This window comes from Duganella sp. GW821-FHT07G03 (assembly GCF_059418605.1).
Genome location: NZ_JBWKQE010000012.1, coordinates 114,585 through 170,522, shown reverse-complemented (window position 1 = coordinate 170,522; position 55,938 = coordinate 114,585). Strand labels below are relative to the sequence as shown.

55 protein-coding genes and 1 tRNA gene (2 of these 56 running past the window's edge) are annotated in these 55,938 nt (G+C 63.0%); 38 read left to right on the top strand and 18 right to left on the bottom strand.

Features of this window, described 5'->3' with window-relative positions; genetic code table 11:
- From AC07OK_RS17245 to AC07OK_RS17230, 4 genes are all read left to right on the top strand, one after another.
- Positions 1-365, top strand: partial view of a GspE/PulE family protein gene (locus AC07OK_RS17245; protein WP_494691455.1) — the 3' end only. Its footprint begins 1,282 nt before the window's first position; only the last 365 of its 1,647 coding nucleotides appear in the window; its start codon lies off the left edge, out of view; the stop codon is at positions 363-365.
- The gene (locus AC07OK_RS17240) at positions 346-1,110 is read left to right on the top strand and encodes a hypothetical protein (RefSeq protein ID WP_494691454.1); all 765 of its coding nucleotides are present in this window, start codon (positions 346-348) and stop codon (positions 1,108-1,110) included. The genes AC07OK_RS17245 and AC07OK_RS17240 overlap by 20 nt, the downstream gene beginning before the upstream one ends.
- Before the next feature lie 3 nt (positions 1,111-1,113).
- The gene (locus AC07OK_RS17235; RefSeq protein WP_494691453.1) at positions 1,114-1,623 is read left to right on the top strand and encodes a PilN domain-containing protein; all 510 of its coding nucleotides are present in this window, start codon (positions 1,114-1,116) and stop codon (positions 1,621-1,623) included.
- 505 nt (positions 1,624-2,128) lie between these two features.
- A complete protein-coding gene (locus AC07OK_RS17230; protein WP_494691452.1) occupies positions 2,129-3,259 on the top strand; it encodes a trypsin-like serine protease in 1,131 nt (376 codons plus the stop codon).
- A gap of 87 nt (positions 3,260-3,346) precedes the next feature.
- Here the strand turns inward: AC07OK_RS17230 and AC07OK_RS17225 are convergent, their stop codons facing one another.
- Positions 3,347-5,425: a prolyl oligopeptidase family serine peptidase gene (locus AC07OK_RS17225; protein ID WP_494691451.1), complete on the bottom strand. Its 2,079-nt coding sequence runs from the start codon at positions 5,423-5,425 to the stop codon at positions 3,347-3,349.
- 124 nt (positions 5,426-5,549) lie between these two features.
- Here AC07OK_RS17225 and AC07OK_RS17220 point away from each other — a divergent pair, with 124 nt between their 5' ends.
- The 4 genes from AC07OK_RS17220 (at position 5,550) to AC07OK_RS17205 (ending at position 11,490) form a co-directional block, all read left to right on the top strand.
- Positions 5,550-6,395 carry a PhzF family phenazine biosynthesis protein gene (locus AC07OK_RS17220; protein ID WP_494691450.1) on the top strand — a complete coding sequence of 282 codons (846 nt, stop codon included), beginning with the start codon at positions 5,550-5,552 and terminating at the stop codon, positions 6,393-6,395.
- Positions 6,396-6,487: 92 nt separating this feature from the next.
- A complete protein-coding gene (locus AC07OK_RS17215) occupies positions 6,488-8,014 on the top strand; it encodes a dienelactone hydrolase family protein (RefSeq protein WP_494691449.1) in 1,527 nt (508 codons plus the stop codon).
- A gap of 161 nt (positions 8,015-8,175) precedes the next feature.
- Positions 8,176-10,869 (top strand): hypothetical protein, encoded by a 2,694-nt coding sequence (locus AC07OK_RS17210; protein ID WP_494691448.1) that lies wholly within the window; start codon positions 8,176-8,178, stop codon positions 10,867-10,869.
- 15 nt (positions 10,870-10,884) lie between these two features.
- The gene (locus tag AC07OK_RS17205; protein WP_494691447.1) at positions 10,885-11,490 is read left to right on the top strand and encodes a hypothetical protein; all 606 of its coding nucleotides are present in this window, start codon (positions 10,885-10,887) and stop codon (positions 11,488-11,490) included.
- Here the strand turns inward: AC07OK_RS17205 and AC07OK_RS17200 are convergent.
- The 4 genes from AC07OK_RS17200 to AC07OK_RS17185 form a co-directional block, all read right to left on the bottom strand.
- Entirely contained in the window at positions 11,428-11,982 is a 555-nt protein-coding gene (locus AC07OK_RS17200; RefSeq protein ID WP_494691446.1) for a hypothetical protein, read from the bottom strand. The two genes, AC07OK_RS17205 and AC07OK_RS17200, sit on opposite strands and share 63 nt — an antisense overlap.
- A 1-nt stretch (position 11,983) precedes the next feature.
- Complete coding sequence (locus tag AC07OK_RS17195) at positions 11,984-12,763, bottom strand: substrate-binding periplasmic protein (protein WP_494691445.1); 780 nt, start codon at positions 12,761-12,763, stop codon at positions 11,984-11,986.
- A gap of 67 nt (positions 12,764-12,830) precedes the next feature.
- Positions 12,831-13,349, bottom strand: a complete 519-nt coding sequence (locus AC07OK_RS17190) for a GNAT family N-acetyltransferase (RefSeq protein ID WP_494691444.1) — start codon at positions 13,347-13,349, stop codon at positions 12,831-12,833.
- On the bottom strand, positions 13,346-14,554 hold the full coding sequence (locus tag AC07OK_RS17185; RefSeq protein ID WP_494691443.1) for an MFS transporter: 1,209 nt from the start codon (positions 14,552-14,554) through the stop codon (positions 13,346-13,348). Before AC07OK_RS17185 ends, AC07OK_RS17190 begins: the two co-directional genes overlap by 4 nt.
- Positions 14,555-14,624: 70 nt before the next feature.
- Between AC07OK_RS17185 and AC07OK_RS17180 the strand changes: the two genes are divergently transcribed.
- The 3 genes from AC07OK_RS17180 (at position 14,625) to AC07OK_RS17170 (ending at position 19,817) form a co-directional block, all read left to right on the top strand.
- Positions 14,625-15,803 carry a citrate synthase family protein gene (locus AC07OK_RS17180; protein ID WP_494691442.1) on the top strand — a complete coding sequence of 393 codons (1,179 nt, stop codon included), beginning with the start codon at positions 14,625-14,627 and terminating at the stop codon, positions 15,801-15,803.
- Positions 15,804-15,947: 144 nt separating this feature from the next.
- Positions 15,948-17,654, top strand: coding sequence for a CocE/NonD family hydrolase (locus AC07OK_RS17175; RefSeq protein ID WP_494691471.1), 1,707 nt, complete (start codon positions 15,948-15,950; stop codon positions 17,652-17,654).
- 180 nt (positions 17,655-17,834) lie between these two features.
- Positions 17,835-19,817, top strand: coding sequence for a YncE family protein (locus tag AC07OK_RS17170; RefSeq protein ID WP_494691441.1), 1,983 nt, complete (start codon positions 17,835-17,837; stop codon positions 19,815-19,817).
- Between the two features lie 184 nt (positions 19,818-20,001).
- On the opposite strand, the gene AC07OK_RS17165 is transcribed toward AC07OK_RS17170, so the two are convergent.
- The 4 genes from AC07OK_RS17165 to AC07OK_RS17150 form a co-directional block, all read right to left on the bottom strand.
- A tRNA-Lys gene (locus AC07OK_RS17165) sits at positions 20,002-20,077 on the bottom strand.
- Between the two features lie 72 nt (positions 20,078-20,149).
- Entirely contained in the window at positions 20,150-21,964 is a 1,815-nt protein-coding gene (gene tfpB / locus AC07OK_RS17160) for a type IV pilus assembly ATPase TfpB (protein ID WP_494691440.1), read from the bottom strand.
- 67 nt (positions 21,965-22,031) lie between these two features.
- Entirely contained in the window at positions 22,032-22,808 is a 777-nt protein-coding gene (locus AC07OK_RS17155; protein WP_494691439.1) for a spermine/spermidine synthase domain-containing protein, read from the bottom strand.
- Positions 22,809-22,923: 115 nt separating this feature from the next.
- Positions 22,924-23,448 carry a glycine zipper 2TM domain-containing protein gene (locus tag AC07OK_RS17150; RefSeq protein ID WP_217942110.1) on the bottom strand — a complete coding sequence of 175 codons (525 nt, stop codon included), beginning with the start codon at positions 23,446-23,448 and terminating at the stop codon, positions 22,924-22,926.
- A 437-nt stretch (positions 23,449-23,885) separates the two neighbouring features.
- On the opposite strand from AC07OK_RS17150, the gene AC07OK_RS17145 reads away from it, so the two are divergent.
- The 8 genes from AC07OK_RS17145 (at position 23,886) to AC07OK_RS17110 (ending at position 30,415) form a co-directional block, all read left to right on the top strand.
- Positions 23,886-24,284: a barstar family protein gene (locus AC07OK_RS17145; RefSeq protein WP_008451499.1), complete on the top strand. Its 399-nt coding sequence runs from the start codon at positions 23,886-23,888 to the stop codon at positions 24,282-24,284.
- Between the two features lie 124 nt (positions 24,285-24,408).
- Positions 24,409-25,020 (top strand): phosphoribosylglycinamide formyltransferase, encoded by a 612-nt coding sequence (gene purN / locus AC07OK_RS17140; protein ID WP_116990491.1) that lies wholly within the window; start codon positions 24,409-24,411, stop codon positions 25,018-25,020.
- Positions 25,021-25,038: 18 nt separating this feature from the next.
- Complete coding sequence (locus AC07OK_RS17135; RefSeq protein ID WP_494691438.1) at positions 25,039-26,343, top strand: RsmB/NOP family class I SAM-dependent RNA methyltransferase; 1,305 nt, start codon at positions 25,039-25,041, stop codon at positions 26,341-26,343.
- Between the two features lie 84 nt (positions 26,344-26,427).
- Positions 26,428-27,807 carry a mechanosensitive ion channel family protein gene (locus AC07OK_RS17130; protein WP_494691437.1) on the top strand — a complete coding sequence of 460 codons (1,380 nt, stop codon included), beginning with the start codon at positions 26,428-26,430 and terminating at the stop codon, positions 27,805-27,807.
- 111 nt (positions 27,808-27,918) lie between these two features.
- A complete protein-coding gene (locus tag AC07OK_RS17125; protein WP_494691436.1) occupies positions 27,919-29,121 on the top strand; it encodes a DesA family fatty acid desaturase in 1,203 nt (400 codons plus the stop codon).
- A gap of 63 nt (positions 29,122-29,184) precedes the next feature.
- Positions 29,185-29,694 (top strand): hypothetical protein, encoded by a 510-nt coding sequence (locus tag AC07OK_RS17120; protein ID WP_494691435.1) that lies wholly within the window; start codon positions 29,185-29,187, stop codon positions 29,692-29,694.
- 95 nt (positions 29,695-29,789) lie between these two features.
- Positions 29,790-30,032, top strand: a complete 243-nt coding sequence (locus AC07OK_RS17115; protein WP_494691434.1) for a type II toxin-antitoxin system Phd/YefM family antitoxin — start codon at positions 29,790-29,792, stop codon at positions 30,030-30,032.
- Positions 30,029-30,415, top strand: coding sequence for a type II toxin-antitoxin system VapC family toxin (locus tag AC07OK_RS17110; RefSeq protein ID WP_494691433.1), 387 nt, complete (start codon positions 30,029-30,031; stop codon positions 30,413-30,415). The genes AC07OK_RS17115 and AC07OK_RS17110 overlap by 4 nt, the downstream gene beginning before the upstream one ends.
- A gap of 57 nt (positions 30,416-30,472) precedes the next feature.
- Here the strand turns inward: AC07OK_RS17110 and rpmG are convergent, their stop codons facing one another.
- From rpmG to radC, 3 genes are all read right to left on the bottom strand, one after another.
- Complete coding sequence (rpmG, locus tag AC07OK_RS17105) at positions 30,473-30,640, bottom strand: 50S ribosomal protein L33 (RefSeq protein ID WP_008451489.1); 168 nt, start codon at positions 30,638-30,640, stop codon at positions 30,473-30,475.
- 12 nt (positions 30,641-30,652) lie between these two features.
- Positions 30,653-30,889: a 50S ribosomal protein L28 gene (gene rpmB, locus AC07OK_RS17100; RefSeq protein ID WP_008451488.1), complete on the bottom strand. Its 237-nt coding sequence runs from the start codon at positions 30,887-30,889 to the stop codon at positions 30,653-30,655.
- A 161-nt stretch (positions 30,890-31,050) separates the two neighbouring features.
- Positions 31,051-31,725, bottom strand: a complete 675-nt coding sequence (gene radC, locus AC07OK_RS17095; RefSeq protein ID WP_494691432.1) for a RadC family protein — start codon at positions 31,723-31,725, stop codon at positions 31,051-31,053.
- A gap of 90 nt (positions 31,726-31,815) precedes the next feature.
- Here radC and AC07OK_RS17090 point away from each other — a divergent pair, with 90 nt between their 5' ends.
- The 7 genes from AC07OK_RS17090 to AC07OK_RS17060 all read left to right on the top strand — a co-directional run bounded on the left by AC07OK_RS17090 (position 31,816) and on the right by AC07OK_RS17060 (position 37,593).
- Complete coding sequence (locus tag AC07OK_RS17090) at positions 31,816-32,271, top strand: FKBP-type peptidyl-prolyl cis-trans isomerase (protein WP_026334141.1); 456 nt, start codon at positions 31,816-31,818, stop codon at positions 32,269-32,271.
- A gap of 7 nt (positions 32,272-32,278) precedes the next feature.
- Complete coding sequence (gene ispH / locus AC07OK_RS17085) at positions 32,279-33,241, top strand: 4-hydroxy-3-methylbut-2-enyl diphosphate reductase (RefSeq protein WP_494691431.1); 963 nt, start codon at positions 32,279-32,281, stop codon at positions 33,239-33,241.
- Between the two features lie 287 nt (positions 33,242-33,528).
- The gene (locus tag AC07OK_RS17080) at positions 33,529-34,458 is read left to right on the top strand and encodes a branched-chain amino acid ABC transporter permease (RefSeq protein ID WP_116990484.1); all 930 of its coding nucleotides are present in this window, start codon (positions 33,529-33,531) and stop codon (positions 34,456-34,458) included.
- 15 nt (positions 34,459-34,473) lie between these two features.
- Positions 34,474-35,691 (top strand): ABC transporter permease subunit, encoded by a 1,218-nt coding sequence (locus AC07OK_RS17075; protein ID WP_494691430.1) that lies wholly within the window; start codon positions 34,474-34,476, stop codon positions 35,689-35,691.
- 11 nt (positions 35,692-35,702) lie between these two features.
- Positions 35,703-36,473 carry an ABC transporter ATP-binding protein gene (locus AC07OK_RS17070; RefSeq protein WP_008451482.1) on the top strand — a complete coding sequence of 257 codons (771 nt, stop codon included), beginning with the start codon at positions 35,703-35,705 and terminating at the stop codon, positions 36,471-36,473.
- Complete coding sequence (locus AC07OK_RS17065) at positions 36,473-37,195, top strand: ABC transporter ATP-binding protein (RefSeq protein ID WP_494691429.1); 723 nt, start codon at positions 36,473-36,475, stop codon at positions 37,193-37,195. Before AC07OK_RS17070 ends, AC07OK_RS17065 begins: the two co-directional genes overlap by 1 nt.
- A 170-nt stretch (positions 37,196-37,365) precedes the next feature.
- Positions 37,366-37,593, top strand: a complete 228-nt coding sequence (locus tag AC07OK_RS17060) for a type II toxin-antitoxin system MqsA family antitoxin (RefSeq protein ID WP_494691428.1) — start codon at positions 37,366-37,368, stop codon at positions 37,591-37,593.
- A gap of 65 nt (positions 37,594-37,658) precedes the next feature.
- Here the strand turns inward: AC07OK_RS17060 and AC07OK_RS17055 are convergent, their stop codons facing one another.
- The gene (locus tag AC07OK_RS17055; RefSeq protein ID WP_020701528.1) at positions 37,659-38,219 is read right to left on the bottom strand and encodes a phasin family protein; all 561 of its coding nucleotides are present in this window, start codon (positions 38,217-38,219) and stop codon (positions 37,659-37,661) included.
- 344 nt (positions 38,220-38,563) lie between these two features.
- On the opposite strand from AC07OK_RS17055, the gene AC07OK_RS17050 reads away from it, so the two are divergent.
- From AC07OK_RS17050 to pbpG, 3 genes are all read left to right on the top strand, one after another.
- A complete protein-coding gene (locus AC07OK_RS17050) occupies positions 38,564-39,472 on the top strand; it encodes a DMT family transporter (RefSeq protein ID WP_494691427.1) in 909 nt (302 codons plus the stop codon).
- Between the two features lie 10 nt (positions 39,473-39,482).
- Positions 39,483-40,178: a nitroreductase gene (locus AC07OK_RS17045; RefSeq protein WP_494691426.1), complete on the top strand. Its 696-nt coding sequence runs from the start codon at positions 39,483-39,485 to the stop codon at positions 40,176-40,178.
- Between the two features lie 148 nt (positions 40,179-40,326).
- A complete protein-coding gene (gene pbpG, locus AC07OK_RS17040) occupies positions 40,327-41,406 on the top strand; it encodes a D-alanyl-D-alanine endopeptidase (protein WP_494691425.1) in 1,080 nt (359 codons plus the stop codon).
- Here the strand turns inward: pbpG and AC07OK_RS17035 are convergent.
- Positions 41,388-42,167, bottom strand: coding sequence for an IclR family transcriptional regulator (locus AC07OK_RS17035; protein WP_494691424.1), 780 nt, complete (start codon positions 42,165-42,167; stop codon positions 41,388-41,390). The genes pbpG and AC07OK_RS17035 overlap by 19 nt on opposite strands.
- 103 nt (positions 42,168-42,270) lie before the next feature.
- Between AC07OK_RS17035 and AC07OK_RS17030 the strand changes: the two genes are divergently transcribed.
- From AC07OK_RS17030 to AC07OK_RS16990, 9 genes are all read left to right on the top strand, one after another.
- Positions 42,271-42,654, top strand: coding sequence for a diacylglycerol kinase (locus AC07OK_RS17030; protein ID WP_494691423.1), 384 nt, complete (start codon positions 42,271-42,273; stop codon positions 42,652-42,654).
- A 98-nt stretch (positions 42,655-42,752) separates the two neighbouring features.
- A complete protein-coding gene (locus AC07OK_RS17025) occupies positions 42,753-43,754 on the top strand; it encodes a sulfate ABC transporter substrate-binding protein (RefSeq protein ID WP_494691422.1) in 1,002 nt (333 codons plus the stop codon).
- A gap of 109 nt (positions 43,755-43,863) precedes the next feature.
- On the top strand, positions 43,864-44,502 hold the full coding sequence (locus tag AC07OK_RS17020; protein WP_445232737.1) for a peroxiredoxin: 639 nt from the start codon (positions 43,864-43,866) through the stop codon (positions 44,500-44,502).
- Positions 44,503-44,581: 79 nt separating this feature from the next.
- Positions 44,582-45,355, top strand: a complete 774-nt coding sequence (locus AC07OK_RS17015) for a sulfite exporter TauE/SafE family protein (RefSeq protein WP_494691421.1) — start codon at positions 44,582-44,584, stop codon at positions 45,353-45,355.
- A 110-nt stretch (positions 45,356-45,465) separates the two neighbouring features.
- Positions 45,466-46,338 (top strand): sulfate ABC transporter permease subunit CysT, encoded by an 873-nt coding sequence (cysT, locus tag AC07OK_RS17010; RefSeq protein ID WP_494691420.1) that lies wholly within the window; start codon positions 45,466-45,468, stop codon positions 46,336-46,338.
- Positions 46,338-47,240, top strand: a complete 903-nt coding sequence (cysW, locus tag AC07OK_RS17005; protein ID WP_494691419.1) for a sulfate ABC transporter permease subunit CysW — start codon at positions 46,338-46,340, stop codon at positions 47,238-47,240. Before cysT ends, cysW begins: the two co-directional genes overlap by 1 nt.
- A 4-nt stretch (positions 47,241-47,244) precedes the next feature.
- Positions 47,245-48,315 carry a sulfate/molybdate ABC transporter ATP-binding protein gene (locus AC07OK_RS17000; protein WP_494691418.1) on the top strand — a complete coding sequence of 357 codons (1,071 nt, stop codon included), beginning with the start codon at positions 47,245-47,247 and terminating at the stop codon, positions 48,313-48,315.
- Positions 48,312-49,244, top strand: a complete 933-nt coding sequence (locus AC07OK_RS16995; RefSeq protein ID WP_494691417.1) for a CysB family HTH-type transcriptional regulator — start codon at positions 48,312-48,314, stop codon at positions 49,242-49,244. Before AC07OK_RS17000 ends, AC07OK_RS16995 begins: the two co-directional genes overlap by 4 nt.
- A gap of 150 nt (positions 49,245-49,394) precedes the next feature.
- Positions 49,395-51,008 (top strand): methyl-accepting chemotaxis protein, encoded by a 1,614-nt coding sequence (locus AC07OK_RS16990; RefSeq protein WP_494691416.1) that lies wholly within the window; start codon positions 49,395-49,397, stop codon positions 51,006-51,008.
- Position 51,009: 1 nt separating this feature from the next.
- On the opposite strand, the gene AC07OK_RS16985 is transcribed toward AC07OK_RS16990, so the two are convergent.
- The 4 genes from AC07OK_RS16985 to AC07OK_RS16970 form a co-directional block, all read right to left on the bottom strand.
- The gene (locus AC07OK_RS16985; RefSeq protein ID WP_494691415.1) at positions 51,010-53,391 is read right to left on the bottom strand and encodes a TonB-dependent receptor plug domain-containing protein; all 2,382 of its coding nucleotides are present in this window, start codon (positions 53,389-53,391) and stop codon (positions 51,010-51,012) included.
- A 218-nt stretch (positions 53,392-53,609) separates the two neighbouring features.
- On the bottom strand, positions 53,610-54,656 hold the full coding sequence (locus AC07OK_RS16980) for an aldo/keto reductase (RefSeq protein WP_494691414.1): 1,047 nt from the start codon (positions 54,654-54,656) through the stop codon (positions 53,610-53,612).
- Positions 54,657-54,665: 9 nt separating this feature from the next.
- Positions 54,666-55,706: a quinone-dependent dihydroorotate dehydrogenase gene (locus tag AC07OK_RS16975; RefSeq protein WP_494691413.1), complete on the bottom strand. Its 1,041-nt coding sequence runs from the start codon at positions 55,704-55,706 to the stop codon at positions 54,666-54,668.
- A 33-nt stretch (positions 55,707-55,739) separates the two neighbouring features.
- Positions 55,740-55,938, bottom strand: partial view of an arginyltransferase gene (locus tag AC07OK_RS16970; RefSeq protein ID WP_494691412.1) — the final stretch only. It continues 530 nt past the right edge of the window; the window shows 199 of its 729 coding nt (coding positions 531-729); its start codon lies off the right edge, out of view — the gene reads right to left on this strand; its stop codon occupies positions 55,740-55,742.

The window sequence follows — 55,938 nt, the reverse complement described above, 5'->3', positions numbered from 1 at the left end:
TGACCGGAGTGGTGGCGCAGCGGCTGCTGCGGCAAAACTGCCCGCATTGCAACGCGCCGACCGAGGTCAGCCCCGAATTGCTGAGCGAGTCCGGCATCAACGACCCGGAAACCTATCGCTTCCATGCTGGCAAGGGCTGCGCGCAGTGCCGCAATACCGGTTACAAGGGACGGCGGGCGGTGGCCGAGGTGTTGCGCCTGACGGACGAAATACGAGAAATGATTATCGCGCGCGCCTCTATCCGCGCCTTGAAGGAACAGGCCCGGAAGGAGGGCACGCGCTTTCTGCGCGATGTGGCGCTGGACCTGGTGCGTGCCGGCCATACGACTTTGCAGGAGGTGAATCGTGTCACGTTTGTTGCCTGAAACGATAAAAGTGGGATTATTTCCCGGTGGCTGCTGGATGAAGCGTGGGCGTGGAGCTCCCATCGTCGCGCCGGGGTCGGACGGCGTGTCCGACCCCGGCGCGTTGCTGGCGGCACTTGCCACCTTGTTGGCGCAGCTGCCCAAGCCGCGCGTCGGCAAGACTCGGCTGCATGTGCTGGTGTCGGATAGCCTGGCGGCCATCGCCGTGTTGCCATGGCAGGAGACGCTGGCCGGCGAGGCGGAACTGCTCGCGTATGGTCAAGCTTGTTTCGAGCGCGCCGGCTGCCAGATGGACGACAGTTGGGTGATGCAGGTCAGTTTCCGCCGTTTTCGCGCGGCGGGGATAGCGTATGCCTTGCCCCGTCCCTTGATGGGGAAATTGCAGGCCGTGTGCGAAGACGCTGGCCTGCGTCTGGCGACGGTACTGCCGGTGTCGGCCGCTGCCTACTGGCGGCAGCCGGCAACCCGGACTACCGGATGCAGCGTGGTCTTGCTGGAGGAGGCATCCCGCTTGACGGCCTTGATCCACGATGGCGGTCGTTTGATAGCGCGCGACGTGCAGCCGTTGATGGACGACGTCCATGCCGCCGGGCTGCGCTTGCTGAAGCGGGTGAGCGCGGGCCACGGTGCTGTGGATGCCGTTCAATACTGGCCCGCCGTTGCTCCGGAGCCGCCGGCCGACTGGGTGCGTGCCTGTTTGCCTGATGCCCGGCTGACGCCGCTGCTTGCCGATGTGTGGAGTTAAACGATGGAATTGATGTCCCGATATTTGAAGCCGCGCCCGCGCATGGTGGCCCCAGTGCTGGTCGCGGCGGCGCTAACGGCGTGCGCAGGCGTTTGGCTGATGCTGGCTGCGCTGCATGAACATGAGGCGAGGGCAGTGATTTTGTCCCGTACCGCCGTGCTGCGAACGGCTCAAGTCCGTCCGCCGGTGGTGGTGCCGACCAAGGCGGAAAACGAAGCACAGAAACAGTGGGCGACGCTGAAATCCGAGCGCGATTTTGCGTGGGCGCCATTGTTCGGCGCCCTGGAGAAGGCCAGTAGCGCGGATATCGAACTGCTCGAATTCCAACCCGACAAGGGCAACCGCCGGGTGATGCTGCGCGGAGAAGCCAAACACCAGGCCGCGTTGGTGGCGTTCATCGATGCGCTGGCGGAACAGCCGGTGCTCAGGCATGTGCATCTGACCCACCAAAAGGTCCGCCGGCGCGACCGCTTGCAGACCATCGTATTCGAGATCAAGGCCGGCGTGAAATAGGCCGGGTAGGCGCGAATTCGCGCGGCCCTTTCTGTCGTTGGCGAAAAGACAGCGGTAGCGTCTGCCGCCGGACGATTGCTTGGCCGAAGCAATCTTCGCCAGCCCGACCGTCGCGGTCGGCATGCAGGCAGGCCGCCAATACACACCAGTTTGCAATTGTCATCCCTCACTCCTTTTAATTGGTGAAAAGACATGCCACACGGCTTGGACACCACATCGCTATCTATCTGCAAGGAAAAACGTTGAGCAACGCCAACAACAGTGGCTTAAGTTTTAACTAAATTCAGACAAGCTCTGCAATATCTGTCACAAATCGTAACAAATATCAATAAAGTGGTGTAAAAATAAATATTCATACAACAATATTGCTTCATAAAAGAACAATGTTATATTGCTTTTCAGACCATAGTCGTCTGGGATGCACTTCGGTGATGACGACTGGCGGTTGATATTTCAGGGCTATAAAGCTTTCCACAAGAAACCAAAATAGTAAGGATAGTTTTTTATGATGTTCCACACCAAACAATTCAAACTGGCCGCCGTGGCCGCAGCCCTGTTGGCCGCGAGCGCTGCTCATGCTTCCTCCGGCCTGACCGCCGACCTGGCCAAGCTGGTGCCGATGACCGGCAACACCTCGGATTTGAGCAACTGGCGCTTTGCACCGGGCCAAAGCTTCAACGGCGTCGCAGGCGCATTGGATGGCGTCGCCATGTTGACTTTTCAAACCACCAAGGGGCCTAACAAGGGGACCTACGCCTGTTCCGGTTCGTTGTTGGCGGGCGGGCAGTATGTGTTGACCGCAGCGCACTGTGCCGACGACTTCTCGTCGATGAAGGTAGATTTTGGTTTCTATAACGGCAAAGCAGCCGTGACCCGCAACGTCTCGGTCGGCAACGCCTATGTGAACAAGGCCTGGCACGGCGAGGAGGCTTCGCTCGATGCCGGTTCCGACATGGCCATCCTGAAGCTGGACACCGCCGTCACCGGCATCAAAGGCTATCACCTGAGCACGACCAACGACGTCGGCAAGGATTATCTGATGGCCGGTTACGGCACTACCCAGAAGGCCACCACGAATAGCCCGACCAACTGGAATGATGGCAATTATGGCCACTACGGCTACAACACCTTCGACGTCGACAGCAAGACCTTCAACGAAGCGGTTGGCAACACGGTCCCAAACTGGGGCTACGACCCCGCTTTCTACGCACCGGGCACCACTTACATGAGCGATTTTGACAACGGCAGCGCCGATCAAAACACGCTGGGCCGTATTGCCGACATCACCGGCAAGCATTGGAGCAGCGGTACCGGACGTGGCGCGAATGAAGCATTGATCGCCGGTGGCGATTCCGGCGGCGGCGACTTCGTCTGGAACGGTACGGAATGGCTGCTGTCTGGCGTGCATTCGTGGGGCTGGCAGGGCAAAAGCGCGTGCGGCGTCGTCGGCCTGGCAGGCTGCGATGTCGCTGAGCTGAACGGTTCCAGCTACGGCGACCTGTCCGGTTCCACCGCGACGTATTCGCATGTCGCCTGGATCAACTCGGTAACCGCCGTACCTGAACCGGAAACCTACGCGATGATGCTGGCCGGCCTGGCGCTGGTCGGCGTGGCCCGCCGCCGCAAGCAGGCCTGATCTTTCAGGCGTAAAAAAGCCCCGTCTGCACTGGGCGCGCTCAACAGCGCGTTCAGGCAGGCGGGGCTTTTTCCATGGGCCGCGGTGTTACTTCAGGTATTTGGCCAGCCAGCCGTGCACCTCGCTGTAGAAGTAGCGGCTGTTTTCGCCTTTCAAGATCCAGTGGTTCTCGTCCGGGAACACCAGCAGCTTGGCCGGCACGTTCAGGCGATGCTGGGTCGCATAGTTCATCAGCGCGTTGTTGGCCGGCACTCGATAGTCCAGCTCGCCGACCGAAATCAGGATGGGCGTGGTGAAGCCCGTGCCCTGGTCATGATTCCCCGCCTGCATCACCGGGCTCTGCTCGCGCCATACCGCCTTGTCGCCCCATACCGGGCCGCCGCTGTTGACTTCGCGGCCGTGGATGCTGTCGCTGCTGCCCCACTGCATCACCAGGTCCATCTCGCCCGCGTGCGAGACGAAGGCCTTGTAGCGCGTGGTGGTCGCCTGCAGCCAGTTGGCCAGGTGGCCGCCGTAGCTGGCGCCGCCGGCCGCCAGACGGCTGCCGTCGACATAGCCGTATTTCCTGACCGCCTCGTCGACCGCCTCGTTGAGCTCGTCGCCCGGACCCTTGAGCGGATCGCCCTGGATGGCGCGCGCGAATTCCTCGCCGTAGCCGGTCGAACCCTTGTAGTCGGTCAGCAGCACCACATAGCCGGGCTGCGCCAGCAGGTGGTAGTTCCAGCGGATCACGAACTGGTCGCGCCACATATTGGCGGCGCCGCCGTGGATCACCGCGAACAGCGGATACTTCTTGGCCGGATCGAAATTGGCCGGCTTGACGATCATGTTGTGGATCATGCGGCCGTCCTTGGCCTTGAACCAGAAATGCTCGGGCGCCTGCCAGTCGATGCCGGCCGCGCGCTCGGTGTTGAACGCGGTCAGGCGCTTGGGCGCGCCGTTGCCGAAGGCGTACACCTCGGGCGGGTTGATCGACGATTCCCACACGCCCACCACGGCCTTGCCGCCGGCCGCCAGCGCACCGATGCTGCCAGTCGGCAGCGATGCCTCGTCGCGCAGGTCGCCGCCCGTGTAGTTGATCGAATGCAGCTGCTCCAGGCCCGCGTGCTCGTAGCTGAACACGATGCGGTTGCCGCCGGCCGGCAGCACGAAGCGCGAGATCGAGCGGTCCAGCGTGGCCGTCAATACTTTCGGCGTTGGATTGCTCAGCGGCCAGGCGAAGCTGGCCAGGCGGCTCACGTCGTAGACCTTGCCTTCTTCCTCGGCCTCGGTCAGCGTGAACAGCGTCTTGCCGTCGGCGCTGAATTTCAGGCCGTGGTAGCTGTGCTTGTCCTGGGTCAGCTGCTGCGGTTCGCCGCCGGCCGCCGCCACGCTGAAGATCTGCGTATAGCCGGCAGCGCGCGCCGCTTCGTCGCGGTTGGTCGAGGCCGAGAACACCACCGCCTTGCCGTCCTGCGACCAGATCGCGTCCAGCGACTGGCCTTCGTCGCCCTGGCCGCCGCCGAAGCCCGGCAACGCCGCCAGCTTGCTGCCGGCCAGCAGGTCGCGCGGCGTGGCGCCCACTTCGGCGTCCATCACGAACAGGCGCACTTTTTTATCGTCGAGCCATTTGTCGAAGAAGCGCGGCGGGAAGGTTTCGTAGGCGCGCGCCGTGTACTTGCGCTCCTTGCGTTCCTTGGCGCTTTGCTTGACGTCGGCCTCGCTGGTGTTGCCGGGGTAGATGTCGCTGACGAACAGCAGCTGCTTGCCGTCCGGGCTGTACTTCGGCTGGCGCGCGCCCAGGGTCAGCGTGGTCAGGCGCTGCGCCTCGCCGCCGGCCGCCACGTCGATGCGGTACAGCTGGGCGGCGTCGTCGCCGTCGCGCTTGGCCACGAACACCAGCTGCTTGCCGTCCGGCGACCAGACCGCGCCGCTCTCGCCGCCCTTGCTGAAGGTCAGGCGGCGCGCCGGGGTGTCGTCGGTCAGCGACTTGATCCACAGGTCCGACCATTGCTCCTTGCTGTCGTAGGCCGGATCGGTGACGGAGAACACGGCCCATTTGCCGTCCGGGCTGGGCAGCGGCGCGCCGACCCGCTTCATCAGCCACACGTCTTCGTGGGTGATGGCGTGCCTGGCGGCGGCGGTGTCGGCGGCGAGCGCGCCGCCGGCCAGGCTGGCTGAAATCAATATGGCAAAAATGGAAAGTCGCGGTATAGTCATGACGAGGTCGCTGTAATGTCGGTGAAGCGACGATAGTGACCAAATCTCCCATTGCTGTCAATTATCCATCCAACCTGTGGAGTAGCCATCTATGCAGACCATCACCAAGATCCACAAAGTCGCCGCCTTCACCGCAGGCGAGCTGGGCGGTAATCCGGCCGGCGTCATGATCCGCTCGGCGCTGCCGGAAGAGGCTGCCATGCAGCGCATCGCCGCCGAGATGGGCTACTCGGAAACCGTGTTTGCCGCGCCCACCGGCGACGGCTGGCGGGTGCGCTATTTCTCGCCGGATGGCGAGGTGCCGTTCTGCGGCCACGCCACCATCGCGCTGGGCGCGGTGCTGGCGCAGCAGAACGGCGACGGCATCTTCCCGTTGACCACCAACCACGCCCGCGTCACCGTCGAAGCCCAGAGCAAGGGCGGGCAGGGCAGCGCCGCGCTGCAATCGCCGGCCACCGCCAGCGCGCCGGCCCCGGCCGCCTTGGTGACGGCCGCGCTGGCGCTGTTCGGCTACCGCCTGGCCGACCTGGACGATCGCATCCCGCCGGCCATCGCCAACGGCGGCGCCAACCACCTGGTGCTGGCGCTGGCCAGCCGTGAACAGCTGCGGGCGATGCGCTACCAGCTGGCCGACGGCCGCAGCCTGATGCGCGAGCACGGCCTGGCGACGATCTCGCTGGTGCATGCGGAAACCTTGCAGCGCTTCCACGCGCGCAATCCGTTCGCCTCCGGCGGCGTGTACGAGGACCCGGCCACCGGCGCCGCGGCGGCCGCGCTGGGCGGCTATCTGCGCGACCTCGACTGGCCGCACGGCGGCGCCATCGACATCGTCCAGGGCGAGGACATGGGCGCGCCCTGCCATCTGCGGGTGGAGATTTCCAAGCAGGCCGGCAGTTCGATCCGCGTCTCCGGCAACGCCCGCATGCTGGGCGGCTAGTCCCATTTCTTCAGCCGGCGCGCCTCGGCGACAGATCTGCCCGGCGGTGAAATGTTGTTATATACTTACTTTTATTTTAAGAAAGTATTCCAGTGCGTATCTTGCTCACCATGATGATGTGCTTTGCCGCCGGCCTGGGGCAGGCGTCCAACTTCAGCTTCGACGTCGCGCCGGGGCCGCACAGCGTCGGCCTGCGGGTGGTCGGGCAGTACGACTACGCGCGCGGCTATCTCGGCAAATACGATGTCGTCACCGGCAAGCCGGTCAGCGGCGAAAGCGCGCGGCCGGTGCAAACGGTGATCTGGTATCCGGCGCAAAAATCCGGCAAGCCGGTGGTGTACGCCGACTACTTCCGCCTGGCCGCCAGCGAGGAGCGCTTCGATCAAACGGACGCGGCCATCGCGGCCAATGTCGAAGGCCGGCTGAACGGCGCACCGGTCGGCGCCGCGCAGGCGCACGAGGAAATGAAGCGCCGCATGTGGGCGCTGCGCGACGCCAAGCCGGCCGCCGGCAAATTCCCGGTGGTGATCTATGCGCCCAGCTTCGGCGCCCAGACCTTCGAAAACGCCGACCTGTGCGAATACCTGGCCAGCCACGGCTACATCGTCATCGCCAGTCCCAGCGTGGGCGCCCGTGCGCGCGTGATGACCGACGACCTCGAAGGCATCGAGGCGCAGGCCGGCGACATCGCCTTCCTGATCGGCTACGCCCACACGCTGCCGCAGGCGGACACCGGCCGCATCGCCGTCGCCGGCTACAGCTGGGGCGGCATTTCGAATGTGTTCGTCGCCGCGCGCGACAGCCGCGTCAAGGCGCTGGTCAATCTGGATGGCTCGGTGCGCTACTGGCCGGAGCGCGTCCAGGAAGCGAAGTATGTGCAGCCGGCGCGCGTGGCCGTGCCGATGCTGTTCCTGGCCGCGCGTCCGCGCTCGCTGGAGGATCTGGCCAAGCGCGCCAAGCCCAACGCCAGCTCCCTCAACGACCTCAAGTATTCCGACCTGTACACCGTGACGTTGCCGGCGATGGAGCACTTCGCCTTCGCCTCGGAGGCGCTGCGCTTCGTCGGCGACGATGCCTATAACGACTACACGCCGGCGGAAGTGAGCCAGGCCCACGGCTGGATGGCGCGCTATACGCTGCAATTCCTGGACGCCTATCTCAAAGAACAGGCCGGCGCCAAGGCCTTCCTGGGCAAGCCGCCCGCCCAGAACGGCGTGCCGAACCATCTGCTGACGGTGTCGGCGCATATGGCGGAAGGCCCGCCGCCGACGCTGGAAATGCTGGCCCACGAAGCGGCCGCCAGCGGCTTTTCCGATGTGCAGAAAGTGTACGACGGCATGCGCAAGCTGGATCCGAAATTCGAGGTGAGCGAGTATGCCCTCAACTACTGGGGCTACCAGTTGCTGCGCGCAGGCGACCAGCAGGGCGCCATCGCCGTGCTCAAGCTGGTGACGGCGTTGCATCCGGACAGCGGCAATGCCCACGACAGCCTGGCCGAAGCCTACGAGAGCGCCAAGGACAAGCCGTTGGCGATCCAGCACTACCAGCGCTCGCTGCAGCTGGATCCGAAAAACGGCAATGCCGTCCAGCACCTGAAATTGCTGGGCGCACCGTTGTGATCCTGTCGGCGAACTTGACAGTGAAATGCGCGCCGCCCGCCCGGCGCGCGCCAATCGTTTGATTACAAAGGAGAAGCAGAGCACGGCACGATAGTTGCGTCGGACCGCCGCGTGTCCGCCTGGCGCGGACTGGTGTTTCCACGCATGGGAAAGGATATCGTATGCGCTTTGCTCCCTCACTGTTGCTGGCCTCGTTACTGCTGGCAATCAGCCTCCCCGGCAACGCCTTCTGTCCCAAGAATGGCTTTGTTTGTTTCATCACGTCCAAGTCGGCCGGCAGCCTGACCCACCAGGACATCACCCAACGCGGCATCGAAGCGCTCGACAAGCGCTACTTCGCCGTGCCCAAGCTGACGGCGTCGATGCAAAAGGCGCTGGACCAGATCATCGAGGCCGACGCCAAGGTCGATGAAGACCAGACCAGCTCGGCCAAGCACTTCGACGGCGAGAACGCGGCCGGCGCCCAGCTGCGGCTGGCCACGCTCAAGCAGAACGTGCTGGACGCGCTGCGCAGCGATCCGATCAACGCCAGCGGCGCGCGCGACAACCTCGGCAGCGCGCTGCACACCATCCAGGACTTTTATTCGCACAGCAACTGGGTCGAGCAGGGCAACAGCGGCGCCCATCCCGGCGTCGGCCGTCCCGGCCCGCTGGCCTTCGCCGGCCCCGCCACGCCGACCTGCGCCGGCTTCACCGACACCAGCCTGTTCTGCGCCAATTCGTCCAACCTGACCGGCAGCCTGCTCACCAGCGGCTACTACGGCGGCGAGGACCGGGTCAAGCCGGGCGCCTTCAAATGCAGCCACGGCGGTCCGCTCGACAAGAGCTCGCCATCGAGCGACCCGCTCGGCTACTTCCGCGAAGGCATCAACAAGGACACGCTGTACTGCGACATTTCGCCGCACAGCGGCTTCCACAACACGGCGGCCGCGGCCGCCATCGCCGGCACCCAGCAGTTCGTCGAAGACCTCAAGGCCGAGATCACGCCGGCCCAGCTGAAGGCGCTGCTCGGCGCCGGCCCCACGCTGGCCTTCGCCATCGACACCACCGGCAGCATGGGCGGCATCATCGCCGGCGTGCGCGCCTCGGCCATCAGCATCGTCGACGCCCGCCTGGGCACCGACGAGGAACCGCTGCAATACGTGCTGGCGCCGTTCAACGACCCGTTCACCGGCCCCACCATCGCCACCAACGACGCCGGCCTGTTCAAGGGCGCCATCAGCGGCCTGGGCGCCTCGGGCGGCGGCGACTGCCCCGAGCTGGCCATGACCGGCATGTACAACGGCCTGTCGCTGGCCGATCCGGGCGGCGACCTGTTCATGTACACCGACGCCACCGCCAAGGACGCCAGCCTGGCCGGCGCCGTCATCAGCCTGGCCAAGAGCAAGGACATCAAGATCTATCCGGTGCTGTTCGGCAGCTGCTCGCCGCTGACGCCGGGCTTCCTGCAAGCGGCGGCCGAGACCGGCGGCCAGGTGTTCTTCCTGTTCGGCGGCGAGGCCGCCAACGTCACCCAGCTGGCCGACCTGGTGGTGCGCAACAACGTGGTGCAAGTGCTGTCGCTGGTCGACACCTATCCCGCCGCCAAGAGCTACACGGTGCCGGTCGACAGCAGCATGAGCCGGCTGACGGTGTCGGTCAGCGGCACCGTGCAGGGCGTGCAGCCGGTGGTGACGCTGACGCGGCCGGACGGCGTGGTGATCACCGCCGCCAACGCCACCAAATACCTGAGCCTGTCGAGCGGCGTCATCATCTCGATCGACAGCCCGCCGCGCGGCGCCTGGACGCTGGCCATCAACGGCTCGACCAGCCAGACCTATGTCAACGTCAGCGGCGTGGCCGACCTGGCCTTCAACTCCTTCAAGCTGACCCGCTTCGGCGCGCAGCCGCCGCACCAGGGCTTGCTGGCCATCGACGGCGAACCGGGGCCGGGGCAGGCGCTGTACGCGGTGGCCTCGCTGACCGGCATCGCCAGCGCGCCGCAATTCCAGCTGCGCCGCAAGAACTTCGAGCTGCTGTCGCCGCTGGCGCTGGAGCCGGACCAGACCGACGGCGGCAAGTTCTTCGGCGCGCTGACCATCCCGAACGAAGCCTTCGTCGCCTACGCCACCGGCAGCGACAGTTCCGGCTTCCCCTACCAGCGCCTGGTCAGCGTGATGGTGCAGCCGCAGACGGTGTCGGTGACGCCGCCGTCGCGGCAAGACCTGCGCCCCGGCGTGAGCACCACGCTGATGTACCAGGTGCGTAACGACGGCCCGGCCGGCACCTTCGGCGTCAGCGCCACCGACGACCAGCATTACATCACCTCGGTCTCGCCCACCATGCTGACCCTGGCGACCGGCGAGAGCGCCAGCGTCGCCGTCACGCTGATGCCGCCGGCCGGCGCGCGCATCGGCAGTTCCGACAGCATCACGGTCTCGGCGCAGAGCAGCAGCGTCGCCACGGTCCACAACAGCGCATCGTTGACGGTGTTCGTCACCGGCGCCGTGCAGGTGCCGGGACGGCCCGACTTCACCGCCGCCATCGTCGGCCAGGAAACCGTGGCGCCCGGCGTCATCGGCGTTGATGTGCGGCTCACCAACATCGGCGTCGGCACCGCGCGCGACATGAGCTTGTCCTCGCTGTCGCTGCGCACCTTGGCCGGCACCGGCGCCGTCACGCTCAACACCGCCTTGTCGCCGGCGCTGCCGATGGTGACGCCGAACGTCGACGTCGGCAGCTTCTTCACCGTGCGCCTGACCTTCAACGTGCCGGCCACCGTGCGGCGCTTCAGCGTGATCGAAAACGGCAGCGTCACCGACTTGAGCGGCGTGATCTACGCCTACTCGCAGGCCCAATCCGTCATCCCGAAATAAACCGGAGGAACCGCTATGAAACCCCGATACCTGTGCGCGCTGGCCGCGCTGTTGTGGAATATGCTGTTGTGCTCTTTGTTGTGGACGCCCGCCGCGCAGGCGGCGCCTGTGGTGTTCACCTTCTCCACCTTGCCGGCCGGCGGCGCGCTGACCGGCCATCCCGGCGATACGGTGGGGTGGGGCTACCAGCTGGTCAACACCGACCCGCTGAACTGGTTCGTGCCGACCCAGCTCAATGCGTCCTCGTTCAGCATCGGCATACCGGACGCCAGCTACTTCGACTTCCCGACGCTGGCGCCGGGCGCCAGCGCCAGCGTGGCGTTCGATGCGCTGGCCCACACCGGCTTGTACGGCTTGCAGATCTTCTCGTTCGCCTTGCCGGGCATGAGCGATAGCGGCGGCTTCAGCCTGTCCGGCGAATGGTGGAACGGCGATCCGCTGGCCGGCGGCGTCTTCCTGCAAACGTCGGACGCGCAGCTGGCGCCGCTCTCGGTCACGCTGGCGGGGACGGCCGTGCCCTTGCCGGGCAGCTTGTGCTTGCTGGCGCTGGGCCTGCCCTTATTGTGGTTGAGCCAGCGCCGCCGCCAGGAAGGCGCGCAGTTCGGCCGCGCTCTGGGCTGACGGCGCGGCGGGCCGCACATCCTGGTAGGCGCCGGGACCGGTGCGGCCCAGCAGCTTGAAGGACTTGCCGGCGTAGACGGTGGGCCGCACTTGCAGCAAGGCCAGTTGCGACTGGCCATCGCCCGCCGCCCGCAGGTGCACGATGAACTGGCAGGCGTACTGGCGGCCCTCGGCGTTCCAGTAGTAGTCGACATCGGGCGTGATCAGCACATCGTGGCGGCGCTGTTCGGCCGGCAGCTGCAGCCACGCCGTCAGCGCCGGACTGGCGGGCGGCAAGGCCAGGTCGGCGTCGGGCGGGAACAGCGGCGCGCCGTAGGGCAGGGCCATGCGGTAGCGCCGGTGTTCCTCGCGCTGGGCGGGCAGGCGCTGCACGGCTTGCAGGATCGCTTGCTGCGCCTGCTGCGGCGCCATGCGCACGGTCAGCTCGCCGTCCTGCGCGCGCGCCGCCGTCGACAGCAGCAAGGCCAGCATGGCCAGGACGCTGCGTTTCAATTCAGTCCCACTTGCGCATCAGCCGTTCCAGCTCGCCGTTTTTTTCGAGTTGGAACAGGGCGCGCTCCAGCCGCTCGTTGATGAAGGCGGCGAGTTTTTTGCTGGTCACGAAATACAGCTTGGCGCTGTACATCACTTGCGGCAGGATGCGCACCCTGTCGGCGGTGCCGGTGCGCACCAGCAGCCGTTGCAGGCCAGGGCCGCGGTGGAAGAACAGGCGTCCGCGTCCGGCGATCAGCTTTTGCAGGTTCAGTTGCGGATTGGTGGAATTGGCGTCGACGTCGATGCCGCCCATTTCGGCCAGGACCTCGCCGGCCGCGAAGCCGCGATTGATCAACACGACGTTGTCGGGCGCCAGGCGGCGCACGTCGTCCCACTGCGTGACGTTGATCGTGTCCTGGCTGCGCACCAGGAAGTGGTACTCGATGCTGTATAGCGCCGGCCCGAGGAAATGAAAACGCTGTTCGCGCTCGGCGGTGCGCTGCATGGCGCACTGCACGTCCAGCTGGCCGGTTTCCATTTCCGAGTAGGCGCGTATCAACGGCTTCCAGCGCTGGTCGCCGATGAATTGCAGCGTGGGTTCGATCTGCTCGACGGCGCGCAGGATGTCGACGCACAGGCCGACGATGCGGTCCTTGCCGTCGGCGATGAACTTGGGTTCCGTGCCTTCCTGTGCGGCAGTGCGTAGCACGATGGCATGGACCGGCAGGCTGGCCGATAGCACAAGCGCGCAGCATGCCGCACCGAGCAGCCGGCCCCACCTGCTTTGCTGTCCCGCCATCGGTCTGTCTCCATCTCGCATTGAGCGCTGTTTGACGACAAGCTTACACCAGTATGGGCCTGGCGTCTCATGGGCATAGGCGGACAAATTGATGGCCGCCGCGCGGTGCGCCGGCGATCACTTCCATGCCGGCCTGGTGCTCGCCCTGCACGAAGCCGCATTTGTTCAGGACGCGGGCCGAGGCGGCGTTGTCGTCGGTGACGTAGGCCAGCAAGCAGTGCAGTCGCCATCGCTGGTCGGCCAGCGCGATCAGGTGGCGCAGCGCGCGCGTGGCCAGGCCTTTGCCGGTCTGGTCGCTGGCGATACGATAGCCGGCTTCCGCGCTGGCCGCCTGGCGGTCGATATCCTTCAGGTTGGCGCGTCCGACGATGCGGCCTTGCCCGTCCAGGATGACGCACGGATGCCAGGTGCCGGCGGCGTAGCCGTCCAGGTATTGCCTGATATGCTGGCGCACGCCTTGTTGCGTATAGAACTCCTGCGGGCGCGGCGCGATGTGCTGCTCGAACCAGGCCCGGTTCTCCCGCTCGAATTGCAGCAGCGGCGCGGCGTCTTCACGTTGCAGGGTTCTGATGAGGATGTCGTTCATGGCGTCTCCAAAAAATCTTCCGAGCAGGCGACCAGGCCCGCGCAGGCCAGCGTGGCCATGCCGGCCGCCGTCAATGCCGGCACGATGCCGTAGTGCGCGGCCAGCAGTCCCCACGCCGCGCTGCCGGCGGTCTGGCCGGCGGCGATCGCCAGGATGTGCACCGACAGCGTCCTGGCGCGCACCGCGTCGGGAAAGGCCTTCTGCGCCGCGCCGTTGAGCGTGGTGACGATGGCCGACCACGCCACGCCGCCGAGCACCACCAGCAGCAGGCGTTGCGGCTGGGAGGCGGCCAGGCCGATGGTCGCCAGCATGGCGCCATACACCGCCAGGCCGCCGGCCAGCACCATGCGCCTGGCTGCGTGGCGGCGTACGGTCGGCAGCACGACGGCGGCCAGCACCGCGCCGGCGCCCAGCGCGCCCATCAGCGATCCGTAGGTGCCGGCGTCGGGATGCAGCAGCGGCAGCAGCGCCGCGAACGCCGCCGACACAAAGAAGATGCCCATCCCGTGCAGCAGCAGCGATCGATAGCGGGGCGAGGCGCAGCTGATGCGCAGCGCGCTGCCCATGCTGTGGCGCGGCGCGCGCCCTGTTGCGCGCGGCCGTTCCGCCGACCGCCATTGCCGGTAGCTCCACAGCAGCGCGCTGAAGGACAGCGCGTTGAACCAATACAGCGGAGCGGCTCCCGCCAGCTGGAACAGCACGGCGCCCAGCGCGGGGCCGGCCAGCGCCGCCAGGTTGTAGCTCAGATTGTTCAGCGCGGCGGCCGCTTCCACTTCCTGCAGCGGCAGCAGCGAGGACATCGAGGCCTGCCAGGCCGGCATCGTGAACGCCAGGCCGGCGCCCATGGCAAAGGTCAGCAGCAGCAATGCCGGCACCGGCTGGCTGCTGCCGGCATAGGACAGCAGCGCCATCGCGACGGCGGCCAGCGCCATCACGGCGTTGGTGCGGAACAGCAGCGTGGGCCGGTGCAGCGTGTCGGCCAGCGCGCCGGCGGGCAGGGCGAACAGCAGCATCGGCGCCCAGGTCGCGGTTTGCACCAGCGCCGTCAGTTGCGGCGAATGCGACAGCGAGGCGATCTGCCACGCCGCGGCAAAGGCCTGCATCCGGCTGCCCAGGTTGGACAGCAGATTGGCCAGCCACAGCTGGCGAAAGCGCGCATGGCGCAAGGGCTGGAATAGGGAGGCGGCGTAAGGAGGCGATTGCATGACTGAAGTCTAGAAGCGCGGCGCCGGGCCGGTCAATCTTGATTCCTGCAATCGACATTACAATACGAGCATGAACAAAGACCTGTCCGCATCCGAGGCGGCGCGCATCCTCGGCGTCAGCCTCGCCACCTTGTACTCGTATGTCAGCCGCGGCATGCTGACGCCGAGCGGCGCGCAGGCCGGGCGCCGCAAACGCTATCCGCACGACGAGGTGCTGCGGCTGGCGGCGCGCAAGGCCGACGGCAAGCGGGGAGGGCACAAGGTTGCCGCCGCGATGAACTGGGGCACGCCGGTGCTGGAGACGCGCATCTCGCGCATCGCCGACGGCCGTCTCCACTATCGCGGACATGACGTGCTGGCGCTGGCCGCTACCGCCACGCTGGAGCAGGTGGCCTGCCTGTTGTGGGATGACGGCAGCCAGGACTACTTTGCCGCAGCCGCCGGCCAGGCCGCGCTACCCGCGCCTGCGTTTGCGTCGATCGCCGCCATGCGGCCGCTGGAAGCGGCGATGTGCATGCTGCCGGTGCACGCGCAAGCCGTCCCTGCGCAGGCGGACGATGCCCACGGCCGCTTCATCGCCGGCGCCACCTTGATGCGCTTGCTGGCCGGGCTGCTGCTGAAGCGCGCGCCTGAGGTGGCGCCGCTGCACCGGCAAGTGGCGCTAGCCTGGCAGGCCGACGCCGCGCAGACCGACTGGATACGCGCGGCGCTGGTGCTGCTGGCGGATCATGAACTGAATGCGTCGACCTTTACCGTGCGCTGTGTCGCCTCGACCGGCGCCAGCCAGGCGGCCACGCTCAGCGCCGGCCTGGCCGCCTTGTCAGGCCCGCAGCACGGCGGCGGCAGCACGCTGATTCGCGCCATGCTGGAAGCGGCGCTGGCATCGGATCGCTTGGAGGAGGGTATCGCCGCCTGGCTCGACGGCCGCGATCCCAGCCTGTTCGGCTTCTCGCATCCGCTGTACCCGCAAGGCGATCCGCGCGGGGCTTATCTGCTGGCGCGCATGGCGCAATGGCCGCAAGCCCGCGCCGTGCTGGCGATCGGCGATCGCGTCGCCGCCAGGCTGGGCATGGCCGCCAACGCCGACTTCGCGCTGGCGGCCATGAGTGTGGTGTGCGGATGGCCGCCGGCGGCCGGCGAAATCCTGTTCGCGCTGGCACGCTCGGCCGGCTGGATCGCGCAAGCGGCGGAGCAGGTCGCCGATGGCCGCATGATACGGCCGCGTGCCCGCTACGTCGGCACGTACTAGTTATATCGGCCAATTTCAGGTGTCATGACAAAACGGCGCGCGATGTCGGCTCTGTTAGTATTGCCGTCACTTTGCTCCAGAAAAATTTCATTCGAAAGGCGGCCGATGCGGAATGTTCCAGCAATAATCGCACTCCTGTTGTCGATGGCCCGCGTGGCCGATGCGCAGCCAGCCCTTGGCGCCGACTACGACGTGCAAGACAAGGTCGTGCTCACAACCCGCGACGGCGCCACCGTGTCGGGGATGCTGGTGCGTCGAATAGACGCTGCGCCCACGTTGCCAACGGTGCTGCAGTTCACCATCTACGTTCGCCCCGAGCGGGACCTGGCGAGCCTGAAGGAGATAGCCGACCGCGGCTATGTCGCCATGATGGCCTACAGCCGTGGCAAGTATCTGAGTCCGGACCCGATCGCACCCTATGAGCACGACGCCAAGGATGCCTACGATGTCATCGACTGGATCAGTCGCCAGCCCTGGAGCAATGGCGCGGTCGGCATGTTCGGCGGCAGTTACAACGGCTTTACCCAATGGGCGGCGGCCAAGACTTTGCACCCGGCCCTCAAGACTATCGTGCCCTATGTGGCGAACCGCCCGGGAATGGGTTTGCCGATGGAGAATAATGTCTTCATCAATCCCAATTACCAGTGGGCCTTCTACGTCGGTAATAACAAGACCCTCGACAGCGCCGTCAACGACGACCGCGAGCGCTTCCGCAAGATGCAGTTCGCCTGGTGGAACAGCGGCGCCGCCTACCGCACCATCGACAAGATCGACGGCACGCCAAATCCCTTGCTGCAGCGCTGGATGCAGCACCCATCCTACGACGCATACTGGCAGGCGATGGCGCCGTACAAGGAGGAGTTTGCCCAGATCCGGATACCGGTATTGTCGGTGGACGGCTACTACAACGATTCGCAGGTATCCGGCGTGAACTATCTGCGTGAGCACCTGCGTCATGTGCCGAACGCCGAGCACTACCTGATCATCGGTCCCTACGGCCACTTCGGGGCGCAGCGCGGCGGCGAAAAGCTCATCAATGGCATGGAAGTGCCGGCCGCCGCGCTGATCGACACCAAGGCCATCACGTATCAATGGCTGGACTACATCCTGAAAAGCGGGGCCAAGCCCAGCGTGTTGAAGGACAAGATCAACTACCAGGTCATGGGGACCGAGCAGTGGCGCAGCGCGCCTACGCTGGCAGCGATGAGCAATGAAACGTTCAAGCTTTACTTGAGCGATGTGCCGCTCGCCGGCACAGACAAGCTTCGCGCTCACCTGCTGAGCGCCACCGAGCCGGGCAAGCCGGCCATGCTCACGCAGGTGGTCGACTTTCAGGACCGCAAGCAGTCCAACAATGACTACTACCCGGGTTCGATCGTGACAGAAGAGATCGATACGAGCAGCGGCTACATTTTTATCGGTGAACCGTTCAAGGACGAGGTGTTGTACAACGGCGCCTTTGGCGGCGAGATTGTCGCGCGCATCAATAAGCGCGACTTTGACCTGGGCGTGACGGTGTACGAGTTGACGCCGGAGGGGAAGTACTTCCACCTGTCGTACATTATCAATCGCGCCAGCTATGCGAAGGATCCCAGCCGCCGCATGCTGCTCACGCCTGGCCGGCTTGAGCGCATCCCGCTGGGCATGACCAAGTTGGTCAGCAAACGTCTGAGCAAGGGAAGCCGGCTGGTGGTCTACCTGAACGTGAACAAGAATCCGTTCTCACAACTGAATTACGGCACCGGCAAGGATGTGAGCGATGAAACTATTGCGGATGCGAAGGAGAAGCTGAAGGTGGAATGGTCGAACCGCAGCTATATCACGGTGCCGATCTTGCGATTGGCGCAGTAACTCTTCTGATTCGGAGCTCTCTTTTGACGACACCGGCGGCGGTGACCATCACATTAAGCCTTATCTACGGATGGGGCTTTTTTGTTTTTTGCGCCCGTCACACGTGTGCCAAAGTGAAAATTCGAAAGTATGTACTGGTTGTAAACATGCTAATATTCGCCCTTTTTTTCCGAGGTCCCCGTGCGTACAATCCCTCTCATCACCCTGTTGCTGACAGTGGCCGCGCTGACCGCTTGCGGCGGCGGCGGCGGCGGTCAAAGTTCCTCCATGCCGAGCGGCGATGCGGTCAGTTTCAATCCTGCACAAGCCAGCGCCAATTATGTGGCTGGCACCACCCAGCAGGTGATCGTACAAGCGACCGTCAAACGGCCGGCCGACTTTGCGAACGCCACGGCCGTGTACGCCCTCGTGCAGGACAGTACCGGTGTGATCACCAAGCAGGTGTCGCTGTCGAGCCGTACGGCGACCGACTACGACCTCGTTTTGCATACCTCGCCGGACATCGCCCCTGGCCGCTACACAGGCTATTTCAACGTCATGTTATGCCGCGATACCGCCTGTGCTTCGCAGTTCCCCGGTTCGCCGATGGCCCTGCCGTTCGATATCAATGCGAGCTATCCGGTGCTGGGGACCAATGCCAGCGACGCCGGCACCATGGTCGTCGCCCGCGTCGGAGACACGCCGCCAACGGCCCGTCATCTCAGCATCAGCGGGAAGTTCCTGAAATGGTCGGTGAACGGCCCGGCCTGGGTTCGTCCAAGCCAGTCCAGCGGCACCGGTCCGGCGACGCTCAACCTCGACTACCTGCTGGACGGCTTGGCGCCGGGCACCTATGAGGACACGCTGAAGGTCAGTACCAGCGATGGACAATCCGCCTCGGTGCCGGTGTCGTTGACCGTGCTTGCCCGCAAGCTGCTCGCGGGCGAAACCGGGGTGTCGTTCGTCGCGACGCCGAATTGGTCGCGCCTGACACATTCGATCGTCGTGCGCGAAACCCTGGGCAAGGGCACCATCGCCTGGACGGCGCAATCCGACCAGCCATGGTTGACCGTGACCGGCAGCGGCGTCACTGGCGGCACGCTGTCCCTGAGCGCGAACAGCGCGAGCCTCCCGGTCGACGCTACCAGCATCGCCACGGTGACGCTGCGTTCGAGCGACCCCACCGTCACCAACTCCGAGGTCATCAAGGTCGGACTGTGGAAAGGCAGCGCGAGCCCGATCCAGAACAAAGTGATCGCCCAGGCGTACAAGCGCATCATCGCTGACCCGATCAGGCCGCTGGTATACACCCACAACGGCGACGGCACGATCGACGTCTACCACCTGTACACCGGCGCCAAGCTCTACACGCTGGCCGTGCCCGGCGCGCGGTTGGGCCTCATGGCAACCTCGCCCGAGGGCGACAAGCTGTATGTGAGCGACGCGACCTCGACCTCCATCCACGTGTTCGACCTGACCAAAATGGCGCATGTCACCAGTTGGCCAGCGATGGGCACGCAAAACTATAGCGACGTGGCCGACATGCTGGTGATCCGGCCGGAGGGCGTCAACATCATCCTGGCCGGCAACGGCACCGCCTACGTTGCGGCGACCGGCAAACCGCTCACTGGCGTCCTGCCTTTCGGATCGCTGGCCTCCACATCCGACGGCCGTCGCGTGTACTCGCAGAATTCCGGAATCAGTCCTTCCGGCGTAGGGGGCTACACCGTCGACTATGTCGACGCCAAGGAATCGACCATCACGTTCACGCCATTGACGTCGCAATCGTCGTGGGATCCGAATTCCCCGGTACGTTCGAACGGCCAGGACATCGCGGTCAGCGCAGACGGTGGCCAGCTGTACGTGGCCAACGGTGCGCCTTACCTGTGCTCTAGGCTAGATCCTAACGACCTGCGCTACCTGGGCAGCCTGCCCGGAGGCGACGCCTACCCCAACAATGTCAAAGTCGGCGTGGATGGCAGGGTGTACTGCGGCATCTCCGGCTGGTACAGCTCCTCCGATGTGTGGGTGCACGGATCGGAGGGCAAGCTGTTGCGCAGCTTTAAGTTCGCCGGCTACGCGCGCGGGCTGCTTTCAGGCCAGTTGGTGATTTCTGCAGACGGCATGATGCTCATCGGCCTGACCGACGATCCGCGCCTGGTCATTGTCCCGGTCGGGGAATGAGTGGCATATCGACGGCCACCTGAAGGAGAAATCGCGCAGGATTGAACCGGGGCATGCCGAGCTGACGCTGGGCTTGGCATGCATGGCGCCGGTCACGCGGCCGAACGCATATTTTTCAGATACGGACGCAAAAAAGGCCTACGCGCCGGAGCGGGTAAGCCTCAATTGCTACTACTGAATTCGGTGGTAGGCCGTGCGGGATTCGAACCTGCGACCAACGGATTAAAAGTCCGCTGCTCTACCAGCTGAGCTAACGACCCCCGAAAGAGGCCGTATTATATACAGCCTGCCGCGAACTGCAAAGGGTTTTGTGAAAACAATTTATTCCTTTCTTACTTCATCCCCAAGGCCGCCGTCACCTTCAGCACTTCGTCCGCCGTGGTCACGCCTTCCTGCACCTTCATCGCGCCGGCGATGCGCAGCGGCTTCATGCCGTCGGCCACGCTCTGGCGGCGCAGCGCCTGGATGTCGGTCTGCTCGCGCACCATGTCGCTGAAGCTCTCGGTCACCGTCAGCAGCTCGTAGATGCCGGTGCGGCCGCGATAGCCGGTCTGCCGGCATTCGGGGCAACCCACCGCGCGATACACGGTGGTCGGCTTGGGCAAGTCCCAGGCGCCGCCTATGCTGTGCCAGATGTCGTCGGTCAGCTCGCCGTCGTCCTTCTTGCAATCGACGCACAGTGTGCGCACCAGGCGCTGCGCCATGATGCCGATCAGCGTCGCCTCCAGCAGGTAGTAGGGCACGCCCAGTTCCAGCAGGCGCATCACGGCCGACGGCGCGTCGTTGGTGTGCAGGGTCGACAGCACCAGGTGGCCGGTCAGCGCGGCCTGGATCGCCATCTCGGCGGTGGCCAGGTCGCGGATCTCGCCGACCATGATGATGTCCGGATCCTGCCGCATCAGCGCGCGCACGCCGTCGGCGAAGGACAGGTCGATGCCCGGCTGCACCTGCATCTGGTTGAAGGCCGGCTCCACCATCTCGATCGGGTCTTCCACCGTGCAAACGTTGACCTCCGAGGTGGCCAGCGCCTTCAGCGTGGTGTACAAGGTGGTGGTCTTGCCCGAGCCGGTCGGCCCCGTCACCAGGATGATGCCGTGCGGGCGCGCGGTCAGTTCGTCCCAGCGCTGCGCGTCGTCGGCCGGGAAGCCCAGTTCCGGCAAGGTCTTGACCACCACGTCGGGATCGAAGATACGCATCACCAGTTTTTCGCCGAAGGCGGTCGGCAGCGTCGACAGGCGCAGTTCGATTTCCTGGCCGCCGGCGGTGCGGGTCTTGATGCGGCCGTCCTGCGGGCGGCGCTTCTCGATCACGTCCATGCGCCCCAGCAGCTTGATGCGCGCGGTCATGGCGATCATCACCACCGCCGGCACCTGGTACACCTGGTGCAGCACGCCGTCGATGCGGAAGCGTATCGTCGCCATGTCGCGCTTGGGTTCCAGGTGGATGTCCGAGGCGCGCTGCTCGAACGCGTACTGCCACAGCCAGTCGACGATGTTGATCACATGCTGGTCGTTGGCGTCGACCTGCTTGTTGGTCTTGCCCATCTCGACCAGCTGCTCGAAGTTGTTGCGCAGCGCCAGGTCGTTGGTGTTGTTCTTGTTGGCCTTCTTGATCGACTTGGCCAGGCTGAAGAACTGCGTGGTGTACTGCGCGATGTCGAGCGGGTTGGCGATCACGCGGCGTATCGTGCGGCGCGAGATCTTGGCGATCTCCGCTTCCCACTCGACCGCGTAGGGATCGGCGGTGGCCACCACCAGCGTGTCGCCGTTCAGTTCCAGCGGCAGGATGTTGAAGCGCGCCGCGTAGCTGGCCGACATCACGTCGGCCACGCGGGTGAAGTCGATCTTCAGCGGATCGATGCGGGTGAAGGCCAGGCCGGTGCGCGCCGCCAGCCATTCGCACAGCGCGTCCAGGGTCAGCAGCTTGTGCGGCGGCAGCGCCGACAGCAGCTTGCCATGCGCCACCGCGCACAGCGGATGCATGGGGCCGATGGCGTTCTTCAGGATGCCCTGGCTGTGCGCGTACAGTTCCTTGACTTCGGCCTTGCGTATCATGCCGTCGGCCAGCAGCCAGGTGTAGATCTGTTGCAGATCGAGCGGCGCCGGCTTGGCGGCGGGACTGACGCTGGGTGCGGACGTTGCGGACATCGTGCCACTTTCAAAAGTCGGCGGCGGAACGGCCCGCTGCCGCATTGTCTCTGCTAAATACTTCTGCTTATTTTGCTGCGATGCCTTTGACCCAGGTCTTGGCCGGCAGCTTGGTGTCGGCGGTGATCCGCGCGGCGCGCGCGGCCAGCGCCTCCAGGTCGATCGCGCGCTTGCGCTTGAAGGCGATCGCCACCACGTTACCATCATGTACCTGCGGCAGGCAAATGACTTGCTCGAACGCGAACTTGATGGCCTTGATGTTGCGCGCGTAGCTGGGATGGTCGCCGAACAGGTTGACCGTCATGATGCCGTCGTCGGCCAGGCAGGCGTTGCAGGACTGGTAGAACTCGGCGCTGTCGAGCACCGGGCCGCGCGCGGTGGCGTCGTACAGGTCGACCTGCAGCACGTCCAGCGTGCCGGCGTTGTCTTCCTCGTTGACGTAGTCGAGGGCGTCCATTTCCACCACGCGCAGGCGGGCGTCGTTGTCCGGCAGCTTGAACATCGAGGCGCAGATGGCGATCACCGACGGGTTCAGCTCGACGGCGGTGACGGCGGCCTCGGGGAAGGTGGTGTAGCAGTATTTGGTCAGCGTGGCCGTACCCAGGCCCAGCTGGGCGATCTGCGCCGGCTTTTCCAGCCACAGCATCCAGGCCATCATTTGTTGCGCATATTCCAGCTCCGGCCAGTTCGGCTTGCGGAGGCGCATCGCGCCCTGCACCCACTCGGTGCCGAAATGCAGGTAGCGCACGCCATCCTGCTCCGACAGCGTCACCGGCGCATATTTGGGCTTGCGGGCGGGGCGGGAGGATTCGACTTGTTCGATGGATTTTCGTTTGATCAGCATGGCATGGGGGCGACAGAGGTGAACCGGCATTATCCCGCGATGCCTTGCAGCAAAGCAAGCCTGAAAACAACACTGCCGGTCATCGGACCGGCAGTGCTGGGGGAGTGGTGGAAAATTAACGCTGCATCGGTTCCACGACCACGCGCAGACGCACGCGCTCGCCCGGATCGTAGGACATCACGCTGGTGTAGTTGCGGCCGCGATAGTCATAGGTGACTTCGTAGCCGGACGTGCGCGATTCCCAGTGGTCGACGGTGCGGCACTGCTTCACTTGCTGTTCCTGCACGCCGCCGCTGGACGGGGTGTTGGCGTTGTCGATGCGGTCGCCGGCAACGGCGCCGGCGATGGCGCCGGCCGCGGTGGCCACCGAGCGGCCGGTGCCGCCGCCGACCTGGTTACCGGCCAGGCCGCCGATCAGGCCGCCGATGATGGCGCCGCCCACGCCGCGCGATGGCGCCGGCTGCTGGACCTGCACGTACTCGGTGCGGCATTCCTGGCGCGGACGGTTGATTTGCTCTACTTGCGGGGTCACACGAACCACACGGCCGAAATCTTCAAAATCGGCAGCTTGAGCTTGAGCGGCGAAAGGCAGGGCGCCTACGCACAGTACGGATGCGATCAATTTGGCTTGCAAGTTCATTTGGTACCTCGTTTCAGTTTGGATGTCTTATCAGGGGCTCTGATATTGCATGGTTTGTATGGTAATCCCGTATGCAGGTCGCAACCAGTGCTAAACAGGTATCTGTGGCAACAAATTGTAACAGTGGTCACGAAACGGCGGCGCCCGGCCAAAAGTGGGAAATGTGCCGATTTGACCCCTAAAACACTTACAAAATGTTCTGTTTTTAACAAATATTGCGTGGGCCATCACATTCGTGTTGATCTAGGAGGAACAACACGTTACCCTAATATGCGTATGGGATTCGAGAAACATATTGAATCAGCCATGGCGAACGCAGACCAGTTTGCCGTGTAAAGTGGACAGGTGCTCAAATTATTTACTCTTTAATTCACAAAATAGGCACGCTCGACAGTAAAGTGGACACACCGTACATACCAGGTCAAATTGAGGGAAACATGAGTTTGCTAATGACCGTGCCGCCCAACCTCGTGCAATCGATCCGCGCCTTCCGCGTGGTCGAACTGCAAGAAGAAGCGGCCCGCCTCGGACACCACTTCCTGTACGCGCATTGCATCGCCGGCGCGACCAAGCAGCAAGTCCTGGGCATCATTGCGGAATCGTTTCAGTTCCCCAAGGGTATAGGCAAGAATTTCGATGGTTTGCGGACAACATTGACCGAAACCATGGCCGGCGCCGGCACCCAGCAGGGTTTCCTGGTGGTGCTGGAGCAATTGCCCAATACCCAGAAATTTGACAAGGAAGCACGGGAAACCCTGCTGGATGTCTTCCGCGACGCTGCCGATTACTGGGCCGACAAAAAAGTCCCGTTCCGGGTATTTTACTCCTTCGAGTAAGCCGGAGCCGTCTCCCACGCCAGCGTGGGAGCGGGTGTTCTGCGCCCCGGCGTGCCCTGCTGCATTGCAACAAATCTTGTTCAGTTGTAGTCCCGACTGCCTGAACAAGGTACAATGTCGGCCTATGAAAAACATCGTCATCCTGATTTCCGGTCGCGGCAGCAACATGGAAGCGGTCGTCCGCGCGGCGCAGGCCGAGCGCTGGCCCGCCCGTATTGCCGCCGTCATCAGCAACCGCGCCGACGCCTCCGGGCTGGTATTCGCTGCTGAACATGGAATCCCGACGGCAATTGTTGCCAATAAAGACTATGCCAGCCGCGCCGAATTCGACGCGGCCCTGCAGACCGTGATCGACGGCTTCCAGCCCGATCTGGTGGTGCTGGCAGGTTTCATGCGGATTTTGACGGAGCAGTTTGTCGCGCATTACGCCGGTCGCATGCTCAACATCCATCCATCGCTGCTGCCGCTGTTCCCCGGCCTGGCGACACACGCGCAGGCGCTGGCCGCCGGCGTGGCAGAGCATGGGGCGACGGTGCATTTCGTGACGGCCGAACTCGATCACGGGCCGATGGTGGCGCAAGCCGCCGTGTCCGTGTTGCCCGACGATACGGTTGAAACCCTGTCCGCCCGCGTGCTGGAACAGGAGCATGTCATTTACCCGCGTGCGATACGCTGGTTTGTAGAAGACAGGTTGACGATAGCGCAGGGCGCGGTCCACGTGGACCACACAAAGTAAAACTAACCAAGGAATTCCATGAGATTGCCACCAGCGATACTCGCCAACGCCGAAGAAGTGTTGCGCGAGATTTTGCGCTTTGCCGCGCCGGCCGACACCACCCTGTCGCGCTATTTCAAAGACCACCATCGCCTGGGCGGCCGCGAGCGCGGCGCCATCGCCGAGTGCATCTACAACGTGCTGCGCAATAAATCGTTTTATACCGATTTCTCCGAAGCGGGCGGCGGCGCCACCATGCGTCGGCTGACCCTGCTGGGCATGGCGGACGCGGTCGGCGTTGAATCGCTGGGCGGCCTGACCGAGGACGAAGTGTCCTGGGTCGAGCGCATCCTGCTGATCGACCGCAAGCTGATGCACAAGTCGAGCCGCTCGAACATGCCGAAGTGGCTGTTCGACAAGCTGGTCGAGCAGATGGGCGAAGAGGAAACGCTGGCGCTGGCCGACGGCATGAACTCGCCAGCGCCGCTGGACCTGCGCGTCAACGCCATTAAGGCGACCCGCGACGACGTCGCCGCCAAGCTGGCCGAAGCGCCGATCCGCAGCACGCCGACGCCGTACGCGCCGCTGGGCCTGCGCGTGCTGCAAAAGCCCGCGCTGCAAAACCTGCCGCTGTTCAAGGACGGCCATATCGAAGTGCAGGACGAGGGCAGCCAGATCCTGTCGGCCATCGTCGGCGCCAAGCGCGGCGAGATGGTGGTGGACTTCTGCGCCGGCGCCGGCGGCAAGACGCTGGCGATCGGCGCGACCATGCGCAACACCGGCCGCCTGTACGCCTTCGACGTCTCCGAAAAACGCCTGGCCAAGCTGAAGCCGCGCCTGGCGCGCAGCGGCCTGTCGAACGTGCATCCGGTGCAGATCGCGCACGAACGCGACGCCAAGATCAAGCGCCTGGCCGGCAAGATCGACCGCGTGCTGGTCGACGCGCCATGCTCGGGCCTGGGTACCCTGCGCCGCAACCCTGACGTCAAATGGCGCCAGCAGCCAAGCGCGATCGGCGAACTGCAAGTCAAGCAGGCCGCCATCCTGGCCGGCGCCGCGCGCCTGTTGAAGGGCGGCGGCCGCCTGGTCTACGCCACCTGCAGCTTCCTGGACGACGAGAACGAATTCATCGCCAAACAATTCCTGGACACCCATCCGGACTTCGAGCTGGTGCCAATGAGCAAGGTCTTGGCAGAGCAGCGCATCGAGCTGGAGATGGGCGACTATCTGAAGTTGCTGCCGCACAAGCACCAGACCGACGGCTTCTTCGCCGCCGTGTTCGAGCGCAAGCCGATGGTCAAGAAAGTCATCGTCAAGGATGAAGAGGAAGCCGCCGACGAGTAATCGGCCGCACTAGTCATCGCAAAAGGCCGGGCTTCCGGCCTTTTTTACGTTAATCTACACACCTCAGCCACCATACCCTGCGCTATGAATCAACAACAACCCCTGCTCAACCTGATCGACGACCTGACCGGCGACCTGCAAGATCCCAGCCGACTGTGGCAACTCGCCGCCATCGTCGGTTCCGTGATCCTGGGCTGGGGCCTGGCGCGGCTGCTGAAGAAACGTTTCGGTCGCCAGGAAGTGCATAGCGGCGTGCTGGGTTTCGGGGTGGAGAGTTTCGGCCGCGTGATGGCGCCGCTGGCCGTGGTCTGCCTGCTGGCGTTGGCGCGCGTGGCGCTGGTCAAGTATCAATTCCACGTCAACCTGATCAAGGTGGCCTTGCCCATCTTCGGTTCGCTGGTCGTGATCCGCTTCACCGTCTACCTGCTGCGCCGCGTGTTTGCGCGCCACGGCCAGATCAGCGCCACCATGCTGGCTTTCGAGAAAGTGTTCCAGTTGCTGGTATGGCTGGCTTTCGTGCTGTATATCACCGGCCTGTACCAGGAAGTGTTCGACTTCATGGATGGCACCGTTTTGCCGCTGGGTAAATACAAGGTGTCGTTGGCCGACATTTTGCAGGCCACCGTCTCGGTGATCGTGCTGCTGATGCTGGCGATGTGGGCCGGCGCCGCGCTGGAAGAGCAGCTGATGAAGGTGCAGGGCATGCACACCAATCTGCGGGTGGTGGTGGCGCGCACGGCGCGCGCGCTGCTGATCCTGGTGGCGGTACTGATGAGTTTGTCCCTGGTGGGCATCGACCTGACCGTGCTGTCGGTGTTCGGCGGCGCGCTGGGCGTCGGCCTGGGCTTGGGCTTGCAGAAGATCGCCAGCAACTACGTGTCCGGCTTCGTGATCCTGCTGGACCGCAGCCTGACCATCGGCGACATGATCACCGTCGATAAATACAGCGGCCGTGTGACGCAGATCAACACCCGTTACACCGTGTTGCAAGGCCTGGACGGCGTCGAGTCCATCGTGCCGAACGAGATGCTGGTGTCGGGCGCGGTGCAGAATTCCTCGCTGTCGAGCAGCATGTTGAATATCTCGACCAAGGTGTCGGTGGCGTATGACACCGATGTCGACATGGTGCTCAAGCTCCTGGAAGAGGCCGCCTTAACGGTGGAGCGGGTGCAGAAGGAAGACAAGCTGCCGTCGGCGCAGCTGCTGAGCTTTGGCGCGGACGGCCTGGATTTGCAGGTCAATTTCTGGATCAACGATCCACAGAACGGCCGCGGCGGCGTGACCTCGGACGTCAACCGCGCGATCTGGCGCGCGCTGAAGGCCAACAATATTTCCGTGCCGTTCCCGCAGCGCGAAATGCGCATCCTCGGCCCCGTGCCCGAGCAATTGGGCCCTCAGGAAAGCACGACCGTGCCACAGAAATCGTCAGTGACTGAGGGAAATCGTTCCGCTGATCACGTTTAAATCAGCGTACAATAACGTCCAAAAGTACGACTGACGGACTTCCCGCGCCTGCTAAAAACGCAATCTTGGCGGAACGACCGCACAGCGAGACACGCCCACTTTGGAGTAGTAATGATTTTTAGTTTAAATGCTGTACTGGATTTTTTGTCTAACGGCGTCACCCGACTCACCGCCTGGCAAGTATTCTTCTATACGCTGGTGGTGACGCACATCACCATCGCCAGCGTCACCATCTACCTGCACCGCCACCAGGCGCACCGCGCGCTGGAGCTGCACGCCATTCCCAGCCACTTCTTCCGTTTCTGGCTGTGGCTGACGACCGGCCAGGTGACCAAGGAGTGGGCGTCGATCCACCGCAAGCACCACGCCAAGTGCGACACCGAGGAAGATCCGCACAGCCCGGTCACGCGCGGCATCAAGAAAGTATTCTGGGAAGGCGCCGAGCTGTATCGCGCCGAGTCGAAGAACCTGGAAACCATGGAAAAGTATGGCCATGGCACGCCGGACGACTGGATCGAACGCAATCTGTACACCCGCTTCAGCTGGCAGGGTGTGGCTGCGCTGCTGGTGGTCAACTTCGTGCTGTTCGGCGTGATCGGCATCAGCGTGTGGGCAGTGCAGATGATGTGGATCCCCGTCACGGCGGCCGGCATCATTAACGGCATCGGTCACTACTGGGGCTACCGCAACTACGATTGTTCCGACGCCGCGACCAACATCATCCCGTTCGGCATCCTGATCGGCGGCGAAGAGCTGCATAACAACCACCACACCTTCGCCACGTCGGCCAAGCTGTCGTCGAAGTGGTATGAGTTCGACATCGGCTGGGGCTATATCCGCGCGCTGGAAATGGTGGGCTTGGCCAAGGTCAAGAAACGCGCACCGGAACCGAAGTTCGCCAAAGGCAAAATCGAAGCCGACTTCGACACGCTGCAATCGGTCATCGCCAACCGTTACGACGTGATGGCCAAGTACGCCAAATCGGTCAAGCACGCCTGGAAAGAAGAGCTGGAGCACCTGAAAGACAAGGCCCAGCTGGAAGCGCGCTTCCTGAAATCGTCGCGCAAGCTGTTGCAGCGCGAGCCGGGCAAGCTGGAGGCGCCGCAGCAGCAACAGCTGGTGGAACTGTTCCAGCACAGCAAGGCGCTGGAAACCATGCATACCATGCGCGTGGAACTGGGCGTGATCTGGGAGCGTTCGCATTTCACGCGCGACCAGTTGCTGCACAAGCTGCAAGACTGGTGCAACCGCGCTGAAGCGTCGGGCATCAAGTCGCTGCAGGACTTCTCGCTCCGCCTGCGCAGCTACGCATAAGAAAGTATTGATACAATTGAACGGCCCCGAAATTCGGGGCCGTTTTTCATTTCAAGGACCAATATGACATTGCGAACTTACCTGGCGGCGTTGGCGTTGGCGCTGCCGCTGTGCGGCGCGCACGCCGCCGACTGGACCGTGCGCTTCGACGGCGCCGGCCCGCTGAAGATCGGCATGCGCTTCGACGCCGTCAACAAAGTGCTGGGCGACCACATGGAACGCACGCCGAAGGAATTGCGCGGCTCGCCAAACTGCTTCCAGCTGGAACCGGCGCGCCAGCCCGGCTTGCTGCTGATGTTTGTCGGCGACGTGTTGAAGCGGGTGGACGTGATGGAGGAGGGCATACTGTCCGAGCGCGGCATCGGCCTGGGCGACCCGGTCGAAAAGATACGCCAAGTCTACGGCGAGGCGGTGACCTTCGCGCCGCAGGCCTACGACGACAGCGAGCAAACCCTGACCGTCAAGGCCGGCGGCGGCCAGTACGCGATCCGCTTCGACACCAGCAAAGGCAAGGTCGGCGCGATCTACGCCGGCGCCTGGAAGGAAGTGCAATACATCGAAGGTTGTTTGTAGGTATGTTGATCCTGCTCTAGGTATCGGTTGGTGGTATTTGCGTGGCGTCGTCTCCCCGGCTAGACTGAAATGATGGTCTGGCTTTGGAGTGCCAAATGAAAGTGGTTGATATCAACGATGCGCGAACAAACTTGTTTTTATTGGTAGACAAGGCTGTTCGTGGAGAGCCGTTTCTCATCACACGGTCCGGCAGGGTGTTGGTGAAAGTCGAGGCTGTCCCTTGCGAGATTTCCGAGCAGCTTCCGCGCTTGGGTTTTATGGCTGGCCAGTTCACAATTCCTGATGACTTTGATGCACTCGATCCACAGATCGAAAAGCTTTTTTATGGTGAAAAGTGAAGCTTCTGCTGGATACGCATATTTTGCTGTGGGCGATAGCCTCGCCAGCGAAATTATCGCCTCGTACAGTGGCGCTGTTGTCTTCAGCAGGGAGTGAGCTGATTTTTAGTGTTGCCAGCTTGTGGGAAGTCGCGATCAAAAATTCCACCCGTAGATCTGCGAATATGATTGATGTTCGGACTTTGCGAAATGGTCTATTGACGCATCACTATCAGGAATTACCGATTCAGGGGGCGCATGCGCTTTGCGTCGCCCGACTGCCGCTGCTGCATCGAGATCCATTTGACCGCATACTTGTCGCCCAAGCTCTGGTTGAGGGTATGACCTTGGTTACCGCCGACAAAATCATGGCCCGTTACCCCGGACGAATTCATCAGGCATAAATAAAAAAGCCGCCGAGCTGATGCTGAGCGGCTTTTTTGCGAGAAGCGAAGATCGAATTACTTGATCTTGGTTTCTTTGAACATGACGTGCTTGCGTGCTTTAGGATCGAACTTCATGATCTCCATTTTAGCAGGCGTGGTGCGCTTGTTCTTGGTAGTGGTGTAGAAGAAACCCGTACCTGCGGTCGATTCCAGTTTGATTTTGTCGCGGCCAGTTTTTGCCATGGTAGCTCCTAATTAGACTTTTTCGCCACGGGCGCGCATGTCGGCCAGTACGGCATCGATGCCGACTTTGTCGATTACGCGCAGACCAGCGTTGGACAGACGCAGGGAGACCCAGCGGTTTTCAGATTCAACAAAAATACGACGGTTCTGCAGGTTAGGCAGGAAACGACGTTTGGTTTTGTTGTTTGCGTGGGAAACATTGTTGCCGACCATCGGCTTCTTCCCAGTAACTTGGCAAACACGTGCCATAACGCACTCCTTAAAAGACATTCCACAATTGGAAAAACAAGAGTATATCCAAAAACCTCAGCTTTTTCAATGACTTGTGAAAAACAATTGTGTCTCGAATATCTAAAAATATTTAACAATTGTGAATTCGCTCGTAAACCCTTGAGCCCATAGGGGTAAACTCATAGCTGGCCGTGCTCGGCAAACGAGTGCACTTGGTGGCCGGCCACCACAAAATGGTCGAGGATGCGGATATCCACCAGCGCCATGGCCTGCACCAGCGCCCGCGTCAGCAGCAGGTCCGATTCGCTGGGATCGGGCGTGCCGGACGGGTGGTTGTGGGCCAGCATGATGCTCGCGGCGTTGCAGGCCAGCGCCGCCTTGACCACCTCGCGCGGGTAGACGCTGGTATGCGTCAAGGTGCCGCGAAACATTTCCTTGGCGTCGATCAGGCGGTTCTTCACATCCAGGAACAGCACGTGGAACGATTCGAAGTCCTTGCCGCTGAAGGTGATGCGCAGGTATTCCTTCACCGCGCGCGGCGAGCTCAGTGTGTTGCCGGCCTTGATTTCCTCCAGGATGGCGCGCCGCGCCAGTTCCATCACCGCCTGCAATTGGGCGAACTTGGCCGCGCCCAGCCCGCGCAGGGCGGAAAATTCCTTCAGGCTGGCGCCGAACATGGCTTGCAGCGAGCCGAAATGGTGCAACATTTCCTGCCCCAGCTGCACCGCGTCCTTGCCCGGCACGCCGGTGCGCAGGAAAACCGCCAGCAATTCGGCGTCCGTCAGCGCCGCCGCGCCTTCGCGTATCAGCCGCTCGCGCGGGCGGCGCTCCAGCGGCCATTCGTTAATTGTCATCGATATCCTCCGCAAATCAGCACAGACGACAGGCGCGGCAGGCAAGGTGGCTTACAATATAGCCTTTGCCAGCTTACCGAATCCCACGTCATGTCTAACGCGCAACCTGCTGTTGTCACCAAATCGGCTTACTTAACTCTGCATTATCGTCTCGCCTCGCTGGACGGTACTGATATCGTTACAACCTTCAGCGGAAATCCCGCCACCTTGATGCTGGGCCAGGGCCAGCTGGCGCCGGTGCTGGAAGAGTTGTTGATCGGCATGCCTGAAGGTACGCACAAGACTTTCGACCTGGAGCCGGGCGTCGGCTTTGGCCCGCGCAACCCGGAACTGGTGCGTGAAGTCACCCGCGCCACGCTGGACGACAACTCGGTGCCGGGCGCCGACTACAAGGTGGGCGACCTGGTCGACTTCGCAGCTCCTGGCGGCGGCCGCTTCGCCGGCATCCTGCGCGAGCTGGGCGATGAAACCTGTCTGTTCGACTTCAACCACCCGCTGGCCGGCCAGCCGCTGAAATTCGAAGTCAAACTTATTTCCGTGCTGTGAGGAACTCATGAGCGATAAAGAAATCCTGTTGGCCCAGCCGCGCGGCTTTTGCGCCGGCGTGGACCGCGCCATTGAAATCGTTGAGCGCGCGCTGACCCAGTTCGGCGCGCCCATCTATGTGCGCCACGAGATCGTCCATAACGCCTACGTGGTGGAAGACCTGCGCAACAAGGGCGCCATCTTCATCGAAGACCTGGACGACGTCCCGGCCGGCAACACGCTGGTGTTCTCGGCGCACGGCGTGTCCAAGGCGGTGCGGGCGGAAGCGGAATCGCGCGGCCTCAGCATCTTTGACGCGACTTGCCCGCTGGTCACCAAGGTGCACGTGGAAGTGGCCAAGATGCGCAAGCAGGGTTGCGAAATCATCATGATCGGCCACGACGGCCATCCGGAAGTCGAAGGCACGATGGGCCAGACCGAAGAGGGCATGTACCTGGTCGAAACCGTGGCCGACGTCGCCACGCTGAACGTCACCAAGCCGGACCAGTTGGCCTATGTTTCCCAGACAACGTTGTCGGTAGACGACACTGCCGACATCATTGAAGCGCTGAAGCGCAAGTATCCGGCGATTATCGAGCCGAAAAAGGGCGACATCTGCTACGCCACCACCAACCGCCAGGAAGCCGTGAAATTCATGGCGCCGCAAGTGGAGGTGGTGATCGTGGTCGGCAGTCCGAACAGCTCCAATTCCAACCGCCTGCGCGAAGTGGCGGAGAAGAAGGGCACGCCGGCCTACATGGTCGACAACGCCACGCAGATCGATCCGCTCTGGCTGGAAGGCAAGTTGCGCGTGGGTGTCACCGCTGGTGCGTCGGCGCCCGAAGTGCTGGTGCAAGCGGTCATCGACCGCCTGAAGGAATTGGGCGCGCGCAGCGTGCGTACGCTGGACGGTGTGGAAGAATCGGTCACTTTCCCGCTGCCCAAAGGCCTGGATGGACAGAAAGCTGCACCAGCGGAGGGCGTGGTTTAACAAGTTTCGGGATGAAACGGAATTAAATTTTGCATCTTTCCGTTATTCCGCAGTTAGTTTTTCCAGAATCTCGCTATCATTGCCTCGCTCTCAAAAAGTTGTCGTTTAGGCTTATAAACGAAGGAACGGCGGAGGGCGCGGCTCGCAGGGAGACGCTACTGGTTCAGGCATGAAATTTGCATCATGAACGTGTAGTCAACGGCGGCACTACGGAGACCTACTCCGGGTGCCGTTTTTGTTAGATGAACCGCTGTGCAGGCATAACACAAAAAGTAAAGGCACTCTTCATGGATACATTTATCCAACAAATTATTAACGGACTGGTGCTCGGCAGCATGTACGCACTGGTGGCGCTGGGCTACACCATGGTGTACGGCGTGCTGAACCTGATCAACTTCGCCCATGGCGACGTGCTGATGATCGGTGCGATGACCGGCCTGACCATCCTCAAATACCTGAACGAATACGCACCGGACCTGCCTGGCTACGTCAAGCTGGCGATCGCCATCGGCGGCGCCATTCCGGTTTGCATCGTCGTCAACATCCTGATCGAGCGCGTCGCCTACCGTCGCCTGCGCAACGCGCCGCGGCTGGCGCCGCTGATCACCGCCATCGGCGTGTCCATCCTGCTGCAAACCATCGCCATGATGATCTGGACCCGCAACCCGCTGGCCTTCCCGCAACTGCTGTCGTCGGAACCGATCACGGTTGGCGGCGCGCTGATCTCGCAGACACAGATCCTGCTGCTGGTGCTGGCGGCGCTGTCGATGACGGGCCTGGTGCTGCTGGTGGAAAAAACCAAGATGGGCCGCGCCATGCGCGCCACGGCGGAGAATCCCCGGGTCGCCGGCCTGATGGGCGTCGATTCCAACAAGGTCATCGTCGCCACCTTCGCGCTGGGCGCGGGGCTGGCCGCCGTGGCCGGCGTGATGTGGGGCGCCAACTACGCGTCGATCCAGTTCGCGATGGGCTTCGTGCCCGGCCTGAAAGCCTTCTCGGCCGCGGTGCTGGGCGGCATCGGCAACATCTACGGCGCGATGATAGGCGGTATCGTGCTCGGCATTATCGAGAGCCTGGGCGCCGGCTACATCGGCGACCTGACCGGCGGCTTCCTCGGCAGCCACTACCAGGACATCTTTGCCTTCGTCGTGCTGATCATTGTGCTGACGGTGCGTCCGTCCGGCATCATGGGCGAGCGCGTTGCGGACCGTGCCTAAGCTGAGGAACTACACATGGCTATTCTGAATTTCGACACCACCCGCAACCCGCGCAAGGCCTACAGCAGCATGGCTGTGGTCCTGATCGGCTTGCTGATCTTCCCGTTCGTCGCCTCGCAGTTCGGCAACTCCTGGGTCCGCATCATCGACATGGCGCTGCTGTACATCATGCTGGCGCTGGGCCTGAACATCGTGGTCGGCTTCGCCGGCCTGCTGGACCTGGGCTACATCGCCTTCTACGCGGTGGGCGCCTACATGACCGGCCTGCTGGCGTCGCCGCAGTTCGCGACCTTGCTGGAATCGCTGATCAACGAATACCCGGCGGTCGGCAATACACTGGTCGCCATCCTGGGGCCGGACATCCAGCAAAACGGCATCCACCTGTCGGTGTGGCTGATCGTGCCGCTGGCGGCCGCGTTGGCCGGCCTGTTCGGCGCGCTGCTGGGCGCGCCGACCCTGAAGCTGCGCGGCGACTACCTGGCCATCGTGACCCTGGGTTTCGGCGAGATCATCCGCATCTTCATGAACAACCTGAACGAGCCGATCAACTTCACCAACGGTCCCCAGGGCATCAACCTGATCGACCCGATCCGCGTGTTCGGCGTCAACCTGGCGGGGGAGGCGGGCTCGCGCGCCAACGTCGTCGTCGGCGGCTTCTCCATGCCGTCGGTGAACGCCTACTACTTCCTGTTCCTGTTCCTGTGCATCGCCGTGGTGTTCGTCACCTCGCGCCTGCAGCACTCGCGCCTGGGCCGCGCCTGGGTCGCGATCCGCGAGGACGAGATCGCCGCCAAGGCGATGGGCATCAACACCCGCAACGTCAAGCTGCTGGCGTTCACGATGGGTGCCTCGTTCGGCGGCGTCGCCGGCGCCATGTTCGCCTCGTTCCAGGGCTTTGTGTCGCCGGAATCGTTCTCGCTGACCGAGTCGATCGCGGTGCTGGCGATGGTGGTGCTGGGCGGTATCGGCCACATCCCTGGCGTCATCATGGGCGGCGCGCTGCTGGCGGCCTTGCCGGAAGTGCTGCGCCATGTGGTCGAGCCACTGCAGGAAAAACTGTTCGGCCACGTGCTGATCGAAGCGGAAGTGCTGCGCCAGCTGTTGTACGGCCTGGCGATGGTGCTGATCATGCTGAACCGTCCGGCGGGTTTGTGGCCGGCGCCCAAGCATGAAGACCGTCCCGATGGCGACTCCGACACCAAAGATCAATCGTCCGGCACCGTGGCGGCCTGAGGAAAACAGAAATGAGCGAACAAGTTATTCTGAACATCGCCGGCGTCAACAAGCGCTTCGGTGGCTTGCAGGCGCTGACCGATGTCGGCATCAAGATCATGAAGGGCCAGATCTACGGCCTGATCGGCCCCAACGGCGCCGGCAAGACCACCTTCTTCAACGTCATCACCGGCCTGTACCAGCCGGACACCGGCACCTTCGAGCTGGCCGGCAAGCCGTATTCGCCGTCGGCGCCGCATGCGGTGGCCAAGGCCGGTATCGCCCGTACCTTCCAGAACATCCGCCTGTTCGGCGAGATGACCGCGCTGGAAAATGTCATGGTCGGGCGCCACGTGCGCTCGCACCAGGGCGTGTTCGGCGCCGTGTTCCGCCACAAGGCGGCGCGCGAGGAGGAAGCGTCGATCCGCAAGCGCGCGCAGGAATTGCTGGATTTCGTCGGCATCGGCCAGTTCGCCAGCCGCACGTCGAAGTTCCTGTCCTACGGCGATCAGCGCCGCCTGGAAATCGCCCGCGCCCTGGCCACCGATCCGCAACTGCTGGCGCTGGATGAACCGGCGGCCGGCATGAACGCCACCGAGAAGCTGGCGTTGCGCGAGTTGCTGGTCAAGATCAAGAACGAAGGCAAGACCGTGCTGCTGATCGAGCACGACGTCAAGATGATGATGGGCTTGTGCGACCGGCTGATGGTGCTGGAATACGGCAAGCCGATCGCCGAAGGTCTGCCGGCGGAAATACAAAGCAATCAGGCGGTTATCGACGCCTACCTGGGAGGATCGCACTAATGGGCGACAACGTTCTTAAAGTATCGGGACTGAAAGTCGCGTACGGCGGCATCAAGGCCGTCAAAGGCATCGATCTGGAAGTGAACAAGGGCGAGCTGGTGGCCTTGATCGGCGCCAACGGCGCCGGCAAGACCACCACCTTGAAAGCCATCACCGGCACGCTGCCGCCTTGCAAGGTCGAGGGCACGGTGTCCTACAAGGGCGTATCGCTGAAGGGCAGCAAGTCCTTCCACCTGGTCGAGAAGCGGCTGGCGATGGTGCCGGAAGGGCGTGGCGTGTTCACCCGCATGTCGATCCAGGAAAACCTGATGATGGGCGCCTACACCCGCAACGACAAGGCTGGCATCGACGCCGACATCGCCAAGTGGTTCGACGTGTTCCCGCGCCTGAAGGAGCGCGCGGCGCAGATGGCGGGCACGCTGTCGGGCGGCGAGCAGCAGATGCTGGCGATGGCGCGCGCGCTGATGTCGCATCCCGAGCTGCTGTTGCTGGACGAGCCGTCGATGGGCCTGTCGCCGATCATGGTCGAAAAGATCTTCGAAGTGATCCGCAACGTCTCGAAAGAGGGCATCACCATCCTGCTGGTGGAGCAGAACGCCAAGCTGGCGTTGCAAGCGGCGCACCGCGGCTACGTCATGGATTCGGGCCAGATCACCATGACCGGCAACGCCAAGGACATGCTGGACGACCCGCGCGTCAAAGCGGCCTACCTCGGCGAATAATTGACTTTTGCCGCTCAAAAAACCGGAGCTTGCTCCGGTTTTTTGGTTTACTTCTGACTATTCCCAATGCGGTTATTCGTCCTCATGCGCTACTAGGCAAGGTAGTGTTTGAATCGCGTCGAATTTGGCATATGGGTTAATATGAAATTGTCGTTTAAGGAGCTATAGATATGAAATGTCCCGTCTGTGGCGAAGCTGCGTTGGTGCATGATATTCGCGATATCGCTTACATGTACAAAGGCCGGTCGGTCTTGATCACAGCGGTTGAGGGCAATAGTTGTCCAGCGTGCGGTGAAAACGTGCTGGATGCGGAAGAGTCGTCGCGTGTGAGCTCGGCAATGCTGGCGTTCAATCAGCAAGTAGATGAGTCTTTGGATCGTGGTCTGATTCTGAAATAACAAAGCCTCGGCCATGGCCGAGGCTTTTGCAGGAACCGGCGCCCTACCGCGCCGGAATGCCTGGATTACTTCTTGGCTGGAGCGGCCTTGGCAGCAGCAGCGGTGAACTGGTTCACGGCCGAAGTCATGTTCGATTCGATCGACTCAACAGCTTGCTTGGCGGTCTTGGCGAACTGCTCGTAGCCGGCGTTGGCGTTGCCGATGGCCGATTTCAGGATCGCAACAGCGTTTTCCGAACCAGCTGGGGCGTTCTTGCTGACTTCTTCCACCAGCGAGATCACTTTACGGTTGGTTTCAGCGATCTGGGTTTCAGCAGCTTTGCTGAATTCAGCGCCGGTGCTCGAAGCGATGGTCGCCAAGTGACGGCCGTAAGCGATGGTTTTTTCTGCGTTAGGCTGGGCTTGTGCCGAAGCCAGCGAGAAGAATTCTTGTGGATCTTTAGCCGACAGCAGTTGCTTGGTGGTGATCGACGACTCTTCCAGCGATGCCTTGGCAGCGGTCAGGTTCAGATCAACAAACTTCTCCACGCCTTCGAAAGCCTTGTTGGTCAGGGCCGAGAAGATCGCGAATTGAGCTTCAAAGTTGGCTTTGGTCGCATTGGAAAATTGCTCAGGGATAGAAAACATTTGAATCTCCAGGAAAGTAGTCATTGATTAAGTACTGCTTAGGTAATGCTGTTTCTTACGGCCGGTGAGAAACAGGCTATCCACGTTTCAGACCGAACAACTAATTGTGCAACGCAACAAACCCGATTTTACGGCCTTCAGAAATTAAGTCAAGCGATTTTTTGTGCATTGCACCAAAGAACGAAATCTAGCTTGAGGAAAGTATTTCCATAGGGAAAATGCGGCTTGGCAAGGCATGGCCGGTGGCGAAATGCCTGCCGTGATAGACTTGCATCCTGTCGAGTCGGCGCCGCAAACCGGCGCCGATTTCCTTTCATGTTGCAAGTAAGTTTTCCGGTTTTCCCATGCCCCACACCCCGAGCGCCGCCGCAGTTGTCAACCACGCCACTTTCCTGTCGCCGCTGCCGCTGTTTTTCGTGCTGTTGTGGAGCAGCGGCTTCATCGTCGCCAAGTTCGGCCTGCCGTATGCGCCGCCGCTGACCTTCCTGGTGATGCGCTTCGTGGGCGTGTTGCTGTTCCTGATACCGGCCGTGCTGCTGCTGAAAGCCCCTTGGCCCCAGGGCAAGGTCTGGCAGATCGCCTTGGCCGGGCTGCTGGTGCAGGCCGGCTACCTGATCGGCGTCTGGTGCGCCATCAAGCTGGGCATGCCGGCCGGGCTGTCGGCGCTGATTGTCGGCATGCAGCCCATCCTGACCGCCTTCGCCGCGCCGCTGATCGGCGAGAGAGTGCGGCCGCTGCAATGGCTGGGCCTGGTCTTCGGCCTGGCCGGGGTAGGGCTGGTGGTGGCCGCCAAGATCAAGCTGGCCGGATTGTCGACCGACGCCATCCTGTTGTGCGTGCTGGCGCTGCTGTCGATGACCGCCGGCACCCTGTATCAAAAACGCTATTGCCCGCATTTCGACTTGCGCACAGGCACCGTGATCCAGTTTGCCGCCTCGCTGGCGCTGGTGCTGCCGCTGGCGGTCATTTTCGAAGGGCTGACGCCGGACTTTGCTGCGGTGCAGTGGACGCCGCGCTTCGTCGGCGCCTTGCTGTGGTCGGTGATGGGCTTGTCGATCGGCGCCATCTTCCTGTTGTTCGCGCTGATACGCCGCAGCGACGCCACCCAGGTCACCAGCCTGATGTACCTGACGCCGCCGACCACCGCCGTCATGGCCTGGCTGATGTTTGGCGAGGCTTTCAACGCCCTCGGCATAGCGGGGATGGCGCTGGCGGTCACCGGTGTGATTTTTGTAGTCAAGAAAACCAACTAAGCGAGTGCATATGATTTCAACTCCCGACCAGCAAGCGGTGGACGCCGCCATCACCAGCCGCCGCTCGATCCGCGCCTTCCTGCCGCAGGCCGTGGCGCGCGAGGATGTCGCGCAGATTTTGCAGGTGGCGGCGCGGGCGCCGTCCGGCACCAATACCCAGCCGTGGAAAGTGTATGTGCTCGATGGCGAGCGCAAGCAGCAGTTGTCTTCGGCGATATTGGCCGCACATAGTGATCCAGAGCAGGCTAAACAGCACAGCGAGGAATATGCCTACTATCCGCGCGAGTGGGTGTCGCCTTTCATCGAGCGCCGCCGCAAGGTCGGCTGGGATCTCTATGCGCTACTGGGTTTGACGCGCGACAATAAGGCCGGCATGGCGGCACAACACGGCCGCAATTATGAATTTTTTGGCGCTCCGGTAGGTCTTATCTTTACCATTGACCGCGTCATGGAGCAGGGCTCGTGGCTGGACTACGGCATGTTCCTGCAGAACATCATGGTGGCGGCGCGTGCGCGGGGCCTCGATACTTGCCCGCAAGCGGCTTTTACCCAGTATCATAAAATCATCGGCAGCCAGTTGGGCCTACCGGACAATGAAACCGTGGTGTGCGGCATGGCGCTCGGTTACGCCGATAGTTCGAAAGTTGAAAATACCTTGATCACGGACCGTATGCCGCTTGAGGAATTTGTTAAATTTGTTGGTTAGAGCTAGCTTGTTTAAAACCTACGGCGCCATATTGTGTCGACACAACCATCGATGCGCTCAATGTTAAATTTGCTTGCGATTGCCCACAGTTTTGCTACACTGCAACAGGTCTTTCGCTTTCTCCACACCGTTTTTATCGGGGATATGAATGTATAAACTAGCCTTAAGTGCGCTCATTTCGCTGATGTTCGCCTCCACGGCGCTCACCGCAACAGCAGCCCAGGCTGCCGATGGCGCCGGATCGAAAAAACACCATGTGAAGAAGGTCAAGGCCCGTGGACCGGTGCGCGTGGCCGCCGCCGAGCCTGGCGAACGCGTGGTCAAACGCGTGATCAAGGTCCATGGCCGCCGCAAAGTGGTGTACCAGCGCATGATCGTGGCCGCGCCTGCCGTACCGACCATGGGCGACCTGGCCGGCCTGAACATGACGCACGATCCGCTGGACCTGAAATCGAACGTGGCGCTGGTGTTGGACCAGGCCAATTCCGAAGTGCTGTTTGAAAAGAATTCCAATGTCGCCCTGCCGATCGCCTCGATCACCAAGATGATGACCGGCCTGGTCGTGGTCGAAGCCAAGCAGAACATGGACGAGATCCTGAGCATCACCGACGAGGACGTCGACCGCGAAAAATTCAGCAGCTCGCGCCTGAAGGTGGGCACCCAGCTGAGCCGCGCCGACATGCTGCACATCGCGCTGATGAGTTCGGAAAACCGGGCGTCGTCGGCCCTGGGCCGTAATTATCCGGGTGGCAAGCCTGCGTTTGTCGAAGCGATGAACGCCAAGGCGCGCGAGCTGGGCATGGTCGATACGCACTACGTCGATTCCAGCGGGCTGTCGAAAATGAATGTGGCCAGCGCGCGCGACCTGGCCAAGCTGGCGATGGCCGCGTATCAGCAGCCCATCCTGCGCCAGTACTCGACCGACGCCAAGGCCATGGTCGAAACCAATGGCCGTCCTATGCAGTTCGGCACCACCAACCATCTGGTGGCCAATCCGGACTGGGCGATTGGCTTGCAGAAAACCGGCTTCATCAACGAAGCCGGGCGCTGCCTGATGATGCAGGCGGTCATCGAAGGCCGCTCGGTCATCATGGTGTTTCTCGATTCCAAGGGCAAGCAGTCGCGTATCGCCGACGCCGGCCGCATGCGCAAGTGGCTGGAGGCGCTGAAGCCGGCCGCCCTCAGCGCGCCGCTCAGTTCACCGTCGACTTATTCGACCGGAATGTAACCCAGCGTGGCGGAGATCTGGTTGGCGGTCATGATCAGGTCTTCCACCCATTCATCCTGCAAACGGTCGGCCGGCGCCGAGATCGACAGCCCGGCAATCAGCTTGCCGCTGTCGTCGTGGATGCCGGCGGCCATGCAACGCACCCCCAGCTCCAGCTCTTCATTGTCGCGCGCGTAGCCGCGTGACTTCACCAGGCTCAGCTCGCGCTCCAGCTTGGCCAGATCCGTGATCGAATTCTTGTTGTGGCCGGCCAGCCCGGTACGCGTGGCGTAGGCGCGGATGGCTTTCGGCTCGTCCACCGACAGGAACAGCTTGCCGGTCGAGGTCAGGTGCAGCGGGCCGCGGCCGCCGATGGCGCGCACCACCTGCATGCCCGAGCGTTCCGAGAAGGCGCGGTCGATGTAGACGATCTCGTCGCCCTGGCGCACCGACAGGTTGATGGTCTGCTGGGTTTTCTTGTGCAGTGCACGCATGAAATCCAGCGCGGCCTCGCGCACCGACAGTCGGCTCTTTACAACATTGCCCAGTTCCAGCAGCCGCATGCCGAGCCGGTAGGTGCCCGGCTCGATACGGTCGACAAAGCGCGTCAGCACCATATCGTTCAGAATCCGGTGCGCGGTCGAAGGGTGTAGCCCGGAAACCTTGGACAATTCCTTCAGGCTCACAGGGTCGGGATATTTGGCGAGCGCATCGAGTAGCGCCACCATGCGCTCGATCACCTGGATAGTGGTCTTTTGCTCTGGAACGGTTTCGATTTTCATGATGTGGTTGGTGCGGTGCAGTATGCGATAGCTACTTTATACCATAATGTGAAAAAAATAGGAATTGATGCATAATGATACATTCACCATTTGCGGCTTATTCATGGAACCAGTGAGCGAATTCAAGAGCAAGAGCGGCCTGAAACGTATCTTTTCGGCCTTTTTATACTCCATCGACGGCTTCAAGTCGGCCTGGAAGCATGAGCACGCCTTCCGCCAGGAAGTGAGCCTGTTCGCTGTGGGCACCATCGTCGCGCTGGTGCTGCGCATCTCGGCGTTCGAGAAATTGATGCTGATCGGCGTGCTGATGTTGATATTGATCGTGGAACTGATCAATTCCTCCATCGAAGCCGTGGTCGACCGGGTGTCGCTGGAGCGTCATCCGCTGTCCAAGAACGCCAAGGATTTCGGTAGCGCCGCCGTGTTGCTGACGTGTTTGCTGGCGGCGGGTGCCTGGGGCGTGGTGCTGTTCAACCGTTTCTATTGAGCGTATATAAAGTTTCGGCATAAGGAAACGCTAAAAGCTTAGTTCTCAAATATAAAGGACAGCCGTAATCTGGAGACCTACACTACAAGGGGAATCAGATGCTGTCCAAAAAAATTATTGCTGCTGCCATTCTTGCCGTATCCGCCGCCGCGCCAGCCCTGGCCGCCGAGATTTCTTTGTTGAACGTGTCTTACGACCCGACCCGTGAACTGTACCAGGACGTCAACACGGCTTTCGCCAAGGCCTGGAAAGCCAAGACCGGCGACGTGCTGAAAATCAAACAATCGCATGGCGGCTCCGGCAAGCAGGGCCGCGCGGTGATCGACGGCCTGGAGGCGGACGTGGTCTCGCTGGCGCTGGCCTACGACATCGACGCCATCGCCGAGCACAAGCTGCTGTCGCCGGACTGGCAGAAAAAACTGCCGCACAACAGCACGCCGTACACCTCGACCATCGTGTTCCTGGTACGCAAGGGCAACCCTAAAGGCATCAAGGACTGGAACGACCTGGTCAAGCCTGGCATCGCCGTCATCACGCCGAATCCGAAAACCTCCGGCGGCGCCCGCTGGAGCCACCTGGCCGCCTACGGCTATGCGCTGCGCCAGCCCGGCGGCAGCGAAGCGTCGGCCAAGGACTTCCTGAGCAAGCTGTACAAGAACGTGCCGGTGCTCGATTCCGGCGCGCGCGGCGCCACCACCACCTTCGTCGAACGCGGCATCGGCGACGTGCTGATCGCCTGGGAAAACGAAGCGCTGCTGGCGATCAAGGAACTGGGGCCGACCAAGTTCGACATCGTCGCGCCGTCGGTGTCCATCCTGGCCGAGCCGCCGGTGGCCGTGGTCGACAAGGTGGTCGACAAGCGCGGCACCCGCAAGGTGGCCGAGGCTTACCTGAACTTCCTGTACACCGATGAGGCGCAGGACATCATCGCCAAGAACTACTACCGTCCGGCCGTGGAAAAAGAGGCGAAGAAATACGCCGCCCAATTCCCGAGCGTGAAACTGTTTAAGCTGTCCGACGTGGCCGGCGACTGGAGCAAGGCGCAGAAGGTACACTTCGCCGACGGCGGCCTGTTCGACCAGATCTACCAGCCCAAGTAATCACCGCCAAAAGGTCGCGAAACATTGTATTTTTTAGCAGAAAAGGCGCAGAATAGCAGGCTGGCGGCTGACTGAAAGCCGGTGTTCTTTTTCCCATCTGGAGCTGACTATGACGATACGACTGGGCGATACCGCCCCTGATTTTGAACAAGATTCTTCCATCGGCAAGCTGCACTTTCATGAGTGGGCTGGCAATTCCTGGGTGGTGCTGTTCTCGCACCCGGCCGATTTCACGCCGGTCTGCACGACCGAACTGGGCCTGACTGCCAAGCTGAAACCCGAGTTCGACAAGCGCAACGTCAAGGCGATCGCGCTGTCGGTCGACCCGGCCGAATCGCACAAGTCGTGGATCGCCGACATCGAGGAAACCCAGGGCACCGTGGTCGGCTTCCCGATCATTGCCGACGCCGACCGCAAGGTGTCCACGCTGTACGACATGATCCACCCGAACGCTTCGACCACGGCCACCGTGCGTACGCTGTTCGTGATCGATCCGAATAAAAAAGTGCGCCTGAGCCTGACCTACCCGATGAGCACCGGCCGCAACTTCGACGAAGTGTTGCGCGTTATCGACGCCCTGCAACTGACCGACGGCTACACCGTGGCCACGCCAGGCAACTGGAAAGACGGCGACGACGTCATCATCCCACTGACCGTGCAGGATCCGGACGTGTTGAAGCAAAAGTATCCCAAGGGTTACACCGCGGCACGACCTTACTTGCGCGTCACACCCCAGCCAAATAAATAAACGCATAAGCAAATAAGGATTGCGTTGTTTGGATATTCCCCTAGAGTAGTTACTCTGCAGTCTACTCTTGGGGATTTGCATGGATTTGTCATTTGTCGCATCTGGTTTCGCGGTCGGCCTGTTGGTCGGCATGACTGGCGTGGGCGGCGGCTCGCTGATGACGCCGCTGTTGACGCTGTTGTTCGGTGTGTCGCCCGCGGTGGCGGTCGGCACCGACCTGGCCTTCGCCTCGTTGACCAAGGGTGTGGGCACCTTCACCCACCGCATGCGCGGCACGGTACACTGGGAAATCGTGCGTCGTCTCTGCCTCGGCGCTTTGCCGGCCGCGCTGCTGGCCAGCCTGGGCCTCAAATATTTCGGCACGCTCAACAAGGAAATCGGCCAGGTCATACGCTATATGATCGCCGGCTCGGTGATGCTGACCGTGGTCGCCTTGCTATTCAAACGCAAGATGCTGGACTGGGTCATGGCACGTCCCGAGCGCCAGTTGCAGGGCAGGGCGCTGACCATCGCCACCATCGTCTCCGGCGCTGTGCTGGGCACGCTGGTGACCATCTCCTCGATCGGCGCCGGCGCGATCGGCGCCACCCTGCTGGTGATGTTGTATCCGCGCCTGACCGCCGCCGAAGTGGCGGGCACCGACATCGCCTACGCCGTGCCGCTGACGGCGATCGCCGCCGTCGGCCACTGGTGGCTGGGTTCGATCAACTGGAGCCTGCTGCTGACCTTGCTCGTCGGCTCGCTGCCCGGCATCACCATCGGCGCCTACGCCGCCCGCGCCGTGCCGGAACGCCTGCTGCGCGGCTTGCTGGCCTTCACCCTGGTCGCGGTCGCGGCGAAGCTGGTTTCTTAAAAACCATATAGCGTTACCGTCTAACCAAATGAAAAATGCTTCGTTTGTAATATGAAGCGCAGGTGAGATTATGCAGCCCTTATAGAAGAATTTGTAATAAGGGAGCATCTATGTCAGCAGTTCTCGCCGCACCCGCCACGGCGCCCGGCGCCGTCCGGGGCGCGCCTTTCCGCGTCATGCCGGGGTTCCGGCTGTCGCTGGGATTCACCATTTTCTACCTGACGCTGATCGTCCTGATCCCGCTGTCGGCCGTGTTCCTGAAGACCTTCACGCTCAGCTGGGAAGGCTTCTGGAGCGCGGTGACATCGGCGCGCGTCATCGCCTCCTATAAACTGACCTTCGGCGCGTCGCTGCTGGGCGCCTTGGTCAACGTCGTCTTCGGCGGCATCGTCGCCTGGGTGCTGGTGCGCTACCAGTTTCCCGGCAAGCGCATCATCGACGCCCTGGTCGACCTGCCGTTCGCGCTGCCGACCGCCGTGGCCGGCATCACCTTGACCGCGCTGTATTCGGCCAATGGCTGGTTCGGCCGCTTCCTCGAAGGCACGCTCGGCTTCAAGGTGGCGTTCACGCCGGTCGGCGTGGTGGTGGCGCTGACCTTCATCGGCTTGCCCTTCGTGGTGCGCACCGTGCAACCGGTGCTGGAAGACGCCGAGCGCGAACTGGAAGAGGCCGCCGCCAGCCTGGGCGCCAACGCCTGGCAAACCTTCACCCGCGTGGTGTTCCCGACCATCCTGCCGTCGCTGATGACCGGCTTCGCGCTGGCCTTCGCGCGCGCCACCGGCGAGTACGGTTCGGTGATTTTCATCGCCGGCAATATGCCGATGGTGTCGGAAATCACGCCGCTGTTCATCATCACCAAGCTGGAGCAGTACGACTACGCCGGCGCCACCGCGATCGCGGTGGTGATGCTGGTGGTGTCCTTCGTCATGCTGTTGACCATCAACCTGTTGCAAGCCTGGGCTCGCGGAAAGTCGGGGAAATAATGAGCGCTGCTTCTACGACTATTCCAACCACGCCCGTGCGTCGCGGCGAGCTGCCGTCGGCCCCGCAAACGCTGGAGCCACGGTGGGTGCGCATCGCGCTGATCGCCGTCGCGCTGACCTTCCTCACGCTGTTCCTGTTCGTGCCGCTGGTGGCGGTGTTCGTCGAAGCCTTCCGCAAAGGGTGGGAAGCCTACCTGGCCGCCATCATCGAGGACGATGCGATCTCGGCCATCAAGCTGACCCTGATCACGGCGGTCATCGCCGTGCCGCTGAACCTGGTGTTCGGCGTGGCCGCTTCATGGTGCATCGCCAAATTCGAGTTCCGTGGCAAGAGCATCCTGCTGACCCTGATCGACCTGCCGTTCTCGGTGTCGCCCGTGATCTCCGGCCTGATCTACGTGCTGCTGTTTGGCGCGCAGGGCTGGTTTGGTCCGTGGCTGCAGGCGCACGACGTCAAGATCCTGTTCGCGGTGCCTGGCATTGTGCTGGCCACCATCTTCGTCACCTTCCCGTTTGTCGCGCGTGAGCTGATCCCGCTGATGCAGGCGCAGGGCAACGAAGAAGAGGAGGCCGCCATCGTGCTGGGCGCGTCCGGCTGGGACACCTTCCGCCGCGTCACGCTGCCCAACATCAAGTGGGGCCTGCTGTACGGCGTGATCCTGTGTAACGCCCGGGCGATGGGCGAGTTCGGCGCGGTGTCGGTGGTGTCCGGCCACATCCGCGGCGAGACCAACACCGTGCCCTTGCAGGTCGAGATCCTCTACAACGAATACAACTTTGCCGCCGCCTTTGCCGTGGCCTCGCTGCTGGCCCTGCTGGCGCTGGTGACCTTGGCCCTCAAATCCTTTATCGCCTGGCGCCTCAACGAGTCGATCGCCGACGACGCGCGCACAACGGAGTAATGCCATGACCATCGAAGTTAAAAACATCAACAAGCGTTTCGGCGATTTCGTCGCCCTCAACAATGTGTCGCTGGATTTCCCGCAGGGCGAACTGACCGCGCTGCTGGGACCATCCGGCTGCGGCAAGACCACGCTGCTGCGCATCATCGCCGGCCTCGAACATCCGGACTCGGGCCAGGTGCTGTTGGACGACAATGACGCCTCGCACCGCCACGTGCGCGAGCGCCAGGTCGGCTTTGTGTTCCAGCATTACGCGCTGTTCAAGCACATGACGGTGTTCGAGAACGTCGCCTTCGGCCTGCGCGTCAAGCCGCGCGCCGAGCGGCCGTCGGAAGACCAGATCCGCCGCAAGGTCAAGGAGCTGCTGGAACTGGTGCAGCTGGACTGGCTGGCCGACCGCTATCCGCCGCAGCTGTCGGGCGGCCAGCGTCAGCGCATCGCGCTGGCGCGCGCGCTGGCGGTCGAGCCGCGCGTGCTGTTGCTGGACGAGCCGTTCGGCGCGCTGGACGCCAAGGTGCGCAAGGAGCTGCGCCGCTGGCTGCGTCGCCTGCACGACGACCTGCACGTGACGTCGATCTTCGTCACCCACGACCAGGAAGAAGCGCTGGAAGTGGCCGACCAGGTGGTGTTGATGAACAAGGGTAACGTCGAGCAGATCGGCGCGCCGGACGAGGTCTACAACCATCCGGCCTCGCCGTTCGTGTACGGCTTCCTCGGCAATGTAAATATGTTCCACGGCCGCGTGCAGGACGGCATCCTGGCCAGCGGCGACGCTTCCTTCACCGTGCCGGGCCAGCCTTCGGCCGACGGCAAGGGCACCGCCTACGTGCGTCCGCACGACCTGGAGATCGACCGCTATTCGCCTGGCGCGGAAGGCATCGTCGTCAAGCTGCGCCACGCGCACGCGATCGGCCCGCTGGCCCAGCTGGACCTGGAGCGCAGCGATACCGCCGAGCTGATCGAAGCGGTGATGTCGAATGAACGTTATAGCCAACTGCAATTGAAAGAAGGCGAAACCCTGGTAGTGCGTCCCAAGCGCCTGCGTGTATTTGTTGATGGCGGAGCATCCATATGAATTTCCAACAACTGCGGTCCATCCGCGAAGCCGCCCGGCGCGGCTACAACCTGACCGAAGTGGCGAACGCGCTGTTCACCTCGCAGCCCGGCGTCAGTCGCCAGATCCGCGAGTTGGAGGACGAACTGGGCGTGGTGATTTTCGAGCGCAACGGCAAGCGCCTGACCGGCATGACCGAGCCGGGCAAGGGCATCCTGAAGATCATCGAGCGCCTGCTGATCGAGGCGGAAAACCTGCAGCAGGCCAGCCTGGAATACACCGGCCAGCAAAGCGGCACCCTGAGCGTGGCGGCCACCCACACGCAGGCCCGCTACGCGCTGCCCAAAGTGGTGCAGAGCTTCCGCACGGCTTACCCCGACGTGCGCATCGCCTTGCAGCAGAGCGCGCCCGAGCACATCGCCGAATGGATTTTGTCCGGCAAGACCGACATCGGCATCGCCACCGAGGGCCTGTCGCAATTCCCCGACCTGGTGTCTTTCCCTTGCTACCGCTGGAGCCATTTGATCGTGGTGCCGGACGGCCACCCACTGCTGGCGCGCTCGCCGATCCGCTTGGAAGACCTGGCAGAGTTCCCGCTGATCACCTACGACGTCGGCTTCACCGGCCGCGGCCATATCGACGCGGCGTTCGAACGCGCCGGCGTCAAGCCCGACATCGTGCTGACGGCGATGGATTCGGACGTCATCAAGCAGTATGTGGCGCTGGGCCTGGGCGTGGGCATCGTCGCCTCGATGGCCTTCGATCACGGCCGCGACAAGGGCATGCGCGCGGTGGAGGCGTCGCATCTGTTCGCGCAAAACACCACGCGGCTGGCGGTGCGGCGCGGCGCTTATCTGCGCTCCTACGCCTACCACTTCATCCGGGAATTCGCGCCCGACCTGACCCGCGCCGATATCGACGCGGCCTTGAGCGGCGGGGAATTGAGCTGATGCGGCTGCTGCCGCCCAGCTGTGGCGGCCAGCTAACAGTCGGCTAATTTTTTCCATCAGGCACGGCTGATTGAATCTATACTAAAAATCAAAACTAGCTTGCAGCAACCAAGAATTTAAGTCCGTTGGTCTTACTCTGGGGAGCATGTGATGGGTATCGGTAACTGGAAGATAGGCGTCCGGCTTGCTGCCGGGCTGGGCGTGTCGATGGTGTTCATGGTCGGCATTTCGGTGATCGGCATAGGCAATCTTGGCAAGTTGAATAACAACACCCAGGATCTCGCGGCCGACAAGATACCCAAGGTCATCTTGGGCTACGAAACGATAGGTGGCCTCAATGACGTGGCGCGCGCCATGCGCAACGCCATGTTGTCCAGGGACCCCGAGGTCGTCAAGTCGGAGCTGGCGCGGGTCGAGCAACGCAAGGCCGACAACGCCACCCGCCTCGACAAGCTGGCCGTGCTGGTCGCCGATGACGAGGACCCGCAGAGCAAGGCCAAGCTGCAGGCGGTGCTGGAAGCGCGCGACAAATACACGGTGGTGCAAACCGCCTTCCTCAAGATGTCGGCCGACGACAGCAAGCGCGAAGAGTCGGTCAGCTATCTGCTGACTTCGGTACGCAAGGAACAGACCGCCTACCTGAATGCGCTGACCGAGCTGGTCAAATTCCAGAACGGGGCGATCGAGGACGCCAGCACGGTGGCACAGCAAGCCTATGCCAATTCGCGCAATATGATGATCTTGCTGACGGTGGTCGCCACCGCGTTGGCCTCGTGGGTGCTGTACTGGATCACGCGCAGCATCACGCAGCCGCTGAACCGCGCCGTCGGCATGGCGCAGGCGGTGGCCGGCGGCGATCTCACCATGCAGATGGAATGCGACACCACCGATGAAACCGGACAGCTGCTGCGCGCGCTGATCGACATGAACGACAGCCTGGCGCGCACCGTCGGCCAGGTGCGCTCGGGTACGGATACCATCGCCACCGCTTCCAATCAGATCGCCAGCGGCAACCTGGATTTGTCCAGCCGCACCGAGCAGCAGGCATCCAGCCTGGAGGAGACCGCGTCCTCGATGGAGGAATTGACGTCGACCGTGACGCAGAACGCCGAGAACGCGCGCCAGGCCACCAAGCTGGTGGTGGCGGCGTCGGACTTCGCCACCAAGGGCGGGCAGGTGGTCGGCCAGGTGGTGACGACGATGGGCGCGATCAAGGAAAGCTCCGGCAAGATTGTCGACATCATCAGCGTCATTGATGGCATCGCGTTCCAGACCAACATCCTGGCCCTGAACGCGGCGGTGGAAGCGGCGCGCGCCGGCGAGCAGGGACGTGGCTTCGCGGTGGTGGCCTCGGAGGTGCGGACGCTGGCCCAGCGTTCGGCCAACGCCGCCAAGGAAATCAAGGAGTTGATCGCGCGTTCGGTGGAGACGGTGGACGCCGGATCGCTGCTGGTCGACGAGGCCGGTGCGACGATGGACGGCATTGTCAAGGCGGTCAAGCAGGTGGCGGACATCATGACGGAAATCAGCGCCGCCAGCAGCGAGCAGAGCACGGGGATAGAACAGGTCAACCAGGCCATCGTCTCGATCGACGATGTGACGCAGCAGAACGCCGCGCTGGTGGAAGAGGCCGCCGCGGCCGCGCAAAGCATGCGCGACCAGGCGGACTTGCTGGCGCAGGCGGTCAGCGTGTTCAAGCTGGCGGGACAGCCGTCGCATGCGACGCCGTCCCGCAAGCGGACCTTGCTGGCCGTCCCGGCCTAGATCACCAGCTGTAGCCGGCCTTGGCGTAGTAGTAGCGGCCGTTGAAGCCGTTCGGCGCGAAGCCGCTGTACGGATTGATGCCGTTGTTGTTGAGGTTGCCCGCCGACGTGACCTGGTCGGGATAGCGATTGGTCACGTTGTCGATGCCCGCGCTCAGGCGCCAGTTCTTGTTGAGCTTGACGCTGCCCGACAGATCCAGCACCCACTGCGGATCGTAGACCTGGTCCAGCGTGGCGTTATTCTGCGGCACGGTGAAGCTGCCGTAGCGCGTCACCACGCCGCGCGCGCCCCAGGCGCCGAGCGACCAGTCGGTCGCCAGGCTGAGCTTGTCCTTCGGCGAACCGACGGTCAGGCGGTTGATGGTCTGGCGGTCGATCAGGGTCAGGCCGTTGGTGGTCAGGATGGCCGGGTTGGCGTTCACGTGCTCCAGCGAGTTCTTGTTGTGGTTGTAGGCCGCGGTGAAGTCGTAGCGGCCCGCGCCGGTGGTCTCCCAACGGTAGGTGCTGACCACGTCGACGCCGGTGGTGCGGGTATCGATGGCGTTGGTGAAGTAGCGGCCGGCGCCCACCAGGATGCCCTGCTTGGCCAGCGCCGCCTGCAAGGCCGGCGACAAGGTCATGTTGGCCGACAGCGCCACGCGGTCGTCGATGTCGATGCGGTAGGCGTCGACCGAGGTGTTCCAGTTGCGGGTCGGCGACCACTGCACGCCGAGGCTGTAGTTGCGGGCTTTCTCGGCCTTCAGCTGGGTCGCGCCCAGCGCCGACGCGGCGGCGCTGCCGACGGCGAAGGTGCCGGTCTCGATCGGCGTGTTGACATTGTTCACCACCGAGAAGTTGGTGGTGGTGATGGTGTAGAACTGCTGCGCCAGCGACGGCGCGCGGAAGCCCGACGAGGCGGTGCCGCGCAGCGAGAAGTCCGGGGTGAACGCGTAGCGCGCCGAGCCCTTGGCCGAGGTGGTGCTGCCGAAGTCGCTGTAGCGCTCATGGCGCAGCGCGCCCGAGGCCGAGAACTGCTTGGTGATTTCCGCTTCCAGGTTGGCGTAGATCGATTCGTTGTGGCGGCTGTTGCTGCCGGCGTTGATCGGACGGAAGCCGGAGAAGCCCTGCGCGCCGGAGCCGATGTAGGAGGCTTCGTCGCCGGCGCCAATCTCGTATTTCTCGTGGCGCGCCTCGACGCCCAGCGCCACCGTCAGCGGGCCGCTGAAGGCCGCCACCGGATATTCCTTGGCGACGTCGAAGTTGAACAGCTGCTGCGTGTTCTTCAGCTTGCCGGCGTAGAAGTGGGTCGGGCTGGCGGCGTTCAACGACTGGTTGACGGTGTGGTCCAGGTCCAGCTGGAACTCGTTGCTGCCGTAGTTCAGGCTGGCGTCCCAGCGCCATCCGCCCGCTTCGCCGCGCAGGCCGGTGACCAGCGCGGTGTCGGTCGATTCGCTGTTTTCCAGCGGCAGGAAACCTTCCGGGTACAGCGGCGTGCGCTGCGCCGTGCCGTTCAGCGCGGTGCGCCAGGTGGCTGCCGCCGAGGTGTTGCGCTGGCCATAGTTGGCGAAGGCATACCAGTCGATGTCGTCGTTGATGCGGTACTGGCTGTTGACGAACACGGTGCGCGGACGGGTTTCCGGATCGCCGAAGCGCTGGTTGACCTTGCCGTAACGCGGCTCGGCCGGGTTGCGCAGGTCGGGGCCGGCGCGGTTGGTCGGATCGCGGTCGGACGCCTCCAGCGCCACCCGCACCCAGCCCTGGTCGCCCAGGTTGAAGCCGGTCGAGCCGCGCACGGTGATGGCCTTGCCGTCGCGCTTCTGGTACTCGCCGAAGCCCACTTCGGCCTCGCCGCCGGCCGCGCCTTTTTTCAGGATGATGTTGATCACGCCGGCGATCGCGTCCGAGCCGTACTGGGCGGCCGCGCCGTCGCGCAGCACCTCGATGTGGTCGATGGCCGCCAGCGGAATCGCGTTCAGGTCCACCGGCGCCGAGCCGCGGCCCTGGGTGCCGTTGACGTTGACCACCGCCGTGGTGTGGCGGCGCTTGCCATTGACCAGCACCAGCGTCTGGTCCGGCGACAGGCCGCGCAGTTGCGCTGGGCGCACAGCGTCGCTGGCGTCGGCGCCGGACGGGCGCGGGAAGTTCATCGACGGCAGCAGACGGCCCAGCACGGTGGCCAGTTCGCTCGAACCGCTGGCCTGCAATTCCTTGGCGCCGATGACGTCGACCGGCGATTCGGAGTCGATGGTGCGGCGGTTCTTGGCATAGGTGCCGGTGACGACCACGGACTGCAATTCACCGTCGGCCACGGCTTGCTGGGCGAAGGCGGGGATGACGACGGTAGCGATCAGGCTGCTGAGCAGGAGGGGACGGACAAGCGGGCGGGCGATGCGGCGTGTGCTCATGTGACGGTCTTTCTACGTTGGTGATGAGGAAAGCTTACCAGTGCGCAAAGTTGCTGCACACGAATGGTTACGTCTAATGATATTCAAGATTTGGATAACGTGCAGGGGAGTGTTGTTTAAAAGCGCGGGGGGCAAGTCTGACATTCGGACACGAGCTCTGCCATAACGCGAGATTACGGCAGAGCTCGTGTCCGAATGTCAGACTGACCCCCGAGGGTTTATTGACCTGGATTGGGGATGGCGGCGTGGATGGTGTCCACTTGCGCCAGTACTTCGGGCGGCAGTTGCAGGCCGTAGGCGTCGATGTTTTCCTTCAGCTGCGCCAGGTTGGTGGCGCCGATGATGGTCGAGGCCACGAACCAGCGCGAGTAGCACCACGCCAGCGCCAGCTGGGTCGGCGTGATGCCGTTGGCGCGCGCCAGCTCGGCGTATTGCGCCACGGCCGACACCACCGTCGGCCGCAGGTAGCGCGGGCTCCAGCTCACCGGGAACAGGGTCAGCCGCCCCTTGGTTGTCGGATCGTCGTGGTACTTGGCCGTCAACTGCCCGAAGGCCAGCGGGCTGTAGGCCAGCAGACTGACGTTTTCACGGAAGCAGGTCTCGTCCAGCAGGCTGGTCTCGAAATGGCGCGCGGTCAGGTTGTACAGGTTCTGGATGCTGGCGATGCGCGGCAGGCCCTGCATCTCGGATTGCTTGATGAACTCGTTCACGCCCCAGCACGATTCATTCGATACGCCGATGGCGCCGATCTTGCCTTCCTTGATCAGCGCGCCCAGCGCGGCCAGCGTTTCCTCGATCGCCACGCATTCGCGCTCCAGCTTGGGATTGAAGGCGTTGGAGCCGAACACCGGCACGTTGCGGCTGGGCCAGTGCAATTGGTATAAATCGATATGGTCGGTTTGCAGCCGCTGCAGGCTGGTCTCGACCGCCGCGCGCAGATTGGGGGCGTCGAAGTTCTGCTGGCCGCCGCGCACCCAGCTGATGTGCGGGCTGGGTCCGGCGGCCTTGGTGGCCAGCACCACCTTGCTGCGCGCGCCGCTCTTCTTCAGCCAGCTGCCGATGTAGCGCTCGGTCGAACCCTGGGTTTCCGCGCGCGGCATCACCGGATACATTTCCGCCGTGTCGATGAAGTTGACGCCGCGCTCCAGCGCATAGTCCAGCTGGCTGTGCGCGTCGGCTTCGGTGTTCTGCTCGCCGAAAGTCATCGTGCCCAGGCAGATCTTGCTGACGCTCAGGTCGCTGGTACCAAGTTGTGTCTGCTGCATGCCGCCTCCTTATTTGCCGCGTACGGCGTCCGCGCAATCGCGCACCAGCGCCGGGCCCGCGTAGATCAGGCCACTATACAGCTGCACCAGTTGCGCGCCGCATTCCATTTTGACCTTGGCATCGGCGCCGCGCATGATGCCGCCCACGCCGATGATGGGCAACGCATCGCCCAGCTCGGCCTTGAGCAGGCGGATCACCGTGTTGGACAACTCGAACACCGGCGCGCCCGACAGGCCGCCCGCCTCGGCGCCGTGCAGCATGCCGGTGACGGCGTCGCGGCTGAGCGTGGTGTTGGTGGCGATCACACCGTCGATCTTGTGGCGCAGCAGCGCGTCGGCGATGTTCTTGACCTGGTCGCCGTCCATGTCCGGCGCGATCTTCAGCGCCAGCGGCACGTAGCGCTTGTGCTGGTCGGCCAGGCGCAGCTGGGCTTCCTTCAAGGTGCCGAGCAGGCCGTCCAGTTCCGAGCCGCCTTGCAGCTGGCGCAGGTTCTTGGTGTTGGGCGACGAGATGTTGACCGTCACATAGCTGGCGTAAGGGTAGACTTTTTCCAGGCAGTGCAGGTAGTCGTCGGTGGCGCGTTCGATCGGGGTGTTGGCGTTCTTGCCGATGTTCAGGCCCAGCACGCCGGCCTTGTCCTGGTAGAAGCGCGACGATTGCACATTGGCGACAAAGGCGTCGACGCCGCCGTTGTTGAAACCCATGCGGTTGATGATGGCTTGCGCGTCCGGCAGGCGGAACATGCGTGGCTTGGGGTTGCCCGGCTGCGCGCGCGGCGTCACGGTGCCCACCTCGATCGAGCCGAAGCCCAGGTCGGCCAGCGCGTCGATGTAGGCGCCGTCCTTGTCCAGGCCGGCGGCCAGGCCGACCGGGTTCTTGAACGTAATGCCCATCACGGTGCGCGGGTCGGCCTTGGGCTGCTTGACCAGCTTGGTCAGGCCCAGGGCGGCGGCGCGCTTGAGCGCGGGAAGGGTGAAATGGTGGGCGGCTTCGGCGTCCATCGAAAACAGCAGCGGACGGGCCAGCGAGTACAGGAATTTTTCGGACATGGGGGAGCTCTTGTTGTAGTTCCCCGTATTTTATCAGGCGTCCAGCACGCTCCACACGCCGCGCATGCGCGCCTCGAGCGGCTTGAAGTTGGTTTTGTAGGACATCTTGGGACTTTCCTTGATCCAGTAGCCCAGGTAGACATAGGGCAGCTTCAACTCGCGCGCCTGGGCGATCTGCCATAAAACGTTGAAGGTGCCGTAGGAAGCGCCTTCGATGTCGGGATCGAAGAAG

What these genes read in the sequence shown, in the direction of transcription:
- AC07OK_RS17235 (WP_494691453.1), top strand. Translation starts at nt 1,114, where the DNA reads ATGGAATTGATGTCCCGATATTTGAAGCCGCGCCCGCGCATGGTGGCC.
- AC07OK_RS17230 (WP_494691452.1), top strand. Translation starts at nt 2,129, where the DNA reads ATGATGTTCCACACCAAACAATTCAAACTGGCCGCCGTGGCCGCAGCC.
- AC07OK_RS17220 (WP_494691450.1), top strand. Translation starts at nt 5,550, where the DNA reads ATGCAGACCATCACCAAGATCCACAAAGTCGCCGCCTTCACCGCAGGC.
- AC07OK_RS17210 (WP_494691448.1), top strand. Translation starts at nt 8,176, where the DNA reads ATGCGCTTTGCTCCCTCACTGTTGCTGGCCTCGTTACTGCTGGCAATC.
- AC07OK_RS17205 (WP_494691447.1), top strand. Translation starts at nt 10,885, where the DNA reads ATGAAACCCCGATACCTGTGCGCGCTGGCCGCGCTGTTGTGGAATATG.
- AC07OK_RS17195 (WP_494691445.1), bottom strand. Translation starts at nt 12,763, where the DNA reads ATGGCGGGACAGCAAAGCAGGTGGGGCCGGCTGCTCGGTGCGGCATGC.
- AC07OK_RS17190 (WP_494691444.1), bottom strand. Translation starts at nt 13,349, where the DNA reads ATGAACGACATCCTCATCAGAACCCTGCAACGTGAAGACGCCGCGCCG.
- AC07OK_RS17185 (WP_494691443.1), bottom strand. Translation starts at nt 14,554, where the DNA reads ATGCAATCGCCTCCTTACGCCGCCTCCCTATTCCAGCCCTTGCGCCAT.
- AC07OK_RS17180 (WP_494691442.1), top strand. Translation starts at nt 14,625, where the DNA reads ATGAACAAAGACCTGTCCGCATCCGAGGCGGCGCGCATCCTCGGCGTC.
- AC07OK_RS17175 (WP_494691471.1), top strand. Translation starts at nt 15,948, where the DNA reads ATGGCCCGCGTGGCCGATGCGCAGCCAGCCCTTGGCGCCGACTACGAC.
- tfpB (WP_494691440.1), bottom strand. Translation starts at nt 21,964, where the DNA reads ATGTCCGCAACGTCCGCACCCAGCGTCAGTCCCGCCGCCAAGCCGGCG.
- AC07OK_RS17155 (WP_494691439.1), bottom strand. Translation starts at nt 22,808, where the DNA reads ATGCTGATCAAACGAAAATCCATCGAACAAGTCGAATCCTCCCGCCCC.
- AC07OK_RS17150 (WP_217942110.1), bottom strand. Translation starts at nt 23,448, where the DNA reads ATGAACTTGCAAGCCAAATTGATCGCATCCGTACTGTGCGTAGGCGCC.
- AC07OK_RS17145 (WP_008451499.1), top strand. Translation starts at nt 23,886, where the DNA reads ATGAGTTTGCTAATGACCGTGCCGCCCAACCTCGTGCAATCGATCCGC.
- purN (WP_116990491.1), top strand. Translation starts at nt 24,409, where the DNA reads ATGAAAAACATCGTCATCCTGATTTCCGGTCGCGGCAGCAACATGGAA.
- AC07OK_RS17135 (WP_494691438.1), top strand. Translation starts at nt 25,039, where the DNA reads ATGAGATTGCCACCAGCGATACTCGCCAACGCCGAAGAAGTGTTGCGC.
- AC07OK_RS17130 (WP_494691437.1), top strand. Translation starts at nt 26,428, where the DNA reads ATGAATCAACAACAACCCCTGCTCAACCTGATCGACGACCTGACCGGC.
- AC07OK_RS17125 (WP_494691436.1), top strand. Translation starts at nt 27,919, where the DNA reads ATGATTTTTAGTTTAAATGCTGTACTGGATTTTTTGTCTAACGGCGTC.
- AC07OK_RS17120 (WP_494691435.1), top strand. Translation starts at nt 29,185, where the DNA reads ATGACATTGCGAACTTACCTGGCGGCGTTGGCGTTGGCGCTGCCGCTG.
- AC07OK_RS17115 (WP_494691434.1), top strand. Translation starts at nt 29,790, where the DNA reads ATGAAAGTGGTTGATATCAACGATGCGCGAACAAACTTGTTTTTATTG.
- rpmG (WP_008451489.1), bottom strand. Translation starts at nt 30,640, where the DNA reads ATGGCAAAAACTGGCCGCGACAAAATCAAACTGGAATCGACCGCAGGT.
- rpmB (WP_008451488.1), bottom strand. Translation starts at nt 30,889, where the DNA reads ATGGCACGTGTTTGCCAAGTTACTGGGAAGAAGCCGATGGTCGGCAAC.
- radC (WP_494691432.1), bottom strand. Translation starts at nt 31,725, where the DNA reads ATGACAATTAACGAATGGCCGCTGGAGCGCCGCCCGCGCGAGCGGCTG.
- AC07OK_RS17090 (WP_026334141.1), top strand. Translation starts at nt 31,816, where the DNA reads ATGTCTAACGCGCAACCTGCTGTTGTCACCAAATCGGCTTACTTAACT.
- ispH (WP_494691431.1), top strand. Translation starts at nt 32,279, where the DNA reads ATGAGCGATAAAGAAATCCTGTTGGCCCAGCCGCGCGGCTTTTGCGCC.
- AC07OK_RS17080 (WP_116990484.1), top strand. Translation starts at nt 33,529, where the DNA reads ATGGATACATTTATCCAACAAATTATTAACGGACTGGTGCTCGGCAGC.
- AC07OK_RS17075 (WP_494691430.1), top strand. Translation starts at nt 34,474, where the DNA reads ATGGCTATTCTGAATTTCGACACCACCCGCAACCCGCGCAAGGCCTAC.
- AC07OK_RS17070 (WP_008451482.1), top strand. Translation starts at nt 35,703, where the DNA reads ATGAGCGAACAAGTTATTCTGAACATCGCCGGCGTCAACAAGCGCTTC.
- AC07OK_RS17065 (WP_494691429.1), top strand. Translation starts at nt 36,473, where the DNA reads ATGGGCGACAACGTTCTTAAAGTATCGGGACTGAAAGTCGCGTACGGC.
- AC07OK_RS17060 (WP_494691428.1), top strand. Translation starts at nt 37,366, where the DNA reads ATGAAATGTCCCGTCTGTGGCGAAGCTGCGTTGGTGCATGATATTCGC.
- AC07OK_RS17055 (WP_020701528.1), bottom strand. Translation starts at nt 38,219, where the DNA reads ATGTTTTCTATCCCTGAGCAATTTTCCAATGCGACCAAAGCCAACTTT.
- AC07OK_RS17050 (WP_494691427.1), top strand. Translation starts at nt 38,564, where the DNA reads ATGCCCCACACCCCGAGCGCCGCCGCAGTTGTCAACCACGCCACTTTC.
- AC07OK_RS17045 (WP_494691426.1), top strand. Translation starts at nt 39,483, where the DNA reads ATGATTTCAACTCCCGACCAGCAAGCGGTGGACGCCGCCATCACCAGC.
- pbpG (WP_494691425.1), top strand. Translation starts at nt 40,327, where the DNA reads ATGTATAAACTAGCCTTAAGTGCGCTCATTTCGCTGATGTTCGCCTCC.
- AC07OK_RS17035 (WP_494691424.1), bottom strand. Translation starts at nt 42,167, where the DNA reads ATGAAAATCGAAACCGTTCCAGAGCAAAAGACCACTATCCAGGTGATC.
- AC07OK_RS17030 (WP_494691423.1), top strand. Translation starts at nt 42,271, where the DNA reads ATGGAACCAGTGAGCGAATTCAAGAGCAAGAGCGGCCTGAAACGTATC.
- AC07OK_RS17025 (WP_494691422.1), top strand. Translation starts at nt 42,753, where the DNA reads ATGCTGTCCAAAAAAATTATTGCTGCTGCCATTCTTGCCGTATCCGCC.
- AC07OK_RS17020 (WP_445232737.1), top strand. Translation starts at nt 43,864, where the DNA reads ATGACGATACGACTGGGCGATACCGCCCCTGATTTTGAACAAGATTCT.
- AC07OK_RS17015 (WP_494691421.1), top strand. Translation starts at nt 44,582, where the DNA reads ATGGATTTGTCATTTGTCGCATCTGGTTTCGCGGTCGGCCTGTTGGTC.
- cysT (WP_494691420.1), top strand. Translation starts at nt 45,466, where the DNA reads ATGTCAGCAGTTCTCGCCGCACCCGCCACGGCGCCCGGCGCCGTCCGG.
- cysW (WP_494691419.1), top strand. Translation starts at nt 46,338, where the DNA reads ATGAGCGCTGCTTCTACGACTATTCCAACCACGCCCGTGCGTCGCGGC.
- AC07OK_RS17000 (WP_494691418.1), top strand. Translation starts at nt 47,245, where the DNA reads ATGACCATCGAAGTTAAAAACATCAACAAGCGTTTCGGCGATTTCGTC.
- AC07OK_RS16995 (WP_494691417.1), top strand. Translation starts at nt 48,312, where the DNA reads ATGAATTTCCAACAACTGCGGTCCATCCGCGAAGCCGCCCGGCGCGGC.
- AC07OK_RS16990 (WP_494691416.1), top strand. Translation starts at nt 49,395, where the DNA reads ATGGGTATCGGTAACTGGAAGATAGGCGTCCGGCTTGCTGCCGGGCTG.
- AC07OK_RS16985 (WP_494691415.1), bottom strand. Translation starts at nt 53,391, where the DNA reads ATGAGCACACGCCGCATCGCCCGCCCGCTTGTCCGTCCCCTCCTGCTC.
- AC07OK_RS16980 (WP_494691414.1), bottom strand. Translation starts at nt 54,656, where the DNA reads ATGCAGCAGACACAACTTGGTACCAGCGACCTGAGCGTCAGCAAGATC.
- AC07OK_RS16975 (WP_494691413.1), bottom strand. Translation starts at nt 55,706, where the DNA reads ATGTCCGAAAAATTCCTGTACTCGCTGGCCCGTCCGCTGCTGTTTTCG.